The organism is Marinomonas ostreistagni (genome assembly GCF_016461785.1).
Taxonomy (GTDB): Bacteria; Pseudomonadota; Gammaproteobacteria; order Pseudomonadales; family Marinomonadaceae; genus Marinomonas; species Marinomonas ostreistagni_A.
Genome location: NZ_JAEMUH010000004.1, coordinates 1 through 57,671 on the forward strand (window position 1 = coordinate 1; position 57,671 = coordinate 57,671).

Consider the following 57,671-nt stretch of genomic DNA (forward strand, 5'->3'; position numbering starts at 1 on the left):
TGCGGTCAGGGCTTTTTTACGTCTGGCGAAAATGAAATCCGCTCTGTGATGACTGTTATCTTCATCAAAGGGGGCGGATCCCTCAACTGGTGATAGTGCTTGGAGACTGATGTACGTACAGGGATCTGTCCCCTGGAGTTCAAATGACAAGCTTTAATTCCCGATAGAATCGGGTCGTACGAGTCATCTTCCGACGGCGATTGCTCTTGTAGGGACTCTGAGGCTTGATCAAAGCCCTTTACTCCCCAGATGGAACTCGGACAAACAACATACTAGTTAGCGAGCTGCACTCAGCTTTTATGTGGCTGCTTACACAATTAATGTCTTTATATGTGCAAATATTCTCACTTTGAATATCTAGATTCACATTTAACAAATTTGATAGCTATTTAGGAACCAATGAAGTCTGTCTATTTGTTCAGGATTACATCTATTAGCATTCATCCTGTATAAATATATTAGGTAATTAAAGATGTTCGTTCTTCGAGGAATCGTATATTTACTAGTGTTGGCTGGTATTGCTCAATGTATATCTTTAGAAGCATTTGAATTTGGTGTCAATGCTCAATACAGTGAGGACTCATTGACTGAGTTTTTGCAGATGATATTTGCGATTGGCAGTGCTTTGTTGTTTGCCTTGAGTGCAAGATATTCTAGAGAACTACGTCAGGCCTGTATTCTACTTTCGGCATTAATGTTAGCTATGTTTGTAAGAGAATCCGACTCTTTTCTAGATCAGTTTGTGTTCGACGGTGCTTGGCAGGTTTTGGTATTCGGTGTTCTATTAGGGACAGTCATCTTACTTAGAAGGCAACTTAAAGAAAGTTATCGATCGCTAAAAGTGTTCTCCCAAACATCGAGTTTTGGTTTTGTGACAGCAGGATTGGTTATCATTATAGGCTTTTCACGTCTTTTTGGTCGTAGTAGTTTTTGGCAAAGTGTTATGGGCGATGGCTATGTTAGAAACGTCAAAAATATTGTTGAAGAAGGGACAGAGCTGTTAGGTTATACAATTGTTGTGATTGCTGCTGCGGAACTTTTATGCTTCGTATTTTCTGTCGCTAGAAAGCGTCAGCATAATATTCAGGCTAGCCAGAAATTACGTTCATACTCGAAGGTGGAGTTAGCTCATTAAGTTCACTTCTCAGCCAGCGCCTAAGTACTTGAAGCGCTGGCTCATGACGTCTGCTGTGCTTGTATGCAATATAAAAGCTATCGGAAGATGTATGTGTGCTGCAAGGCAGCTTGACTAATCCATCTTGAGGTTGTGTTTCATTAAACATATAGTCATTTACCAGTGCTATACCTAAGGAATGAATAGCCGCTTCATGGGCTAGCATCAAATGGCTGAATCTATGGAAAGTTGTTTCAGCGGGCATTTCTCTATCTTCTTCCGCAAACCATCTACGCCAGTCTTCTGCATAACTTTCATACATGCTGTAGGATGTTATCAGTGGGAACTGTGCAATCAATTCAGGCTGTTGTTTAAGTTTGATCTCGAGCTCTTGTTTTGTTTTAACTTCAAGAGTGCTTATCATGTCTTGGAGTAGGCTTTGACTGCATACTGGAAACAGGCGCTCGGTATAAAACCACTCAAAATCAAATCCGCGTTTTTCCTTATCAATTGTAATGAAGCAATCAGCAGTTCTATCTGAAAGTTCTGGTTCGGAGAAAGTCATCTCAATCGTTAGATCTAAATTTGGGTGCTGTCTCTTTAGTTTGTGAAGCCTCGGAATCAACCAATACACAGCGAATGAGCTATATACTGCAAGTCTTAGCCTAGCTTCTGTTTCTCCTTTTATGCTTTCACTTGCTCTGGCGATCTGATTTAGGGAGCTGCTGACCTGGTCTAAATAGGCTTTTCCTTCACTGGTTAACTCCAGCTTTCGACCTAAGCGAAAAAAAAGTTGCTCGCCCAGGTAGTCTTCCAAAGCTTTAATGTGATGAGAGATGGCACTTTGGCTGATGTGAAGTTCGTTTGCTGCTTGTGAGAAACTGTTTAGACGTGCAACGGCCTCAAACACGGGCAGTGACTTTAAAGGTGGTAGCTTCATTTTAATATCTATTTAACTAATACTAACTCAAATAATATCATTTTATCTGATTTTAAACCTCCCTTAAAATTCGCGCATTCTTCCATAAGACATTTCTCAGGGGGTTGTGTGTCAGGAAAAACGATTAGCAGCGCAATTCTAGTACTAGTATTAGGTAACTTGATGGCAACGGTTTGCGATGTCTTAGTTAAGCTAGCAAATGCAGGCGATGCAGTGTTTCAATTTACTTTTTATCGTGTGCTTTTTATGTGTGTAGTGCTTGCACCCTTAGTACTTAGAAAAAGAGTTTCTCGCCCTTTGCAGGGAATTGGTCTGCATTTTGTTCGAGGTAACCTTTGGGTGCTAACTTCAGTACTGTTAGTGATCTCTCTTTCGCATCTGCCTTTGGCTACTGCCAATGCAGTCTTTTATACTGCTCCCATTTTTATAATTTTATTGGCATTGATTTTTTATCGCGAAAAAGTCAGTAAAACAGTTGTTTTCGCTGCGATATCTGGATTCGCTGGTGTGCTTGTGATTTTAAAGCCTAGTTATATTGGGTGGGGAATGCTCAGTGCTCTAGGATTTGCATTAGTGTTGGCTATTAATAGTTTATTGATTCGCAAGCTTCCTAGTGGTCAAAGTGCGATGCATGGACTTTTGGTGGCCCAGGTCTGTGCTCTTCCTGTAGCGGCTATATTGGCTTTATATGAAGGAAGTATTCTTTCCTTATATCAGTTGTTATTAGCGTTTGGTGCTTCAATTTGTTCTGTATTATACAGTTTGGCTTGCTTGGTCGGGTATCGATATGTCGCTTCAAGTCAGGTAAGTTCTGCAGAATACTCAGGACTACTTTTTGCAATTATTGCCGGTTGGGCGATGTTTGGAGAAGCTATTGATTGGAGCTTGTTGCTTGGGGCCGCATTGATTGTTGTGCCGCTTATTTATGTTAGCCGGCGTGATATTACTGTAGAAAAGGCCAAGCGCCTTTCGCAATCAGCTACTCTGGATGCCACGTGATTTGGTGGTGAGGCCTAACAGATGAATGTTAGGCCTTACCCGTTACTGCGTTGGCGCTGGTTGTGCCGGTACGCTCGTAGATTCTTTTGACGGTTCACCAGTTTTCAATAGATTTAGCAGAGTATTCCTCTCCATGCTTGCTTTGAGAGCAAGATCCATTTGGTACTGATACGTTGTTTCCCATTCTGAACTTTTAGGGACCAGTTCTGATAAATCGCCTATCGCTTGTCGCATAACGGCAAGATAGGCTTGAATATTCTCTTCTTGATTTATCAAGATGTTTTTTAAAGCATTTGCGCTACTGTGGCGTAAATAGGTTTTCAGCGTTTCGTTTTCGGCGCTGATGGCACTTAAGCGTACGTTTTGTTGCTCTATACTTTGTCTAAGAGCGGCTATTTGAGTTTCTGTTTCCGACTGTTGGCCTGTAATCATCTCGGTTGGATTATTAAGTGTCACTAAGAAGTAAGTTACAGCTGCTGAAGTGCCTGTGCTAAGTAGAAAACAAATCAAAAAACCAATAGCCAAGCCCATGGGGAACTTTTTTTTGACGGTGTTTGAGTCATTCTCTGTGTCTATTTGTTCTTTATTATCCGCAGACTTGCTCATAGGTAGCCCCTTATTTCATTTAAGCTGGTTGATAATTAAACATATCGGCTAGCGCTAATAAGATAACACAACAAATGTGTGAGATTTTGTTCAGTTTTGAAACATAAGCGCTTAAAATACGACAAATTCTTCTGCTAGATGAATAACCCACTAAAATGCTCGGGTAAATACTTGATCAAAATAGTGGGTTTTGTGTATGATTTATACCATTGACTAGCATTTGAGTGGAACGTGTATGCGCTTAACAACTAAAGGCCGTTATGCAGTAACGGCAATGCTTGACTTGGCACTGCACACAGACAGTGGACCAGTGTCTCTCTCTGATATCTCAAATCGTCAAGGAATATCCTTATCCTATTTAGAGCAATTGTTTGCAAAGTTACGCAAACAAGATCTAGTTCTAAGCGTAAGAGGTCCTGGTGGCGGGTATCGACTAAGTCGAGATCAGAGTCAGATTTTTGTGGCTCAAATAGTTGATGCTGTAAATGAGTCTGTCGATGCGACAGGCTGTAAAGGACGTAGCGATTGCCAAGGTGGTAACACTTGTCTGACACATCATCTCTGGTGTGATTTAAGTAATCAAATACATGATTTTTTGAGTGAAATAAGCCTCGAAAATCTAGTTATGCGCCAAGATGTTCGCAACGTGGCGGAAAGACAAGATAAAGATAGCAAGATGTCGGCCAATGCTCCCCAAGAAAAGATTACAGCGGCCCTCATCAGTTAACGAATTATTAGTGCCTTAGTGGCCTATACCAACGAGTGAGTTTCTAATATGACTGAGCAGATTGATAAGGCATTAGCTCGAGAGTACGAAGCGGGCTTCGTCTCTGCTGTAGAATCAGAAACCTTCGAGCCTGGACTCGATGAAGATGTGATTCGCCGTATCTCTGAAGTCAAAGGTGAACCTGAGTGGATGCTTGAATGGCGTCTCAATGCGTTTCGTGTTTGGCAAGAAATGGAAGAGCCTGATTGGGCTCATGTATCCTACCCTAAAATCGACTTCCAAGCGGTGTCTTACTACTCAGCACCAAAGAGTATGAAAGACAAGCCTAAGTCTCTAGATGAAGTTGATCCCGAACTTTTGCGTACTTACGAAAAGTTAGGTATTCCACTAGTTGAGCAACAAATGCTGGCAGGTGTGGCGGTAGATGCAGTCTTTGACTCTGTTTCAGTCGTTACCACTTTCCGTGAAAAGCTTGAAGAAGCGGGTGTTATTTTCTGCCCTATCTCTGAAGCGCTTCACAAGTACCCTGATCTTGTGAAGAAGTACCTTGGCAGCGTTGTGCCGACCAAAGATAACTTCTTTGCTGCGCTAAACTGTGCCGTATTTACTGATGGCTCATTTGTTTACATTCCAAAAGGCACTCGTTGCCCAATGGAATTGTCTACATACTTCCGTATCAATGAACAGAATACCGGTCAGTTTGAGCGAACTTTGATTATTGCCGACGAAGGTTCTTACGTAAGTTACCTCGAAGGCTGTACTGCACCACAACGTGATGAGAACCAACTGCACGCGGCAGTTGTTGAGCTTGTTGCAATGGACGATGCTGAAATTAAATACTCGACAGTACAGAACTGGTACCCAGGTGATGAAGAGGGTAAAGGTGGTATTTACAATTTCGTAACCAAGCGTGGTGTGTGTCATACCAATGCTAAGATCTCTTGGACGCAGGTTGAGACAGGTTCTTCTGTGACTTGGAAATACCCAAGCTGTGTGCTTAAAGGTGATAACAGTGTAGGTGAATTCTACTCTGTTGCTTTGACGCGTGGTCGTCAGCAAGCGGATACGGGTACTAAGATGATCCATATTGGTAAGAACACCAAGTCTACGATCATCTCTAAAGGTATTTCTGCAGGTAAGAGTAATAATGCCTACCGTGGTCTTGTTCGTATGAACCCAGGTGCAGAAGGTGCACGTAACTTTACTCAGTGTGACTCGCTACTGATCGGTGATCAGTGTGGTGCGCATACATTCCCATACGTTGAAAGCCGTAACCCATCAGCGATCGTAGAACATGAAGCGACCACGTCTAAAGTAAGTGACGATCAAATGTTCCTTTGTCGTCAGCGTGGTGTTGATCCAGAAAAAGCGGTCTCTATGATCGTAAATGGCTTCTGTAAGGAAGTCTTTAAAGAACTCCCTATGGAGTTTGCCGTAGAAGCAGGCAAACTTCTCGAAATTAGCCTTGAAGGCTCTGTTGGTTAGGTTGAGGAACCCATTGAACATGTCAAACGAAAACACTTTGTTATCGATCAAAGACTTACACGCAAGTGTAGAAGAAAAAAACATTCTCAAAGGTCTCAATCTAGACATTAAACCAGGTGAAGTTCATGCCATCATGGGCCCGAACGGTGCTGGTAAATCGACCACAGGCTATGTGTTGTCTGGCCGTGATGGCTACGAAGTCGACAGCGGCTCGGTCACTCTAGATGGCGAAGACCTTCTAGAAATGGAAGTGGAAGATCGTGCTCGCGCGGGTCTTTTCCTTGCATTCCAATACCCAGTTGAAATTCCAGGTGTTAGCAACCTAGAGTTCTTGAAAGTCGCGGTAGATTCTCAGCGTGAAGCACGTGGCGAAGAAGCGCTAACGTCTGCAGAATTCCTTAAGATGGCAAAAGAAGCTTGTAAGCAAGTGAATCTGCCTGTTTCATTCCTTAAGCGTGGTGTGAACGAAGGTTTCTCTGGTGGTGAGAAAAAGCGTAACGAAATCATGCAAATGATGTTGCTTCAGCCAAAGCTTTGCATTCTGGATGAGACCGATTCAGGCCTCGATATTGATGCAATGCAAGTGGTTGCAAACGGTGTAAACAGCCAGCGTTCACCGGAGCGTAGTTTTATCGTTGTAACACACTACCAGCGCTTGCTTGACTACATTAAGCCTGACTTTGTCCACGTTCTAGCGGACGGTAAAATCGTTAAGAGTGGCGACGCGTCACTTGCGAAAGAGCTAGAAGAGCAAGGTTACGCATGGCTACAAACAGAGCCTACAGAAGACGAACTAGAGGATTAATCATGAGTGAATGGTTACAACAAGCCATCGCTCGTGCCGACAGCATTCAAGATGGTTTTGAAGACCAGCGAGCGGCGTCGCTTGCGCTTTTAAAAGATATTAAATGGCCTACACGTAAAACCGAAGCGTGGAAATACACACCGCTTCGTGCAGTAGAACGTAGCGCGGCTATCTTCAAGGAAGAATCTCCAGAGCTTGATCCGGTAGCGGTTGAAGGCCTTGAGTTCCTTGAGCTGACATTTGTTGATGGCCAGCTGGTATCTCTTCCAGAAGAGTTGCCAGAAGGTCTAAGCATTGAGATGCAAGAGTCGAGTTTGTTTGGCACGATCAAACCAGAGCGTCATATTTTTGGTTTGGTGAACGATGTGCTAGCAGCAGATGTTGCCGTGGTAACGGTTGCTGAAGGTGTTGTTGTAGAGCAAATGCTTCGCATTAACAACTTGTTAAGCAACGGTGCACAAGGCCATATTCGTGTCGTGGTTGATCTGAAAGCTGGTTCATCACTTAAAGTGGTGGAAAATGCAGAAGGTCAGGGTGCGTCTCTAACAACTGCTTTTACCGAATACCAAATTGGCGTTGAGGCCAATCTTGAGCATTACCGCTTTGCGTTGCAGTCAGGCGACAATGTTGCTGTGGGTGGCAGTCACTTTAAGCTGTTTGAGAATGCTGTCATGAACAGCAGTATTATCGGCTTTGGTAGCGACCTACAGCGTATTGATACTGATATTATTTATGCTGGAGAGAAGGCAAACGCTAAGTTGAACGCGATTTACCTACTGGATGGTAAAGAGCTGTTTGACCTTCATGCAAACGTTGAGCACGCTGTGCCAAACTGCACCACGGAAGAAAATATACGAGGTATTGCTGGTGACAATAGCCGTGCAGTATTCAACGGTCGTATTCATATCCACCGTGATGCGCAAAAAACACTGGCTGAGTTAAATAACCGCAATTTGTTGATGTCTAACAAAGCGGAAATCAATACTAAGCCAGAGCTCGAAATCTATGCCGACGATGTACGTTGTGCCCATGGTGCGACCATTGCTCAGATTGATAAGCAAGCCCTGTATTACTTGCAAACGCGTGGCGTGAGTCGTTCCCAAGCACAGCTAATGCTAAGCTTTGGTTTTATAAATGAGTTGATCGATCAGATGCCGACTGTTGAGTTGGCGGAATGGGTGCGTCCGATTATTCGTGACCGATTTGCTCAGATGGAAGTGAAATAAGCGAGAAGTCCATGAGTCTTGATGTCGCTGCTATTCGCGAGCAGTTTCCAATATTAAAACGCGAAATCGATGGCAATCCTCTTATCTATCTTGATAACGCGGCGACGACCCAGAAGCCGCAGTGCGTCATTGATGCGTTAGTGGATTACTACACGCAATGTAATTCAAATGTTCACCGTGGTGCTCACCGATTGGCGGATGAAGCGACACGTAAGTTTGAGAATGCACGCGACATCATTAAAGACTTTATTAACGCGCCAAAGCGTGAAGAGGTTATTTGGACGTCAGGTACGACCGAAGGCATCAACATGATTGCCAACGGTTTAGCAAAACTTCTAAAGAGCTCTGATGAGGTGATCGTGACGGGTATGGAGCATCATGCCAACATCGTTACCTGGCAGCAGGCGTGTAAAGCAGCGGGCGCTTCTTTACATACGGTACCGGTAACCGATAAAGGTGAGCTAGACCTAGATGTTTATGTTTCGTTATTGAACGAAAACACTAAATTGGTTGCTTTCCCGCATGTATCGAACTCACTAGGTACTGTGAATCCAATCAAATGGATGACGGAACAAGCGAAGAAATTCGGTGCTTGGGTGTCTGTTGATGGGGCTCAAGGTGTTGCTCACGGCAATGTAGACGTGCAAGACATCGGTTGTGATTTCTATGCTTTCTCAGGTCATAAGATTTACGGTCCTATGGGGATTGGTGCGCTGTGGGGGAAAGAAGAATTACTAGCTGAATGGCCGATATGGCAAACCGGCGGTGAAATGATCTCGACAGTGACGCTTCAGGATGCTACCTGGAACGTATTGCCATACCGTCTTGAAGCGGGTACGCCAAATGTGGGTGATGCGATTGCGCTAGGTGAAGCGATTCGTTGGTTCAGTGAATTGGATTATGCTGAGGTAGCTGCTCACGAGAAAGCTTTAATGGCCCGTGCTACTGAGCTGGCTAAAGAATTCGATGGTTTACGCATGATCGGTGAAGCCGAAGAAAAAGTAGGGGCGTTTAGCTTCGTACTAGATCAAGGTCACCCAGCAGATATTGGTTTCTTACTTGATCGACAAGGTATTGCAATTCGTACCGGTGATCACTGTGCGCAGCCGCTGATGGCACGCTTTGGTGTGCCTGGTACCGCACGTATGTCATTCTCGATTTACAATACGATTGAAGAAGTTGAGCAATTCTTCAAAGCTTTGAAAAAAGTTCACATGATGTTGGCTTAGGAGGCATTATGTCAACGGAAACATTCGATCCAAATCAAACGGTCAGTATGACCGATGCCGCACGTAAGTTCTTTGCATCAAAGCTTACTGCGCAATCAGAAGGTAGCCTAGTGCGTTTGAGTACAAAGGAAAGTGGCTGTACTGGCTACGCTTACGTTTTAGACATCGTAGAATCAGCACAAGACGGTGACGCCATCATGGACTTTGATGGCGTCAAGCTAGCGATCGACGATGAGTCTCTGACTTTGCTTAAAGGTACAGAGATTGACTTGGTGCGTGAAGGCATTAACCAAGTCGTGAAATTTAACAATCCCAATGTGGTTGCGGAATGCGGCTGCGGCGAAAGCTTTAGTGTGAATTAATAACATGCAAAAAATGGTCGTTACTCAGCGCGAGTGTCCAGCTCGTCGAGTACCAAGCGGTGATCCAACCACTATCCCAGAAGGACAGTTTATTACCATTAACCAAGCATTGGGCGGTAATTATACGGTTACCTTTCAAGGTAATATGTTGCGAATTGATGGCACAGATGCGGATGCTATTGGCCAAGAGCCTGAAGTATTAAGCTTCAGTGATGATGGTTCAGGTCAAATTGTTGAAGATCAAGTATGGCAAGCACTAGACAGTGTTTATGATCCTGAAATTCCAATCAGTTTGGTGTCTTTAGGGTTGGTTTACAACGTAGCTGTGGATCAGGCTGAGAAAAAAGTAGCTATACAAATGACGTTAACCGCGCCAGGTTGCGGAATGGGGCCAGTGCTTGTTAGCGATGTAAAATACCGCGTGGCGAAAGTGCCTAATGTGGCGAATGTCCATGTTGATTTGGTGTTTGATCCACCATGGTCACGCGAAATGATGAGTGAAGAAGCGCAGCTTGAAGCAGGCTTGTTCTTCTAACGCATACAGTTCCAATGCAAAATCGACTACAATAGCCGACGGCCAAGGTTTCGACCATTGGCCGTTTCTTTTTGTGCTACGGCAATGATGCGAAATAGCGTCTATCGCACTGTTTTATTTAGTAAGCCAACTTAGTGAGGCATTATGTCTTTACCGACAACAGAAGAGATTATCGACGACATTTCTTTCTTTGATGACTGGGAAGAGAAGTACAAATACATTATCGACTTAGGTAAAGCGCTACCTGAGTTTGATGACGCATGGCGCACGCCAGAACGCTTAGTGAAAGGCTGTCAAAGCAACGTTTGGATCCAGCCAGGTAGCACGCAAGATGCTGAGAAAGGCGAAGTGCTGGTTTTTTCTGTGGACAGTGATGCGGTTATTGTTCGTGGTTTGCTTGGCCTTGTGATGGCAGCTTACAACGAGAAAACGCCTGCAGAAGTACTGGCGTTTGATATCGATGCGTACTTCTCGGAGCTAGATCTAGAACGTCACTTGAGTCCAACTCGTGGCAATGGTCTGCGTTCGATTGTAGGCCGTGTTCAAGCCATCGCAAAAGCGTCTGTTTAACTGATTTAGCTTCGTAGCTTTGTTTTAATTTGCGTTACCTTGGAGAGTTCCAATGCAAACACCTGTTTACCTCGACAACTCAGCGACCACACCGGTTGATCCTCGTGTCGCGGAAAAAATGATGCAATGTCTTACTCAAGACGGCAACTTTGGCAACCCAGCTTCACGTTCGCACCTGTTTGGTTGGCGTGCGGAAGAGGCTGTAGAGGATGCACGTTTACAGGTGGCAGAATTAATCGAAGCGGATGCTCGTGAAATTGTATGGACCTCAGGGGCAACCGAAGCGAACAACTTGGCGATTAAAGGCGTTGCTGAAGCCAATAAGCTAAAAGGTCGCCATATCGTGACGTCAATGATTGAGCACAAAGCGGTGTTGGACCCTTGTCGTCAGCTTGAAAAAGAAGGCTTTGAAGTGACTTATCTTAAGCCAAACGCCCATGGCGAGATCACCGTTGAGAGTGTCGTTGCTGCACTGCGTGAAGATACGATCCTAGTGTCTTTGATGCACGGTAATAATGAGCTGGGTGTGGTAACGGACATTGCGGCAGTTGGCCAAGAAACTCGCGCTCGCGGTATTTACTTTCATGTGGATGGCGCCCAGACAACGGGCAAAGTAGCGATTGATGTGAACGCTATGAATGTTGATTTGATGTCGTTAACCGCTCACAAAACCTACGGCCCAAAAGGCATAGGTGCGTTATATGTACGACGTTCGCCGAAGGTGAAGTTAGAAGCACAAATGCATGGTGGTGGTCATGAGCGTGGTATGCGATCAGGCACATTGGCCACCCATCAAATCGTGGGTATGGGTGAGGCTTTTGCCATTGCGAAAGCAGATATGCATTTAGATTGCGAGCGTATTGCAGTGCTGCGTGAAAAGCTTTGGCATGGGCTTTCTGAAATGTCTGGCGTGCATCTAAATGGCGATTCAGACAACCGCGTTGCTGGTGTCATTAACGTAGGCTTTGATGGCGTGGAAGGTGAGGTGCTGCTGATGTCTCTAGCAGATGTGGCATTGTCTTCTGGTTCGGCATGTACGTCAGCGAGCCTTGAACCGTCTTATGTTTTGCGTGCTATTGGTTTGTCTGATGAGCTAGCGCATGCGTCCCTGCGTATGTCGGTCGGGCGTTTCACGACGGAAGAAGAGATAGATTTCGTTATTGAAACGATAAAAAACGCTGTCACTCAACTGCGTGGCTTGTAAATATTCGAAAAAGGCGACTTTTCGTTTTTTAACCACAAAAAACGTGGCGAATACATACAAATTTCATAAAGACATGCGTATAATGCGCACGCTTAAAGTTATTAGTCGGTCCCGTAATATCGCGTGACCATTGAAATTCATATTTGGAGTTTAACATGGCGCTAGAACGCACTCTATCTATCATCAAGCCAGATGCTGTTGCTAAAAACGTAATCGGTGAAATCTACACTCGTTTCGAGCGTGCTGGTCTGAAAATCGTTGAAGCTAAAATGATTCAACTAGACGACGAGCTAGCTGGCGGTTTCTACGCTGAGCACAAAGAGCGTCCATTCTACAAAGACCTTGTTGCATTCATGACATCTGGTCCAGTTGTTGTTTCTGTTCTTGAAGGTGAAGGCGCTGTTCTTCGTCACCGTGAACTAATGGGTGCTACTAACCCTAAAGAAGCGGCGGCTGGTACTCTACGTGCTGACTACGCTGAGTCTATCGATGCGAACGCTGTTCACGGTTCTGACTCTGTTGAGTCTGCTGCACGTGAAGTTGCTTACTTCTTCGGTAAGTAATTGATTTAAAACCTACCTTTTCGTTTTAGAAAAGCAGGTTTATGAGGAAGCGGGCCTATGGCCCGCTTCTTTGCAGAGGCTTCTGAAAAGCGTAATCCCTTTTCAGAAGCTTTTTTGTCTACACTTAACGCTTTAGAGCGAATGATTGATACCTATGACTGACACCCAGAAAGTAAATTTACTTGGCCTTTCACCAGAGAAACTCATCGAATTTTTTGAGTCGATTGGTGAAAAGAAATTCCGTGCCACCCAAGTGATGAAATGGATTCATCAAAAGGGCGCTGAGTCCTTTGAAGACATGACGGATGTTAGTAAGAAGTTACGCGCTAAATTAGAAAATATCTGTGAGATCCGCGCACCTGAAATCGTCTCTCAGAATATTTCTAATGATGGCACTCGTAAGTGGATCATTCGTACTGAAGGTGGTCAGAATAACTGTGTCGAAGCGGTTTTGATTCCTGATGGTGATCGCGCAACGCTATGTGTGTCGTCTCAGGTGGGTTGTTCTTTGGACTGTAGCTTTTGTTCAACAGGGAAACAGGGCTTTAACCGCAACCTAACAGCAGCTGAAATCATTGGTCAGGTTTGGATTGCGATTAAATCTTTTGGTCCTATGGACCCAAGTGGCCCGCGTCGCGTGACCAATGTCGTAATGATGGGCATGGGTGAACCATTGATGAACTTTGAACCAGTGGTGGAAGCCATGACGCTGATGATGCATGACAATGCCTACGGCTTGTCGAAGCGTCGCGTGACCCTGAGCACATCAGGGGTGGTACCACGTATTTACGACTTGGTAAAACGTACCGACGTATCGCTGGCGATTTCTCTACATGCGCCAAATAACGAATTGCGTAATGAGTTGGTGCCAATCAACAAGAAATACCCAATCGAAGAGCTGCTGGAAGCGTGTCAGCATTACCTAGACAACTTGCCTGATAAACGCCATATTACGATTGAGTATACGGTTATGGCTGGTGTGAATGATCAGGAAGAGCATGCACGTCAATTGTCTAAATTGCTGGAAAACTTGGAATGCAAAATTAACTTGATTCCATTTAATCCATTCCCGCATTCAGGTTATGAGAAACCATCCAATAACCAAACGCGTCGTTTCCAGAAAATCTTGGCGGATGATGGCTACACGGTAACGGTCCGTACGACACGTGGTGATGATATCGATGCCGCATGTGGTCAGTTAGTAGGTGACTTCTTAGATAAAACTCGTCGCTCTCAGAAATATATTGAACTTCGTGAAGTATCGGAGTAGTCATCAATTCACAAGTTAGATGGAGGTGACGTATTGCTTCGGATGTAAGTATTACGTCAAATTCATTTAACTTGTTATCACTAATAGAAAAGTTTTTTGGCATTTTTGCTGTATAAGTTTGATGGCTAGCAACAATCTTGATTTAATACTAGTCGATTGAATAAAAGCGCTTTTTATCATTATTCAGGCGTAAGTTTGTCCGCTCTTCTGGACCTTAAATAAGCTGTTTTTTGTCTGTCGTTGCGTACTATTGCACGAAACTGACCATACACCCCGCAGCTGAGCGCTTTTTATTAGCCTGTTACACCAAGGTAATAACATGACAACCGAATTAGAGATGGAGATCGCTCCTGAGCAGAGTACTAAAGCTGCGGATATTGGCCATACTCTCCGAGCGAAACGTCTAAGCTTGTCGATTGATGAGAGACAAGTTGCAACAGAACTAAAGTTATCAATTGAACATGTTTTTGCTATTGAGAACGGTGAGTTCGATCGTTTTCGTTCTGCTACCTTTGCCCGAGGGTACCTAAAAAGCTATTGTCGATTATTAGGTCTTGACCATAAGCCGCTTTTGTCTGCTTTCGACGAACAGCAATCCGTTAAGGAAAGTAATCTACGTCCTGTTGATAATGTTCCACCTCAATCCTCTGGCCGCGATCCGATATTTGTTATCGTTTCTGCGATTATTGTATCCATTATTGTATTTATTATATTTTGGTGGCCTTCACAATCGTCGGATGTAGATGCCTCTGCACCTGCTTCTGGGCAACCTTCTGAAGTTTCTGACGCTGGAGAGGTTTCACGTATAGATCCTGCGAATGAAGTTGAGCCTGAGCTTTCAGAGAACTCAACTGAAAACTCTTCAGATACTCAAGAGGAAGCTGTGCTCGACTCTTCAATTGAAGCTCCTGCTTTGTCAGACGAGCCAGATAATGTAGTGACGGGGCTCTCTGCTGAAACAATTGCTTTGCTTGAAGATGCGGGAGTAAACCCAAATGAAGTAGTTGAAGCGACTCGTGAAGCTGAAGTGGAATCAGTTCTTGTACCTGAAGCAACGGCGGAGCCAGTTGCTCCAAGCAATGATATTTATATTCAGTTTGTCGCTGACTGCTGGACTGAAATTCGAGACAGTTCTGGACGGATTTTATTTTCTGGTGTGAAAGGTTCGGGTGATACCTTAGAGTTAGATGGTGAAGCACCTTACCGAGTAACATTGGGTTACGCGAGAGGCGTTTCTGAATTTTTATACAAGGGGGAGCTTTTTGACTTCTCCTCATATGTACGTAAAGATCTAGCTCGTTTTGAGCTTAAATAGAGATAAGTATGCATTTCGAATCTCCAATAAAACGTCGTCATTCTCGCCAAATTATGGTGGGGGATGTTCCTGTAGGTGGTGGCGCTCCGATTAGTGTTCAGAGTATGACCAATACTGAGACATGTGATGTGGATGCAACCGTTGCCCAAATTCGTGCGATTCAGGATGCTGGTGCTGATATTGTAAGGGTGTCAGTACCTTCTATGGATGCGGCGGAAGCGTTCAAAGCAATACGTAAACAAGTGTCGGTACCATTGGTAGCAGACATTCATTTCGATTACAAAATCGCACTTAAGGTTGCGGAATACGGGGTTGATTGTTTGCGAATTAACCCTGGTAACATTGGTAATAAAGATCGTGTTCGCGCAGTTGTCGATTGTGCGCGTGATAAGAATATCCCGATTCGTATTGGTGTTAATGCGGGCTCCTTGGAAAAAGACCTGCAAAAGAAATACGGTGAACCAACACCGGATGCATTGGTTGAATCTGCTTTTCGTCAAATCGAGTATTTTGATGCGCTGGATTTCCAAGAATTCAAATTAAGCTTGAAGGCTTCAGATATTTTTATGACAGTTGAAGCTTACCGTAAGATTGCATCACAAATTGATAATCCGCTTCATTTGGGCATCACTGAGGCGGGTGGTCTGCGTTCTGGTACGGTTAAATCTTCGATTGGTTTAGGCTTACTTCTAATGGACGGCATTGGTGACACACTTCGAGTGTCGTTGGCAGCTGACCCCGTACAAGAAGTCAAAGTAGGCTGGGACATGTTACGTAGTTTGAAACTGCGTAATCGTGGTATCAACTTTATTGCATGCCCAAGTTGCTCTCGCCAGAACTTTGATGTTGTGAAGACTATGAACGAGTTGGAAGAGCGTCTAGAAGATATTAAAGTCTCTATGGATGTTGCAGTGATAGGCTGTGTTGTAAACGGTCCTGGGGAAGCGAAAGAAGCAGATTTAGGCCTTGCCGGTGGTACGCCAAATAATTTGGTGTATTTAGACGGCAAACCAAACTCAAAAGTTAAAAATGAAACCTTGGTGGATGATCTTGAGCGTATGATTCGCGCCAAAGCGGACGCTAAAGAAAAAGAAGAATCCAATCTTATCGCTAAGTCATAAGGGCACGAACAGTGGGTCGTAAAGTACAAGCAATTCGCGGAATGAATGATATTCTGCCGGGCCAATCTTCCGTTTGGCAGTACCTAGAGAGAACCGTTTCTGAAGTAGTAAATGGTTATGGATATCAACAAATCCGTTTCCCTATCGTTGAGCAAACAGAGCTTTTTAAACGCGGTGTGGGTGAGACAACTGATATCGTTGAGAAGGAAATGTATACCTTCGAAGATCGTAACGGTGAGTCCTTAACACTTCGTCCAGAAGGGACCGCTAGCTGTGTTCGTGCTGCTGATCAGGCTGGTTTGCTGTTCAATCAAACACAACGTCTTTGGTACGTGGGCCCAATGTTTCGCTACGAACGCCCACAAAAAGGCCGTTACCGTCAATTTCACCAAATCGGTGTAGAATCTTTTGGTATGGCAACGCCAGATATTGACGCTGAACTGATCATTTTAACGGCACGTCTTTGGAAGAAGCTTGGCTTACTTGAGCACGTCGAACTGCAATTAAACACCATTGGTGTTGCTGCGGCGCGTGAAACATTTAAAGCTGCTCTGGTGGAGTATCTAACAGAGTTTAAGGATCAATTAGACGAAGACAGCCAACGTCGTTTATCGACAAACCCACTTCGTATCCTTGATTCCAAAGATGAAGCGACACAAAAAGTGTTGCAGAGTGCACCGAGTCTTGAAGATTTCATTGACGATGAATCTCGTGAGCATTTTGAGCGCTTGCAAGCAATCTTAAGAGCAAATGATGTACCATTTGTGATCAACCGTGCTTTAGTGCGTGGACTTGATTACTACGGCAAAACCGTATTTGAATGGGTAACCTCTCACCTTGGTGCGCAAGCGACGGTTTGTGCTGGTGGTCGTTATGATGGCCTAGTTGAACAGTTAGGTGGTCGCGCTACGCCAGCAGTGGGCTTTGCTATGGGCGTTGAGCGTTTGGTGCTTTTGTTAGAAACTCTTGAATTGATTCCCGAAGAAGCAAAGAGTGCAACGGATATTTTTGTTGTAAGTTTTGGTGATGAAGCAGAGCTTGCGTCTTTCGTAGTAGCTGAGCAGCTACGCAATGCGAATCAAGATTGGACTGTTTTGCGTCACTGCGGCGGCGGTAACTTTAAGAACCAAATGAAAAAAGCCGATAAATCGGGCGCTCGCTTTACTTTGATTTTGGGAGAAAGCGAAGTAGCTGAAGGGGTTATACAAGTAAAAGATATGCAGTCTGGTGAGCAGGTTTCATGTGCTACCGATGTATTAGTAACTACTTTGCTAGACAAGCTTAACGGCTGATCCATTAATGCGGTCGTTCAATATAGAATTATGAGGAACTCGGTGTGTCTGAAGTAAAGACTGAAGAAGAACAAATTGAAGCGTTTAAAAACTGGTGGAAGAAAAATGGTACTTCGCTAGTATTAGCCGTCGCTGTCGGTGTAGGTGGTTACTTTGGCTTTCAAGCGTGGAAAACGAGTCAAGAAAATCATTTGGCTGAGGCATCTTCTCTCTATCAAAACCTAACAGAAGCTGCGACAGATTTAGCGAAAGAAGAGAATCAAAAAACAGTACGTTTTATTGCTAATCAATTAGCCGAAGACTTTGATGATACTGGCTACGCTATGTTTAGTCAGTTGTTCGTAGCACGTATTGATGCGCAAGCGGGTAACTATGAAGATGCGGTTGCAGCGCTTTCAAAAGTGGTTGAACAGTCTGAAGACGTTTCGTTTGATGCCATTGCCAATCTACGTATTGCTCGCCTACAAGCAGAGCAAGAAAAATACGATACAGCGATGAAAACTTTATCCTTGGTGACTTCGTCTGAGTTTGCTGCACAGGTAGCAGAACTGAAAGGCGATATTTTATTGGCTCAAGGAAAGCGTGATGAAGCACGCGTCGCTTACCAAGACGCTGCGGATCAGATGGGAGCCGGTGTCCAGCACCCACTTTTAGATATTAAGCTAAAAGATTTAGTTGAGGGCTAGTTGACAATGTGGAAGCCTATTATTGTGGCTGCAGTATTAAGTTCTGCTGTATTACAGGGTTGCTCAACTAGACTGTTGCCTCCACCTGATAGCATAAGACAAGAAGTCTATTTTGATGCGAATTGGCGTACCAAGGTAAATGGAGGTGCTGGTGAGCAAACGGAAACCTACAATATCGTTGCCCAAGACAATACGTTAACGTTGGTGACTAACCGTGGCTCGCTTTATGAACTAAATCAATCTAATGGTCTTCAGGTCCAGCATATTGAAACCGGAGCTAAGCCTAGTTCTGGGGTGTCACGTGATGGAGATCGAGTATTCTTTGGGACCTATGATGGCGATTTGATCGCTGTATCACTGGACGATGAGTCGATTTTATGGCGTAAAACTCTAACATCAGAAATCTTGTCAGAAACTGGTAATGGAGCTGGTCGTGTTGCGGCAGTTACTGCAGATGGTTGGTTAACTGTTATGGACGCGAATACCGGTGAAACTTTATGGCGTGATAAAGAAGACCTACCAGCTTTAACAGTTCGTGGCACGTCGGCACCTGTAATTGTTGATGGTAAAGTGATAGCTGGTTTTGCAAGTGGTAAAGTGAAAGCCTATAACTTGCAAACGGGCGATCAGATCTGGGAATACGCTGTTGGTAAACCTGAGGGGCGTTATGAGATCGAACGTCTTACGGATGTTAGTGGGCGCTTTGTCATCGCGAATAATATGCTGTACTCAGTGGCTTATAATGGCACAGTGACAGCATTGGCTATGCAAACAGGTCGTCCTATATGGCAACGTAATATTTCCAGTGCGGTAGGTGTTGCTGTACAAGGGAATGAACTAGCAGTTATCGATCAGGACAATGTTGTTTATAACCTTAATGCTCTTAATGGTTCGACACTTTGGCAAAATGACACATTGCAAGGTCGTGATTTGGCCTCACCAGTGTTTTATAAAGACTATGTGGCAGTACTAGATCGTGGTGGTTGGATTCATCTAATGAATCGTGAAACAGGTTTAATAGAAGCGTGGACGTTGGCTGATTCTCGACGTCCGGCTGGAAGTCGTATGGTGTCGAATGACGAACAATTGTTTATACTAACACCAACTGCAAATGTAACGGCGCTCCACTACTGGTAGTGGTAACGCCCTGAGCGTATGCTCAACGCAATTTTTGAAGAGGCTGCTTCGCTCACAAGGCGTAGCAGCCACTTTGTATTCTAATAGGTTGAAAAAATGATCCCAGTAATTGCATTGGTCGGTCGACCCAATGTTGGAAAATCTACTCTATTTAATCAGCTAACACGCTCACGTGATGCGTTGGTAGCGGATTATCCTGGCTTGACTCGTGACCGTAAATACGGTGACGGTAAAGCGGGAGAGCATGAGTTTATCGTGATTGATACGGGTGGTATCAGTGGTGACGAGCAAGGTATTGATGAGCATATGGCGCGTCAGTCTCTGCTTGCGATTGAAGAAGCGGATGCGGTGTTGTTTTTGGTGGATGGTCGTCATGGCTTAAACCCAGCAGATGAAATGATCGCTAATCATTTACGTCGTTCTGAGAAGCCAGTTTTTCTGGTGGTGAACAAAACGGACGGTATCAATGAAGACATTGCACTGGCTGACTTCTACGCTTTAGGCATGGGTGAGCTGTATCCTCTTGCAGCGGCTCATGGTAAAGGTGTTCGATCGCTGATTGATACGGTGATGGAGCTGTTTGCAGAGCGCATTGCTGAAATGCGTGATCAAATAGAGTTCAATGCCAAAGGTATCCGTATTGGAGTAGTGGGTCGTCCAAACGTTGGTAAATCAACCCTAGTTAACCGTATGTTGGGTGAAGAGCGTGTGGTTGTGTACGACATGCCAGGAACCACACGAGACAGTGTTTACATCCCCTACAAACGACACGATAAAGACTACACGCTGATTGATACAGCGGGTGTGCGTCGTCGTAAACACGTCAAAGAAGCGGTTGAGAAATTCTCCATCGTAAAGACGCTACAAGCGATCCAGGACGCCAACGTTGTTATCTGTGTGATCGATTCTCACGAAGACTTGGTAGAGCAAGATCTTCATATGATCGGTTATGTTTTGGATGCGGGTCGTGGTTTGGTGATTGCGATCAACAAGTGGGACGGTCTGAAGAAAGAAGACCGTGAACACATTAAGAAAGAAGTCGAGCGTCGTCTTGGTTTTGTCCCTTACGCGAAGGTTCACTACATCTCTGCACTTCATGGTACTGGTGTTGGTGATCTTTATGACACCATCGAAGAGACATATGAATCATGTTACGCGAAGTGGTCTACTAACCGCTTAACTCGTATTTTGGAAGATGCTGTATCGGAACATCAACCGCCTATGGTGAAAGGTCGTCGTATTAAGCTTCGTTATGCTCACCAAGGTGGCTCGAATCCACCGCGTATCGTTGTGCACGGTAACCAAACGGATGCGTTGCCGGGTAGCTACAAGCGCTACCTTGAGAACAAGTTCCGTACAGTTCTAAACATTACGGGTACGCCAATATCGTTTGAATTTAAGTCTTCTGATAACCCGTTCGCGCCAAAGCGTTAATTTAGTTAGAGTAATTAAAAAGCCTGTATTCATCTTGATACAGGCTTTTTATTTTTCTAAGGAAGCCAGTTAAAAGACTTTAATAAAGCAAACGTTCAACTTGGGTAACCAAGTTGATCATTGATGAAGGACGCTTAGAAACCTGTTCAGCCTTTTCAAGGGGCTTTGACCAATTATGGGGATGGCTAAGTTCGCTTAGTAATACATCTTCTATTATTGCACTATCAAGATCTTTACGCGAAGCGACGATACATGAGTTTATCTGGGAAAGCATCCGATTGGCATTGAGTCTCTGTTCAAAATGCTTTGGCAATATGAATTGAAAGCGTCCTGCTAAAATTGATTCTTCTGATAGGTTGATGCCACCATGATGAATACATGCTGTCGCATTTGAAAGTATTTCTTTTATGGATGGCGGTTTTAGTAAAATATTGAGACCTAAACTACTCCAGTGTTTGTAGGCAGTGACATTGATACCATTAATCAAACAGTCAGCGGATAGTTTATGCTTCGCTATAATATTTAAAATATGACTTGTCGAAGGATGATTTGCACTCAAGTATACACATAAATGAGATTTCTTTGCTGCTGGTATAGGAAAGACATCTTTCTCTAAAGGACCAATCGCTAAGTCACGGCTATCACCATAGATATCCAGTTCTTTAATAATAGAAAGAACCTGAGATTGACCTTTGATAATGTCCGGTAAACACTCTGGAAGAGTTTTCGTGTAAGGTTCCATAGCAGAAATAGCATTCTCTAATAAGAATTCTTCACTCCATACTCTAGGGTAATCTTTTCGTAAACGAGGAAATGAACCTTTTTGGGCGTGGGGAACAACAAATCCATCACCGAAGCAAATCACTGGAAGTCTATCATAGCAAGCAAGTGTCAGGATTGGAGCGTAATCTGCAATAATTAAGTCAGGTTGATATTTTTTTAGTATATCTATCCATTGTTCGATACGATTTTTAAGTGTTGTTTTATCTGCGAAGCCTCCAATACCTAGTATGTCGCTATAGGATGTTGCTTTAAATGCTTGTTGATTATTCCAATTAGTTTTAGCTTCTGGAGCTTTAATCAAAGTAATTTTATGTTGCTGGTAGCGTTCCTTTAGAGTTTGGGGATTGGCTGCAGCCACAATCGGAATAAATCCAGCCAACCGTAAAGCCAAAGCAACTTTCAGAAGACGAGTTGCATGCCCCATACCCCCGCCAAATTCCCATGCTATTAATACTCGCCGGATACGTTTCACAGTCATCTTATCTCTCTATCTGGAACGAAAAGTATCAGTCAGAATTGCTTTGACTTCGGCAACGGATTGTTCCCAATGACTAACCTGTTTTTGCCTTATTAGATTTACGGAGGGATACCATGGGGAATCAGGTCTATCTGCTAACCAGCGCCAATCACTATTAACTGGCAGCATTACAGACGTTGGGATACCTAATATTCCAGCCATGTGAGCCATAGAGGTGCAGCTCGTAACCAGATAATCGCACTGTTTCAATAAAGAGAATGTGTCTAAAAGGCTTCCATCATGTTCTTTAATGATGCTCCCTAAATCTTGTATGGATGACGCGATATCAAAAGAGTAAATTTCTTCAATAGCCAATTCATTAATCTGGAGAGATACGAAATGTAGGTCTTTCATGTCTAAGAGGGTGAGTAAAGGTCGCAACCCAGGCGAGCGTGATTTATCAGCCTTAAAATCAGGGTTTCCTCTCCAGCAAAGGGCTATTACTGGTTTCCTATCTGCATGAATAGCATTAGCCCATTTCCTATCTGTGGGCAATGATTTCCAAAGGTCTGTTTCAGGTTTAGGGATGTTTTGAACACTATTTATGCCCATATGCATTGGGAGGCTCATCAGAGGAGTCCAAAAGTCAAAGCTTGCCAAGGCATCAATTCTATCCCAATTCAGTACTTGTTCAGCAGGTAATACGTGTCTAAGAACAGGAAGAGTAGGTGCTTTACCTGCAAAATAAACTTTGAGATTCGTTGTTCGATGCAAAATGTCAACAAAGCGAAGGAACTGAAGTGTATCGCCGATGCCTTGCTCATCTAAGATGAGCAGTGAACCTACAGTTTGATGATGAGGATTCCAACGTGCCAATTTCTCTGGGTTTACTTGGCGTAGGTTTAGGGCTTCGTGACGATATTCAAAGTGGGGCCATGCTTCTTCGTAGCGACCTTGAAGCAGGTAGTGAAAAGCTAACTTCCAATGGTATTTAGCTGAAGGAGTCAACTTAACGGCTTGTTCATAATAGCGTGCCGCTTGGTCTAACTGACCTTTGCTTCGGAGGGTGCTCCCCATTCCTGCTAGAGCGTTAACCTGGTTTGGATTAGATTCTAAAAGGTTCTCTAAATCTAGTTGGGCTTCATCAAAGTTACCAAGGTCCATCAAAAGATTGGCTCTATTGACCAATGCACTGGTTAGTTGACTTTCTATATTGCCTTTAATAATGCAACTGTAAATATTAATAGATAACTCGATTTTTTCCGAAAATTGAGCTTGAAGAGCAGAGCTAAATAACCACTTGGCATGCATTTCGCTATCTGGTTGCCAACCGTCTAAAGTTTTATTTAATAACTCAAAAACTAAATTAGGTTGGCTTCTTTCAAGGTACCCTTCTAGAGCACGAGCGTTTGGTTGAGTGTTTTTAGAGCTTTGTAAACGAATGAGTCGTTGAACAACTTCAGTTTCGGATTGATCGAGACTTTCAGGTGAATAATGAAAGCAGTGTTCGCCAGCGATATCTAAGAAATAACCTTCACTCGGAAGAATGACATTTAAATGTTGAGCTAAAGCGTGATTCGGCAAAAAGCTGAGTGGAGCACTAGCGCAATGAGGTAGATACAGTGAAACATCGCATTCAGCTATCAAAGGTTGTTCATGTAATTTAACTGAAAACACTTTAACACCTATAAAGGTGTTCAAAAGGTTAATGTTTGTACTTTCAGGAATGCATAACGCGATGTTTGGGACAACTCGACTCAGTCTTGATAGGATTTTTTCTAAGAACAATGCTGAGTTTTCATCAGCAAGTCCTTCTACCCAAACACTAAAAAACTCAGAAAGCCAGCCTTGCACGTGCTGTTTCTCAGGTAATTGAGTATGCCTAAACAATGGTATGTAGATCGTATTCTTAATCCCATTGAGCGCGAGTTGGCTGTAGTCATAGGCGTTGGTGCATATCCAATAATTTGGCAGCCAATCATTTGACCATTTTTTAACGACACTTAGTGGTGATGGACTGTCCAGAATCGCTAAATTATAAGCTCCTTGGGTGTTAATTTTCTTTGTTTGTTCGTTTACTACATGAAGTATTGTTAGGGGGATACGCTGCCTTGATGAATAAGCCTTACCGTTTACCGCAAAATTATTGAGCTCATTTGAAAAAAAAGCTTGTTGAGCAAAATTGAGCTTCAACTGGTTAGGCAAGCTAATGAACACAAACTTGGCGCCGTTACATTTTAAGTGCTTGAGCCAGTCAAAAAGGTGCTTGGCTAAATTTGAGGAAGATTGATTAAGGCTCAGAGCAAAAAGTTGGGGCATTTGTAAGGTCTGCTTTTACATTGTCTTTACAAGGTTTCTGCGTAAGAATATCGTTTATGCAAGAAATAATTATATTTTAGTAGGAAATAATTAGGTACTAGACTATGTCAGATGAACAGTATGAATATCAAGGATTACAGCTAGCCCCGGCCGAATCAAGCCTTCAAGGTGTTTTGTTCATCATGGATGATGTGAGTAATTACGGTGAATTAGTATCTGCTGTCGGAGAGAATACTGAAGTAGTTCTGTTGGATTCTCGTGGGAATGGTTTAGCGCAGATGGTCGCTTATCTCGCTAATTATCAAGATTTAGCGTTTATTGAAGTGGCCAGTCACGGCTCTTCGAGTAGCATCAGCCTTGGTTCTCTTACCCTTGATGCGAGTAACCTTGATAGTCATGCTGACTTATTAGAACAGCTTGGCTCAGCTTTATCTGATTCAGGTGACTTGCTTCTACTTGGTTGTAATATTGCGGAAGATGATTCTTCTACTTTTATTGCGGATATTGCAGCCTTAACGGGTGCGGATGTTGCGGCATCTAATGATGTAACAGGTGTTCAGGGTGACTGGGTTTTAGAATCTAACGTTGGTGATATCGAGAGTGATAATAACTTATGGTTTTATGATGAAGCGAACCCAAATGTGAATCTTGTGGATGTTACGGGGGATAATTCTGGTAACATTCTCACCGGAAGCGTAGGGGACGACTCTATAACTGGATTAGGTGGAAATGACACGATTTCTGCGCTTGATGGAAACGACATTCTATATGGAAATCTAGGCAATGATACCTTATACGGTGGTGGTGGTGACGATACTCTTTCCGGTGGCGATGGTAATGATTTTACTTATGGTGCCACAGGTAATGATTTACTCTATGGCGGTGATGGCAATGATGGTATGTCAGGCGCTGATGGTGATGACACGCTTTATGGTGGTCTTGGTAACGATACTCCTGCCGGCTCTTCAGGAAATGACTTAATCTATGGTGGTGATGGTAATGACTGGGTATGGGGCGGCAAAGGTAATGATACCTTGTATGGTGACGCGGGAACAGACACGATAACTGGGGGTAGTGAGGACGACATACTTTACGGCGGAGAAGGTAACGATACACTCAGTGGCCGCTCGGATGCAGATATTTTGTACGGAGGAGATGATGATGACTATCTCCGTGGTGGAGGCCAATTAGATACCCTTTATGGTGGCGCGGGTAACGATACTTTTGGGGGTACTGTAGCCAACCATAATGGCGATACCATTATGGATTTTGAGGTCGGTGATGTTATTGTGGTAAACAGTACAGATCTTACTTCTCTTAATGGTCAAACCATTGGCAGTACAATTGATCTTGGTTCTGGCACTCTTAATCTAGGTGGCAGTGTATCTGGTATTCTTCAAGCAGTTCTAGTTAACGGGAATACAGAAATATCTATTGTTCCAAACATTGCTCCCACCTCGGCCGATACCAGTAAAACGGTTTATTACAACGGCTCTTACTCCTTTAGTTCATCCGACTTTAGCTTTAGCGATGCTGACGTAGGAGATACTTTAGACCATATTACGATTGTCACTTTACCTGGTAAGGGAACACTGAAGTTAAGCGGAGTGGCTGTTTCGGCAGACGATGATATTTCGTTAGCCAATTTAGGGAATCTTACCTATAGCTCTGGTACAGATGGTACTGGTACCACATCGTTTACCTTTACTGTGAGTGATGGTGTGAGCGATTCTCAAGTAGCGAATACCTTCAATATCAATGTTATCGCACGTCCAACAACGCCTGCTGAACCTGAGCCAGTTGTGATAACAGAGGAAGTGGATGGGACAACAGTCACAACAACAGAAGAGGAAGATGAGGATGGCAATACGATTCAAACCGTTACTGTCACTCCAATTTCTAGCGCACGTGTAGATACGGATACAACCACCTCCAATGCAGATATCTCTTTGCACTCAACAGGTAATAATGGCTCTCAAGTTGTAACAACCGTTAGTTTGCCAACAGGTGTAGGTATCACCACTCGTTCCAGCTCAACTGCAAATGCGCAAAATAGTGTAGATAACTTGATCGCTTTAATTGAAGACAGTGCTCAAGATGAAGAAGACCTAGCTGAAATGGAAAATTCTGGAAGTAGTTTCCTCGCTGCGCTGGATGATGTTGATAACCTTTGGGTGAATCAGGTGACATTAACCAATGATGGCAGTGCTTCGTCTTCAAATACTATTCGCATATCTGGCTCCTCTGATGATTCATATCAAGAGGCATTGGTGATCGATACTAGGGAGCTACCAGCAGGTACTATTCTAGACCTAAATGATATTGAGTTTGCTGTTATTGTTGGTACAAACGTTACGATTCGTGGCGGGGAAGGGGCAAATATCGTATATGCCGGAGAAAATGCCCAAAATATTGTTTTAGGGGCAGAGGATGACGAGCTGCATGGTGGCGCAGGCGATGACATCGTTGGCTCTAAAGGAGGCGATGATCTTCTCTATGGTGATAGCGGTAATGATACCGTTGTTGGTGGAGTTGGCGACGATACGCTAAATGGAGGTATTGGTGATGATCTTATTCAAGGGGCTCAACAAGACAATGGAGAATTGATATTCAGTCTCAATAGTGAGGGGGTAATCACCACACTATATACCCCAAATGAACTGGATTTATCGGACTCTAGCTTAGAAAGCATCTCTTTCTCTGGTGATTGGTATAGTCAAGCTTCTTACGTTAATGAAGGCCAAGTTTACGCTCTTGATACATCCAGCAGTATTGATAGCCTGTTGCAGGCTAACGATCAATTTGCCTTTTTAGCCGTTGACAGTACTCGCTTAAAAACTTTAGCAATTTTAAAGAAAGTGTTTGATGGCGAACTTTATACGGTTGCTGAGCTAAATGAGGTCGCAACCTCTAGTACGACTCTATTGGAATACGCTGAGCAAGCTGTCAATGATTGGCGAGAACTCACTAGTATTAGTGAATCGGATGACATCGAAAATCAAGTTTTATCCTTGCTAGATACATTCTGGCGTTACATAAGTATCACGCGTGAAGATATTGATACTGGCGTCAGTTTTATTGAATCGGGAGGTTCTTGGGAAGCATTATTGCTCGACATTGTTGCAAGCAATTATAGTAACTATGTGTTGTATGGTGGCACAGGAATTATGCAGCTGGCTCAAGCAACTGAGCTTGAGAGCTCTGGTCTGCAACAAGATGTCGGCGATGATGTGCTTTATGGCGGTGCAGGGGATGATACGCTAGTGGGTGGTCACGGTAGTGATTATGTAGATGGCGGTGATGGTGTGGATGTTGCTGTGCAGTCTAGAGCGAGTAGCGATTATCAACTTGTCTTAACGAGTGAAGGTGAATTGTCTCTAGTCTATCAAGATGGAGGCTACACAGAACAAGACACACTAGTAGATATTGAGCAAGTCTCTTTCAGTGATTCGACAGTAGACTTTTTTGCATCTAACCTTTCTAGCTCTGAATTGCTTCAGCTGGGGACGTTGGGTCAATTGATGACTGGTGCAGCCCCTAGTTTGGAACAACTCAATGAATATCAAAATGATGGGTTAAGCCTAGCTAGTTTAGCTTCCGCTTTAATGCAAACTGATGCTTACCAAACGCAATGGGAGAGCTTGGATGATGTCGCCTTTATTTCTGCAATAGCAGAGCAAGTCATTGATGGGCCTTTCACCGATAATGATGTGAGTTATTGGGTTGAGCGCTTGAGTAATGACTTAGAGAGAAGTGATGTCTTTGTTTTAGCATCTGGTATTGAAAGCTATCAAAGCGAAGCACTACAAAATGGACTACTTTTAATGTAGCGGTTTAAGCTATTAAGTTTGTTGAGAGAATAGCCCCACCTGATTTGATCAAGTGGGGCTTTTTTGTTTCTGCTCGACCTTAGTCTTAAATCTATTGTTCCTCGTGCTCCGATCAGCTACCTTGAAGAGTAAATCAGATGGAAAAACAAGAAAAATAAAAAAGGAGAGGCCATGTCACAATCGGTTCAATTTTCATCGTTGCCTTTTGCTAGCCACTTCAAGCTTGGTGTCATTCGGCTGAATTCAGAAAAAACGCTGAATGCGCTGTCTTTAGAAATGATCAATCTAATTCACGCCCAATTACATGAATGGCAAGAAGACCCATACATCGTTGCAGTGCTAATTGAGGGAAGTGGAGACAAAGCATTTTGCGCGGGCGGTAACGTGGTCGATGTGTATCGATCAATCGTTGATACAGCGGACGATGGTGTTTTCAGTCAACATTACTTCAGTCATGAGTATGAGCTTGACCAATATATTCATGAGTATCGTAAACCGGTCCTTTGTTGGGGGCATGGTTATGTAATGGGGGGCGGCATGGGATTGTTTATGGCGTCCCGCTATCGATTAGTCATGCCATCAAGCAAACTTGCGATGCCGGAAATCAAAATTGGTCTGTATCCCGATGTGGGAGCAAGTTACTTCTTAAATCAACTGCCAGAACATTTTGCTCGTTTTTTAGCACTGACGGCCTACCAAGTTAATGCTACCGACGCCTGTGAATTAGGCTTGGCAACCCACTATGTTTGCGATGAAGCCTACCGTGATATTTTGAACCAGTTAGCGTTAGGAGTGCTTGATGACAATAGTCATGAGCATGTCATTCAGCATATAGAACGTGTACTTCATACATTTACTATGTCGGATGAGTTGCCATTATTAAGGCCAGAACTGATCGCCCATGAAAAAGAACTCGAAAAGCTGATGAGTGGCGACATTGTGAATATTTACCACTCGTTGAAAGGCTTTAAAAATGACAGCTCTTCTTTGATGGCTGCGCGAGGAAACTTCCTCAAAGGTAGTCCTTTGTCTGCATGTCTGATCATTGAGCAATTGGATTGGGCAAAAAGTAAAAGTCTTGCGGATGTGTTTGAGCGTGAGACTTGTTTATCTGTCAACATCAGCCTATATGGAGATTTTTGTGAGGGTGTCCGTGCATTATTGATCGATAAGGATCAAAAGCCCGTATGGAAATATCACTCAGTGATTGAAGTGCCGAAAAATGTGCTTCCTAGTTACGTTGATAAAGTTACTTCGAAAAGGGCGGAGTGTCCGAGTTAGTGGCTTTATTGCGGTAGTCACTCAGTACAATCTCTAGTGCTGCGATCACTGTTTCGTTTGGGATTTCATTCTCCTCAAGCAGAGCAATAAGGTCGACGGCGAGTTTAATATGATCTGGTGCGGTTTCTAGTGACATGGATTTATTCTTCATATTTGCTGTCATGTATTTGGAATAGGCGTTTAATACAATGGTGTTGTCTAATGTACAGCACTATTGTCTGGTAAGAAATGTTAACACATCCTCGAGGTGCACGTGGTTACAAATGAATTTTGGTTGGAGCGTTGGCAGTCTGGGCGAATTGGCTTCCATCGAGATGAGGTCAATCCGTGGTTGGTGCAATACTGGCCTCAGGTAGCGCGTGGCGCAAAAGTACTGGTACCGCTGTGTGGTAAGTCGGCGGATCTGCTCTGGTTAGCGAATCAAGGTTATGACGTGACTGGCGTCGAGCTTTCCCCCATGGCGGTGGTGGAATTTTTCGGTGATAACGACCTGACTTACCACACTGAGCAGGAGGGTAGTCTCAAAATCCACACGGCCAAAGATTTGCCTTTGCGCATTGTCGAAGGTGATTACTTTGACTTTGATGAAACGGGATTTGATGCCTGTTACGACCGAGCGGCCTTGGTGGCAATGCCAGAAGACAAGCGGGAGCAATACGTTCTTCACACTAAGCAGCGTTTAACCCCTCAAGCATCCTTGTTACTGATTACGTTAAGTTATGATGGTGAACAATCTGGACCACCGTTTTCAGTATTGGACTTTGAAGTCACGGAGCTTTGGGGGGAGTGGATTCGTAAAGTGGCCAGTGAAGATTTGTTGCAGGTCGATGAGCGTTATCAAGGCGTTGAGCGTACATTTTACGAAGAAACCGTCTGGCGTATTACCAGCTAACATTACCTCTATATACCTGACTAATTTTCTGGGATAATAGCGCCATCAACGATTCCAGATTCACCAATCTCCCAAGCGCTCTTCGCTTGGGATAGAGTTCATATGATCAAACGACACAAAACCGCTCCAGATATTTTTTCTTATTCGCCTTATTGGGCTGAATGTTATGGCGTTGCGCCATTCTTACCGACTAGCCGAGAGGAAATGGATGCCCTAGGTTGGGACAGCTGTGATGTTATCATCGTCACAGGTGACGCCTATGTTGACCATCCAAGCTTTGGTATGGCTGTGATGGGGCGAGTCTTGGAAGCACAAGGGTTTCGTGTAGGGATTATTGATCAGCCTGATTGGCGTAGTCCTGATGACTTTATGCGCCTTGGACGTCCGAATTTATATTTCGGTGTTACCGCGGGCAACATGGACTCGATGATCAATCGATATACCGCTGATCTAAAGGTGCGTAATGACGATGCTTACACGCCTTATGGTGAAGGTGGTAAACGTCCAGACCGTGCGGTCATTGTTTACTCTCAGCGTTGTAAGCAAGCTTTCCACGATGTGCCTGTTATGATTGGTGGTATTGAAGCCAGCTTACGTCGTATCGCTCAGTACGATTACTGGAGTGATGAGGTACGTCGTTCTGTATTAGTGGATTCCACTGCAGACATCCTTTTATACGGAAATGCTGAGCGTGCCATCATAGAAGTGACTCACGCGATTGCTAATGGCAAAAGCATGGATGACATCGTCAATGTTCGTGGCACTACGATTATCCGTGATGTACCGCCAGGTGGATATACAGAAATTGACTCAACCCGCGTTGATTGGCCAGGTAAGATCGATCAGATCTATAGCCCTTATGAGTACATTCCAGAAGGTAAGTGCCAAACAGGTGAGCAGCAGGACGATAGTGATGTGATGCCGATTCGAGTCATCCCAGCACCACTTCGTAAAGGTCAAAAACTGGATGCTGAGAAGACGTATATTCGTCTGCCATCTTTTGAGAAAGTTTCCAAAGACCCTGTGTTGTATGCACACACGTCGCGTATATTGCATTTGGAGTCGAATCCGCATAACGCTCGTGCCTTAATTCAAAAGCATGGCAAAAAGGAAATCTGGGTTAACCCGCCACCAATTCCATTGGAAACCCCCGAAATGGATGGCGTGTTTGATTTACCGTATGCGCGTATCCCTCACCCTAAATACAAAAAAGCACGTATTCCAGCGTATGACATGATCAAAACATCGATCAATATCATGCGTGGTTGCTTTGGTGGCTGTACTTTCTGTTCAATCACCGAACACGAAGGGCGTGTAATTCAGTCTCGCTCACATGAATCGATCTTGAACGAAATTGAAGACATTAAGCGCAAGGTGCCAGGTTTTACCGGTCATATTTCGGATTTGGGTGGCCCAACGTCGAACATGTACCACCTAAACTGTAAGGACGATGAGATCCAAGCATCTTGCCGTAAGTTGTCTTGTGTCTATCCGACGATTTGTTCAAATCTAAAAACCGATCATAGTCCAACCACTGAACTGTATCGTAAAGCTCGTACCGTGGAAGGTATTCATAAGGTATCGATTGCATCTGGCTTACGTTACGACCTAGCCGTTGAAGATCCAGAATACGTTCGAGAGTTGGTGACTTACCACGTCGGTGGTTTGCTAAAAATTGCACCAGAGCACTCAGAAGAGGGCACTTTATCGAAAATGATGAAGCCTGGCATGGGCACGTATGACCGCTTCAAAAAGATGTTTGATAAGTTCTCGAAAGAAGCGGGCAAAACACAGCACTTAATCCCATACTTTATTGCAGCGCACCCTGGTAGCAGCGATGAAGACATGATGAACCTTGCCGTGTGGTTGAAGAAAAATGACTTTAAACCAGACCAAGTACAGACTTTCTACCCTTCGCCAATGTCTTTAGCAACGGCTATGTACCACTCAGGTAAAAACCCACTTCATGGGGTGACTTACAAGAGTGAAAACGTACATACGCCGAAAGACTACAAAGAACGTACCGTACAGAAAGGCTTTTTGCGTTACCATGATCCAAAGAATTGGCCTGCACTGCGTGAAACCCTTCGTACGATGGGGCGAGCAGATCTGATTGGTAATGGAAAAGGTCAATTGGTGCCTGACGAAGAGCAAGACAAGCGTACACCACGCCGCCCAACGAAAGCGAAGCCAGGCCAGAAAACCGGAGCATCACATACAAGCAACCGTCCGACCATGCAGAAAAACGCTGAAAACGAACGTAACCAGCGCAAGTCGAATAAGGTATCCGGTAACGGTGCAGGTAATAGACCTGCTGGAAAAGGCGGTGCAAATCGCTCGAAAAGCAAATCGCCAGCAGCGCGAAGAGCCCGCTAACTTAAGCAAGTTGAAGCCCTATTTAGTAATGCTGAATAGGGCTTTCTTATGCACACTTATAAAGCTTAGATCGCCCTGAAGTTTCGAAAAGGGTGCATTATCCTCGAAAATCTCGCATAATCACCGCCCATAACTGGTATAGAATCTGCATCGTAACTCATGACACGGTGCTAACCCGCGTTAAGACCTCCACAAGAGGTTTGCGTTAATAACCTGCGCTTTACCAAAAGTGAGCGTATTGATGATGGGACGATCTTATGAAATTTACACACCAATGGCTTTCAATTCTTGAAGGCTGCGTACTGGTTGCGCTTGGCTTGCATATCCTTAATTCTGTTGGACTGCTGATTAGCGGTACTGCAGGGATCGGTATGATCCTAAACACAATGACAGACCTGAGTTTTGGTCAGCTTTTCTTTATTTTGAATTTACCTTTTTATGTACTGGCTTGGCGCGCCCTCGGCAAAGCGTTCGCATTGAGAACGTTTATAGCCGTCAGTACGCTCTCTGGGTTATCTGAACTTCTACGTCATGTGGCACACATTGATATTCATCCTATCGTGTCCGCGATCTTAGGCGGTCTGCTGGTCGGGTTCGGCTTGATCATTCTGTTTAGACACAATGCTTCCCTAGGCGGGCTGAATATTCTAGCTGTATATTTGGAGCGTCGTTTTCAAATCCACGCTAGTCGCACAACTCTTGTCGCTGACATTGGTATTCTAATGGCTGCAATCATGGTGTTAGATGGCTGGCGTCTCATGTGTTCACTACTCGCTTTCCTTTTGCTAAGCTCCGTTGTCGGTCGTTATCATCGACCACCTACTTGGGCTCAAAATACGGAAACGAAGCACGCTTAATGTACTCAACGCCAATTGCTATACGAGAGTTTCAGAGCACGGAAATCGACTACCGTGCTCTTGTAAATGTATTTCATCGTAGTGTTCATGCAATCCCCGATGTAATTTATTCAAAAGAACAGAAATCCGCTTGGGCACCAGACTGCATTGATGGTGCCAGTTGGAAACTGCGTCTTGAAGAGCACTCTGTTTGGGTCGCTGTTGAAGAACGTAATCAAGAGCCTCTGGGCTTTATTGAATTAAACAAAAGCGGCGACATTGAATGCCTATATGTATGCCCTAGAGCCCAGCGGCAAGGTATCGCAAAATTGCTTCTTATTACTGCTTTTGAATCCATCTGCAAACACTGTCCCAACAAGACACAGTGGCTGGTTCAGGCATCTGATGCTGCATATGAGTTTTTCATTAAGCACGGTTTCCTGCCAACGAAACGTAATCAGGTAGAGCGCTTTGGTGTGTCCTTGGAGAATACGACCATGGCCAAAACGATCGCATAAGAGTTGATTTAGAGACTTGCCAAAGAGTGAGTTAATCTTAGCGTTATGAAAGACGCGTAAAAAAGCCCAGAAAATCTGGGCTTTTTCGTCAAGCTTTAGAGATACACTGATCAGAGTATTACTGTTTTGGCAGCAGCACTGTATCGATGACGTGAATCACACCATTGGATTGTTTAACGTCCGCAATAGTGACTGTTGCCATACGACCATTTTCATCGGCAAGCATAATGGTGTCGCCTTTGTATGTCGCTGTCAGTGTACAACCACCTAATGTTGGAACTGGATGCGCTCCCATATCATCATCAATCATCGTAGTAATCGCGCCAGAAAGCGCATTAGTGCCGACAACATGGCAGGTTAGCACTTTTTGTAAAGCCGCTTTGTTCTCAGGTTTGAGCAAATTCGCAACGGCACCGCTAGGTAGCTTGTCAAAAGCTGCATTAGTTGGAGCGAACACTGTAAAAGGACCGTCGCCTTGTAAGGTATCGACTAGGCCAGCAGCCTTAACTGCTGCAACGAGCGTAGTGTGATCTTTTGAGTTCACCGCATTTTCAATAATATTTCGGCTCTCATACATTGGTGCGCCGCCAACCATAGGGTTATCGTTCTTCTCGCTCATACCGTAGTTCTGTGAGCCAATGCTAGAACAGCCGGTCATGATAAGTGCGCTAGTGATGGTTAATGTAGTTAATAATTTCATGATGGATCTCCGAGTTTTGTATTGTTGTTACTGCTTGGTATCTATAGATACGGAACCGATCTGAAATAGTTTCAAAAATTTTAATTAACTTTCATGAAAGGTTAATGCAATGCCATTTATACAGTGACGAAGTCCTGTTGGGGCTGGGCCGTCCTCAAAGATATGACCCATATGGCTACCGCAACGACGACAATGCACTTCTGTTCGAGTAATGAACCAGCTGCGGTCTTCCTTCGTCGCAACAGCGTTTGTTAGGCTGTCATAAAAACTTGGCCAACCGGTTCCACTATCAAATTTAGTTTTGGAGTCATACAGTGCTAAATCGCACCCTTTGCAATGAAACAGGCCTTCGCGTTTTTCATCGTTAAGAGGACTCGTGTACGCTCTCTCAGTGGCTTCTTCCCTAAGCACAGCGTATTCAAAGTCGGTTAGTCGTGCTCGCCACTCGGCTTCTGTTCTAGTGATTTCGAAGTTGGCTTCCTGCACACCTGATGCGATTGCGGTTAGGCCTCGATTCATAAGTGCAATGGCTAAAGTGCCTTGTAGAAAAGTACGTCGATTCATGTCTTAGCTCCTTATGGTTGGTTAACTCTTTGTTAGAAACGATAAAAAAGCCAAGAAAGTTTCAGCTTTCTTGGCTTTAGACGGTGGTTAAACGATGTTTGTTACAGTTGAACTAGAGTGCAATGGTATCTGCTACTGCCAGTACTGGGCCTGTTGGTTGGCCTGTAGGTGAGCCGCCTTTAGGTTCTAAACTGATTGCCATATGAGCATTGTCTAAGTTTTCTATCCAATCGCCATCAAGTGAAAACTGAGCCGAGTTGGTGATGTCCAACACCCCCAATGATATAGGGGCGCCATCGCCTACCGCTACCCATAATTCATAGTCTCCCTGTTCTGCAGGTTGACCTCTAATAGGGATGATTTTAATGGTCTGATCGTCGATATCGACTAACACGTCGATAACCAGATCAGTAGAACTAGAGGCCAAGTAGGTTTGGTAATTTGCTTCGAAAGAGCTAGGAGAAAGCCACCACATCCCAAGGGTAAGCACCAAAGCTGCGGCAACCCCCCAAATGGGTGAGCGACTTTTCTTCTCTTTCGAGTGTTTATCTATTGATGATGGCAACTCAACGACGGTATTTGTTTCCGTTCGGAGGAAATCATCGATCTTGGCTTTAACATGTTCAGGTGGCACATGCTCAGGCCACTCACTGGCCAACGTCGCGAGACGTTCCGACCAGTAAATGTATGCAGACTTCAGTTCTGGATCCGTCGACATTTGTTCTTCAAATGCTTTTGCTTGTTGATCCGAAAGCAAGCCAAGAGCGTATTCTGCTGCAGTGATGTGATCTTTTGGTAATAAATTCATTGGCTCATACACCCCTTAAGTTTCTGAAGACTGCGACGTAGCCAAGTGCGCATTGTGTTTAGTGGCACTGAAAACTTTTCGGCTAAGTCGGCATAGCTTAGACCTTCTAAATAAGCACCCTTGACCGCATCAGCTCGTTCCGATTCTAGGGTGCCTAGGCATTCTTCTATTTGTCGAGATATTTCATGGGAGTGAGTCACAGCTTCAGGACTGCTTTCATCAGATTCCAACTCATAGTCGTCAATCGATTCTGCGAATTTACTAGCTAAGGATCGTTTGCGATCAATGGCGCTGTTACGGGCAATCGTAATTAGCCATGTCATAGGGCTAAGACCGTTGACCTGATACTGATTCGCGTTACGCCAGATCTTGATATACGTTTCTTGTAAGACATCTTGCGCCAAACTCTCATCTTCTAAGACACGTAAACAAATGCCATATAGTTTCGCGCTGGTGCATTCATAAAGTTCGCTTAATGACAATTTTTGACCTTGTGCAATTTCTTCTAGCAGTTGTTCGACTCTAGAAACATCGTGCATAGTGACTTCCTTTAAAAGTTTGGGCATTCGGATGTGATGGTTCTATTTACGAATGAAAGTGTAGAAGAGATCGAATAGTTTTGAGAGAAATGCTGGCACAATGCCGAAAACTAACATAGCATCAGCGACTGCGAATAAGGGCTCGTTTAAGCACCTTGGTTAAATTTGTTTAGGACAATTGAAAATGCCAAAAGCCAGTGAAATCAAACGTAATAATGCCGTTGAATACGATGGTAAAACTTATATTGTGCGTGATATCGAACGCTCGGTTCCACAGGGGCGTGCCGGTGGTAGCTTGTACCGTATGCGCATGTACGACGTCGTCACTGGACGTAAAATTGATGAGACCTTCAAAGATTCCGAGATGCTGAATCTTGCTGATCTAATCCGCCGTCCAGTCAACTTCTCGTACTTGGACGGTGATGAGTATGTGTTCATGGACCAGGAAGACTACACGCCTTTTAACCTTCACAAAGATGCGATTGCTGACGAGCTTGAGTTTTTCAACGAAGATACAGCAGGTATCCAAGTTGTTTTGGTTAGCGGCGCTCCCGTTGCGATTGAATTACCTCAAGTCGTGGAATTGACTGTTGTTGAAACAGACCCATCGATCAAAGGGGCTTCTGCAACGTCACGTACAAAGCCTGCAGTACTGTCAACTGGTGCGACTATTCAGGTACCTGAATACATTGCAACAGGTGAGCGTATCCGTGTTAACGTGGAAGAGCGTAAGTTCGGCGGTCGTGCTGAAAAATAGACTTTGACGTATTTTTCTAAAGGATTATGAAGCTAGTTTTATAATCCTTTTATATTGTATGCTTAATTAAAGACATTTTTGATTTTGCTGAGCGTATAGATGTTAGAAAAGCTTTCTGTTGAGAGGGTGATGGCTGGGGATGAAAACTACATTTCCGAGCTTGAGTTGATGCTTGAAATGAGCCCTGACACAGATTTTGAGAAAGAAGCTAGGAAAGCTCTTGTAAACTTCTACACGCTTGATGAAGGAAAGAAAAGAGCTGATAGTGGATCTGAGCATTTGAAAAGAGATTATGAGTCTGCTCTGAATCATGCTAGGAAACTAATGCAGAAATCCCCTGAGGATACTGATTTTTATATTAAATTTTGTTGGATACTTATAAACTCAGGTCGTCATGAAGAGGCTATAAAAGAGCTTATTAGAATTCAAAAAAGGCACCTCTCAGGTGAGCTAGAGTTAAATGTTTTAGCGGCTCTAGCTAGGGTTTATTATAAAGTAGGCGACTATGAGAAAGCTACAAGCCTTTATGAGAAAATAATTGAAACTAGGCCCTCTATTTATCAAATAGAAAATTACAAAAAGACAGCTTATTTTTATGGTGGTTGTCTTGCAAGGATTGCAAGAATGAAAGTTAACTCAGGAGACTTTACTAGTGCCATCAAGATAATTGAGCAGCATGAAGATTTAGTGTGTTTAGGTGCTGTGCGAAGAACATTAGAAAGAGCTAAATCGCTTTTAAAGGAAGGTTTTATTTCATGTAAGAGTGGAGTTAAAAAAGTAGATGTAAATAAAATTTCAATCGTTTGTGTAAAGCATGGAAAAAAATACCATTCTGAGTATGTTAATAATCTATATTCTATGACGAAAAAGAATTTATCAGGTGATTGGCAATTTTGTTGTATCACTGATGATGCAAGAGGGATAGATTCTAGAATAGATATTATAAATATATCTAACATAAAAGTGAGTGGTTGGTGGACTAAGATTGCAATGTTTGATATTAGGGTTCCGTTGCAGCATGAGACTGTTTTATACTTTGATTTAGATACTGTCATCACAGGTTCGCTAGATTTTATAAAAGATATAGATTGTGGCTTTTATATTTTTGAACACCCAGATGCGCCTGTTTTTAACTCTTCTGTAATGTTATTTGAACGAAACCATTCTAAGCATATCTTTAGCTCGATAACTCCAAATGATCTTAAAAGGCTACCTGGTGATCAAGAGTGGATTGAGGAATGTGTTCCCAACGCAAATATTTTTGAACCAGGAAGGATCGCATTGTATCGTGGGCTGCATCCAGGTATTTCTTTAGATGAGATTATGGGAAATGAGACAATGAAGATCGTTACATTTCCAGCTAATCCGAAGCCTCATACTCTTATTTCTAATTGGGTTAAGGATATATGGAAATATTAAATGCTCTTGAACAATAAGTGAGTTTACGCCTTTTATTTTATGGGAGGGGATATGAGTAATGCCATATTGACCGAAGATGAAGTATCAAATAAATTATCAAATTTACCTGTTTTTTTTATTGGCGGGCTTCCTCGCTCTGGAACAACTTGGGTTCAACAATTACTTAATCACCATCCAAATTTAGTTTGTTTGGGGGAGTCTCATTTTGTGAATGACTTAGTCCCAAATATAGCCACAGTCACCAATCAATATCGCCAGAAACGTTCACAAAACTTTCGGACTTGGGCTCCTTCAGTTAAGGCACCAGAAGGAAGTTTGATTTTACCTATTTTAAGAGCTGCTTTCATTTCGATCATTCAAGCAAATATTGGCGATAAAAATGTTAGTGAATTATTGGCTATTGGAGAGAAAACACCTGATAATATTCTGCATTTAAAAAGAATATTAAGTATATATCCGAATGTTTATTTTATTCATGTAATTCGTGACGGTCGAGATTCAGCGATTTCAGCTTATACTAGGTTTAAGTCAAAACTTCCTAAAGATAAAATTAGGAGTGAATATATTAAGGACTTCGCAAAGGAGTGGTCTTCAAGAATCAGTATATCTAGAGAAATTATGCGAGATTCGCAGAGATATATAGAGGTTAGATATGAAGATATGCATGAATCTCCAGAAACCGAAGTGAATCGTATGTTAAGCTTTCTTCAAGTTGATAATAGTGAAGATTGTATTAGTAAATGTATAAATGCATCAACTTTTGAAAGTCTTTCTGGTGGTAGGAAAAGAGGAGAAGTTGACAATAATTCACATTATCGTCGTGGTGAAATTGGAGGATGGAAAGATTCTTTAACTGAAAATGAAGTAAGAGATTTTGAGATGATTGCTGCCGAGACAATGAGGGCATTGGGCTACAATCGATACTATAAAGATTAATATAAGAATATATTATATCATTATAGTATCTCCACTACCTTAGCAATGTACGAATGTAAGTGCTAGATAAGTCCTCATTACTCAATTCAACTATTTCTTCTTGGCTGTTTTTTAGTGATAACAGACGGTCATTAAATACTCTTAGGTACATGCTCCAATACTCATAACTTGTCGATTGTTTTGTATAGGCTGGTTTTTCTAGTAATTCGAGACCTACTTTTTGAATGTCCTGCCTAACAATAATCCATGTTGCATTTGGATATGCTCTTGCCAGTAATGGCCACAATAATACTAATCGAAAGTCTTGATATCCCCATCGAGTGTTTCTATCATAGCCTTCTTCATGTAATGCTTTTTCTATTTGAAAACGAAGCCAAGGAAATGGCGGTATCTGGTCTGACGCAGCAGGAAAGGTATGTCCCTCTTCACTTACGCCAAGTTTGTTAAGAATATTGAAAACTAATCGCTTCCGAATGATCTCGCTACCGTATATTTCATTCTCCGAAGAGAGGTTTTTGGCTTTATTATTTATCCATAAACCATTTTCTACGAATTTCTTCATGGTTTGAGATAATGCTTTACTAGGAAGACCTGTAATGAAAATGGGTCTTTCACAAGCTTTATGGCTTGAAATGCAAGCTTCTACCGAGCGAGAGTGCCACATCGAAATCGCTGTAAATGCCCAGCGATTAACGACATCAAATGAAAGGTCAATTTTACGTATGGTCGTAGCACTTGGATACACTGAATTTGCATCTGAGTTTTTCCCCCATAGCCAATGCGAGTGCTCGTGCATGATAGCTAAGAACGGAATGTTTGCGCTGCCTGCCAAGTGCCAATTTGCTCCTGCTACGGAAATAACTCCAGCTAACTCACGAATAATGTCGAATGTCACTAGTGCATCATTTGTTAAATCAACTAAGGGGATTTGTATATTGGGATGTTTCTCTAATAATTGCTTTTCTTCTTCAGTAGTATCATATTGAAGCACAATGTAATCATTTTCATTCGGAAGAAACTCTAAAAAATATTTAAGTGGTATGTGCCGTTCTTCTCTTCGGTTTTGCCCCGCGCCGCCTCGCCAGCAAATGCCGATCTTTGGTTTCGAATGCCTTGTGCGTATAGGTTGATCAAGCGGTACTTCAATTGATAGGGTATGTTTTTGTTCCCAAGACCGCTTAAGGAAATCTACGGCTAGAATTCCTTCCTTGTTTTCAAACTCTGAAATTTTTAGGCGAGTTAGATAAGTAGCGTTTGGGAAGTATCTTTTAACCATTCTGCTATATTTAGCCATACCGCAAAAGGTAGATTTTTCGTGGTTACCAGAGCTTTTTATATGAAGTAGGCTTATTAAAACCTCTCCCATGCCTTGCTCAAGCACTATAATGTTGGAATCTAGCTTTGAGTCACTGGTTAAGTAATGATACTTAAGAGGGGACATTAGGCTTTTAGGAGTATTAATAGCCTTGTAGCGTTCTTGATAAAAATGAAAGCCAAACTTGAACTTTCCTTTTGCTAGGCAGTGTAGACCTAAAGTATGGCAAAAGTCAGCTCTTTCATTTTCATTAAACACATGGGAGTGGCGCAATCTATTTGCGGTTACAAAGTCCTTGAGTCGTAAGCTTAGCCTGTAACGCATTGTTGGGTGGAATCTAAAGTTTAGTTGTCTATTGAGATGCTTTGCTTTCAATAGATCGCCTATGCCGTACACGGCACAGCTAAGTATATAGAAGTAATATCTTGGACGGCGAGCTTGAGGTAAATCAGCTTCTTGGAAAGTTTGTAGTTTTGACCATAGAATTGAAAACTGACCTTCTTGAAAAAGGTCTTCCATTATTTCAAATCGTTGATCCCAACTACTTTCTTTGAAGTAATGTGGATTGATATGTATGGAGTTTTTTATCTTCACGTTTAACCAGTCTTTTCTATTACAAGGCGTTTGCTGCTGTTGCCATAGCAAGCTCTATTTTTGATAGAGGTTGGCATTTATGGCTCAATTTGAAAGCTTGAACAGCTTGAAGTAAGTTCATTCGAATGCCATTTGAAAATACTGCACTATCTGGTATTGCTCGGAGAAATACTGTTCTTGATGGATTGTAGACCACATCAAAAGCAATCTTAACCGAGCTATGGTTGTTTCTGTGCTCACTAAGTAGAGGGGATTGCTCAACATTATCAGGGGCTGACCCGAGAATTGTCCCGTTAATTAAGACTGTAGCGAGTTTTATTGCCATGCCTGACTCAGCGGGAGAACAAAGAGACACTTTCATCCATTCAGCTAGCTTTATTGCGTCAGGTTTATTATAAGATCTCGTGACGACAATAATTCGTTTCACTTTAGACTTAATGGCGTTTACTAAGGCTTTGGAGACTCCTCCAAAACCAAACACAACAACCGTATCTTCTATGTCGAGCCCAAGCTCTGAAAGGACTTGAGCAGCCGCCAATCCATCAGTATTTGCTCCATAAAGTTCCCCGCTCTTGCTTCGATACAAGCTATTTACGGCCTGAATTCCTTTGGCACTGGCGTGAAGGCTATCCTCAGCTAGCAGGCCTGCAATAAGTTCTTTGTGCGGCACGGCAACAGCGCCACCTGCGAATCTTGGGTTGTCTTTTAGCCAGTCTAATAAATTTGGAAGTTGACTCTTGTCAATGTCAAACGGAAACATATTACAGCTTTCTCCCAGCGCTTTATAAGCTGCATTCCATAGGATAGGGGATCTAGCTCCTTTGGATGGATGTGAACCTATGATTGCCGTGAATTGCCCTTCCGGTATGACTAGCCGATTGCTAATAAAAGGAATCAGCTCGCTCATTTTATGTGCCGTCCCACCGCATTTGCGACTAATTCCATGTCGTTCATTAGCTGACCGAATGCTTCGAAATTGATCGGTTGTAGAGGATCTACCGCGGCATTTTCTGGGTCAGGGTGAACTTCTAGCATAACACCATCAGCTCCTGCCGCAACTGATGCAAGAGCCATGGGTTTTACCCACTTACGCCAAAAAGTAGCATGACTTGGATCAGTAACAATCGGAAGGTGTGTAATCTCTTGAGCTGCAGGGACGACCTGTAAATCTAGTAAAAACCGTGATGAGCTTCGATGGGTATGTGGGGCGCTAACTCCACGCTCACATAAAATAAGCTTCTCATTTCCTTCTACTAAAATATATTCTGCGGCTCCGAGCCAATCACGTAAAGAACAGCCGAAATGACGCTTTAGCATAATGGGCTTGCCTGTCTTGGCAATACGCGTCAATAAAGGGTAATTCTGCATATTACGTGCGCCGATTTGAATAATGTCGGCTGTCTCTGCTACCAAATCAACAAACTGTTCCTCCATGACTTCCGTAATGATTGGGATATTTGCTTCTTCTTTGGCTGTTTGAAGCCACTTCAACCCTGTTTCACGAGTTTCAGTGTATTTTTCAGATCGATAGGGAAAACTTAAGGGTTTAAAAGCGCCGCCCCGCAAAAAATGGGCACCATGACTTTTTACAGCCTTAGCTGTATTGACAATTAACTCTTCTGATTCGACCATGTTTGGCCCAGCAAAAACGGGTACTAAATCACCACCAAATGTTACTCCACAGATTTCAAATTGGGAGCGATGATCAGAGTGCTTCTTAGCTGCAAGTGGAAATTTGTCTAATAAATCCTCTTCGGAGATATCTTTTCCAGGGGCTTTGTTTTCTATAGACATCACGTCACTCCAAAAAAATTTTACATCAAATATCAAGGATAGAATGGTTCTTATATCAAAAGGCAGTTTTTTAACTAACTTAGTTTAATGCCTAACTTACTGGATCGAGGACGATCCTCAAGAGATACCCAGCCGCCAGTCTCGACACTGGCATAAAGTGCATGTACTAGCTCTAAGGTAGGCAACGCAGATTGAATGGTCACCTCGGGCTCTAAGTTGTGCTGGAAAGAATCCACTAGATTCCTAAGAAACTGCGTATGGCTTAGTCCATAACCATTGGGTACTTCTGTACTACAACACTCTTGAGTACTCAGATCAAAGTCGGTGTACTCGATGAATCTCCATTGCTCTATCTTATTGAGAGCAATTCCTCCGATTTGGATTTTTCCTGCCTCGCCAATGATTGATAAGGACGCTTCAAAATCTTCAGGTCTAGCTGCTGTTGTTGCTTCAATGGTGGCTAGGGCGCCACTTTCAAATTTTAAAATGGCCGTTAATGTGTCTTCAGCCTCAAGCTTATTGATTCTATTTGCAGATGTCGCGCACACAGAGTGAACTGGGCCACATAGCCATCTCAATGCATCAATATGATGAATGGCTTGTTGGTTAATTACACCTCCATCCATAGCCCAAGTTCCATGCCAGCCATCTTCATAGTAATCTTGATAACGGCACCATTGGAGGCGAACATTGGCACTTACAATTGTTTTTAGGCGGCCTAAATTCATCGCATTTTTAGCTGCCAGCATCGCTGGATTTAATCTGTTTTGAAAAACTGTTGTGCAGAAGAGGCCTTTATCGGTTGCAATTTTTTGTAGTTCAAGAGCATTCTCTGGAATCATGGTCACTGGCTTTTCACAGACTACATTTATTCCATTTGATAAAATAAGTTTTGCATGCTCAAAGTGGTTGCCAGATGGGGTTAATACAAAGATAACATCAAGATCATGAGACTGAATCATTAGATTAACATCGGTGAACCCTTGGCAACTTAGTCGCCTAGCCATCGAGTTAGACTTTTCATTGTTTAAGTCGCATACAGCAACTATTTTTAGGTCTTCAATTTTTTCTGTACTTAAAATATGTAAATAATGTTCAGCCACTCGGCCGCATCCAAGAAAGGCTGCTTTCATTATCTGAGTATTTGACATAACTTTTCCAATTGACTCGATGTTAAAAACAAGAGGTGCTACTTATTGAATAGCAAAGGTAGTAGTTTTTCTAATTCTTCATTGTTGTGTATTTCTACAGATGCCATCGCATCTGATACATCATAAAATATAGTACCAGACATGCTATGCAATCCTGCTCGTAATAGGGGGGCTTTTACTATCACTCCTGACCCAGTTAACGGAGTTCTATCAAAGTAATCACCTTGATTTCTGTTATTTTCTAACTCAATACCCCAAGCTAAGGACTTTTCCATTTTGCTGGCTATGACGCTATCTGCATTATGATCAACAGCTTTCATAAGCATAGAGTCAATCATATCATTTTCTCTGAAAGGGTTATTTGGACTTAAAATGGCAATATAGTCGTAAATGCCAAAATCCTTTTCAATACTGCTAAGGCTTTGTCCTAAACGTTGATATGGTGGTGATGGTGGTTCTGCTTTAGAGCTTGATAACATCATGACATTCACCTCGAGTTTACTGGCTATGCCGGCGACCTCAGGACATTCAGTTGCTATAAAAATGTCATCTATTGTTTGACAAGACTTTAAGTATTCAATGGTATGCCTTAGTAAGCAAAAGTCTTTTGACTTTATTACTTGGTCAGTAACAGGAACAATTGCCATTGTGCGAACATTTTCTTGGACAACACTCGAAAGGTTTTCAAAGTTACCATGCAGCTTTGCCATAACACTAACGACATTTTTTGCCCTTATAGCGTTACGGTCTTGATGAATCCCATGATAGTGGTAGACACTTGCGGCAGGTTCATAAGCAATATGCAAACCTTCTTCTATCACTTTGGTTCCCCAAACACGATCTTCTATGTTGGTGACTTCTTCATCGAAAGGAAATTTCTCCCAAGTTTCACGACGTAATGCACTGTTTGCATTATGAAAAAATGGATCTTTCTGTTGAAGCTTTTTGTCTAAACCAAAGGTGATAAGCAAGTCTCGCTTATCTGTATCTGAGGTCGAAGATAAGGGTTCTTGGCGGCCGTAAACTCCTGCAATCTTAGAGTCACTAAGTGGAGAAATTAAATTGATAAGCCAATTTGAGTCTTTGGGGATACAGTGACCTGAAAGAATCACCAAGATAGAGCCTTGGCTAGCTTTGATACCATAATTGATCGCTTTTCCTGGAAGAAAAACATCAATGTTAACTACCTTAACGTCATATTCAGAAGCTTTTAAGACCGTTTTATCTGTTGAACAGTTATCGACTAAAACGATCTCAAAATTTGAGTAAGTTTGTTTTTGGATAGCATCTAAGCAGTGTCCTATCCAGCTTTCCTCATTTTTTGTTCTGATGATAATGGAGACTAGAGGGAGGGCGAGACTATTTGAGGTCATTTTAGCTCCTCTGAGAATAAAGGAACTCGTTCAGGGCGATGCTCAACCAGATAATCGATAGCTTTTTGTGCAAGGAACAAATCAAAGGCTGAGTGTATATCTATAACAGTTTCGCTATTATCATTGGGTATTAAATGAACTTTATCGCCAATTCTACGACCCTCTCGCCATAGCCAAGCTCTTGAAGCACATGTAAGACCGGTGTCCTCACGATAGGTTTTATTCCTAATTTGACGAGACGAGTATTCTCTCATCCACGGAAGAACACGTTCCCATTCTCCCTCTTCATTCTTATGCCAATAGTTTTTAGTTGTCTTGTGTACTGCAAAAGCACTTTCTATTTCTGGATTGTTTACAAGTGTGGTAATAGCCTCCTTTATCCAACTAGGATGTCGAAATACATCTGTTGCTGTAAGGAAAACTGCAATATCAAATTTTTGATTTGAGTAAGCTTCGAACTCTAATAGAGCTTGTTGTAACGTATCTTCTGTTGTTGTCAGGTCTTCAGCAAACTTAGATGGTCTTAAAAATGGAACTAAAGCTCCTGCTAGTCTTGCCTGCTCTGCGATGTCGGGGTCATCTGTACTTACAAAAACGTCATCGATTACACCTGACGCAATGGCTGCTTTTATTGGCCAATGGATCAGTGGTTTACCTGCTAAAACTCTAATGTTCTTACCTGGCAACCCTTTAGAACCACCACGTGCAGGAATAATACAGATTGTCTTCATCTTCACTACTGAGCCTCTCTACGATAGAGGATTTGATTTAAATCTAAGAAAGTAAACGATTTTATCAGATTAGAGATGAAGTCAGCTAATGGTATCCGTTTACAATGGAAATGATGGTATACCGTTACTAATGACAACCTCATAACCTTGCTCATCATGGTCTTTAAATTGTTTTAACCATAAAGTTAATGATTATGAGTTCTACGACGGGTGCTAAAAGAAAAGCTTTTAGTAATGCTCATAAGTATTAATATTGCTAGTACAATGCTGCTCAATATAGCCCACCAAGTATTGTGCTCGTTAGGTGTAACGGTCGCAGGTACTATTTGCCAATTGAAATATACAAAAAGCTGATTAGCCAAAAAGCCAAACCCTAATGCGCAGATCATGACGCCACTTAGGTAGCTGAATAGAGCGCGCTTACCCAGTAGCTTGTGGACGACACCTAGTGTGGCGATGTTCGTAGCTGGACCTGCCAACATAAATACAAGGACAGCCCCAGGGGAAACGCCCACGACCAATAAACCCGCTGCGATAGGTGTCGATGCTGTTGCGCAAATGTACATGGGAATGGAGATGATCATCATCACTAGCATGGCGAGCAGCCCATTGCCCCATTCTGCTAAAAAGCTCTGAGGTATATAGGCTTGTACCAGCGCCGCAAATCCTAGCCCTATGACTAACCAAATGGCAATGTCATCGACCATTTCAGTCGCGGCATATCGCATACCACGGATAAAACGCTGGCTTATGCTTAAAGGCGCATCCGGCTTTTTCTGACTACAGCAACCTTTCGTGGCGCAGGATGAAGTGGTGTTTAGATGGTCGTCTGAAGGCGTTATAGACTCATCTTTCCCAACGAGAAAGCCTGCTGTCACGGCACTGGTGATGGCTGCAATAGGGCGTATGATCGCCATAAATGGACCGAGCAAAGCCCAAGATAAGGCGATAGAATCGACTCCTGTTTCAGGGGTTGAGATTAAAAAGGAGGTTGTCGCACCTTTTGTCGCGCCAGCTTTCCTTAAGCCCGCCGCGGCAGGAATCACTCCGCAAGAGCAGAGTGGCAAGGGGGCGCCAATAAATGCCGCTTTGACAACGGAGAAGCGTGATCGACGACCGAGTTGCTTTTCCATCCAGCTCATGGGAACAAATTCTTTTAATAAGCCTGCGATGACCAACCCTAAAATTAGCCAAGGTGCCGACTCTAGGAATAACTCAATTAACGCATTGAACCAATTCATAACAGCTCCTTATTCGTGATGGTGTTCAGGGACGATATCGAGTGTTTCAGATTCAAGTGCTTGGAGTATGGTGCAATCTTCAGCGCTTTCATGACCGCCACAACAAGCATTAGATAAGCGCTTCAACGAGCGTTGGAAGCGCTGTAACTCTTGGATCTTGGCCGTGACTTGGTCCAGCTTATCATCCACTAATGCTTTGACATCCGAGCATTCGCTGTTGGCTTTATCGACTTCAATGGAAAGCAAGGATTTGATCTCTGTTAGCGAAAACCCCACTTCCTTAGCTCGAAGGATAAAGCCTAGCGTTTTGACTTCTTGCTCTGAATAAAGGCGATAGCCATTTGCAGCGACCGAACTTGGACACAGTAAACCTTGTTTCTCATAAAAACGTAGTGTGTCGGCGTTGATTGAAAATTTCTTAGCAAGCTCACCAATACGAAACATGATGTACTCCAAATCTTGATATGCCATCAGTATAAACCTTGGAGTAAACACAAAGGTCAAGCCTAGGTTTCGTATTGAGCCAAATTTTATTGGTATCCTTTTGCTTGCAGGGTGAATAGATAAGCGTACCGCCCATCCATTTCCAATAATTGACTATGGGTGCCTCGCTCAATTATTTTGCCGTGCTCCATTACAATGATTTCGTTAGCGAGACGTACTGTGGAGAACCGGTGGGAAATGAGGATCGCCATTTTGCTGGCAGTATGCTCTTGAAAGTGAGCAAAGATTTCCGCTTCTGCACCGGCATCCATCGCGGCTGTGGGCTCATCCAGTACTAGAATGTCTGCCTTCTCACGCATAAAGGCACGGGCCAAAGCTATTTTTTGCCATTGTCCGCCAGAGAGCTCTTGCCCGCCGCGGAACCACTTGCCTAATTGTGTTTGATAACCTTGGTTTAGATCACTAATAAAGTCTGTTGCTTTGCCAAGCTCAGCCGCAGTTGCCCAGCCTTGTTGATCATCAAAGCGATCGTTGTCGCCTGCACCAATATTCTCACCCACAATAAATTGATAGCGTACAAAGTCTTGAAAGATGACACCAATGCGACTCAACAAAGCTTGTTCTTGCCATTCGGTAAGGTCTAGACCATCCAGCAATATTCTTCCCTTGCTAGGTTGATAAAGGCGCGTCAATAACTTGATTAAGGTCGTTTTCCCAGAGCCATTTTCACCGACTATCGCCAGACTATTGCCAGGTTTAATATGGAGCGTGATATCTGTTAAAGCTGGGATATCACTTTCAGGGTAGGAAAACGATACGTTTTCAAAGCGAATGCCATCCCCAGGGAGCGGCCCGTTTCGTTGGCCTTCAATATTTACGGCAGTCGGTTGTTCCAAGTATTCGTAGAGATTCGACAAGTACAAGTTATCTTCGTACATACCACTAATGCTGGTCAGGGATGAAGCAACCGCTCCTTGACCTTGCTTAAACAGCAACAGGTACATGGTCATTTGACCTAACGTAATTACCCCGACGACGGTCGAGGTGACAATCCAAGCATAAGCCCCATAAAACACCGCCGTACTGAGAATGCCGAGCACAAAGCCCCAGAACTCTCGACGAAGAATCAGCTGCTTGTTTTCACGGAAAAGTTTCTCGAAAATGTCTCGATAGCGCCCTAAAAAACGATTGCTTAATTGGTACAAGCGCACTTCTTTAATATGATCTTCACGGGCAAGCAGTGTTTCTAGATAGTTTTGTTGGCGCACTTCAGGGGAGCGCCAACGAGCTAACATGAACGCATCGCCAGAGAACTTTGCTTCGGCAAAAAAAGCAGGTAACGCACCAAGAATTAGTAATGTCAGAGCCCAAGGTGAAAACTGCCAAAGCAGCACGGCAAAGCTGGCAAGTGACACGCCATTTTGCAGTAGGGTGAAGGTTTTGGTGACAAGCGCGAGAGGGCGGCTAGAGGCTTCTCGTCTTGCTCGAACTAATTTATCGTAAAACTCTGAATCTTCAAAATCGGCAAGGGTAAGCTGCTGCGCTTTTTCCATGATCATCATGTTTACGCGTTGGCCCAAGGAGAGCCTAAGGATTGACTGCAAAGCCACTAAGCCTCGTTGATTGGCGCTGGTAAGTAAAACCAGTGCTCCCTCTAATAAAACGAACAATAAAGCAGGGAAATACTGTAGGGTTTGCGTTTGTTCATATTGCTCCATGGCGGCGACCACAGAGTCGACAATTAACTGACCAACGTATGCCATCAGAGCAGGCAATACACCAGCAATCAGAGTCAAAAACGCTAATCCTAATGTTAAACGCGGGGAGGTTTGCCAAACGAGGGTGATGGCGCGTTTGCTGTATCGAAAAACACCTAGCATATTTTTATCGATGGCGTTTTTAGGGGGCGCAGCAGGTTTCATGGAACGGTCCTTGATAAATGAATCGAGGTCATTCTAACGCCAATATCGATACTGTTCACGCAACAGTGTGTGTTTTCAATTTGACTTGCTCATAGGGCACGGATAAGGTTCAAACTCAGATTTTATAAAGGCTTCACGAGCGAAACCTTGGATAGGTAAACATGGCAGACGGTTCTTTTCACAACTTTCCTTTCACCGCAGTCGCGGGGCAAGAGTCACTCAAATTGGCGTTGGTGTTAACCGCGATCAATCCTCGTATTGGTGGGGTGTTGATATCAGGCCCGCGTGGCAGTGCTAAGTCGACCCTAGCTCGTGGCTTAGCGGGTGTAATGCCTCACCTTGAGAGCAATGAAACCGCGTTTGTGACCTTGCCACTAGGGGCGACAGAAGATCGTCTGCTGGGATCCCTTGATATCGATTCGGTACTCAATGACAAACAAGTGAAATTTCAGCCAGGGCTATTGGCGCAAGCGGATCAAGGCGTCTTGTATGTCGATGAAGTCAACCTACTTGCTGACAGTCTGGTCGATGTCTTGCTTGATGTGAGTGCCAGCGGCGTCAACCGAGTGGAGCGTGATGGTGTAAGCCATGCGCACGACTCACGCTTTGTTTTAGTCGGCACCATGAACCCGGAAGAAGGGGAGCTGCGTCCTCAGTTGAAAGACCGCTTTGGCTTGATGGTCACGCTGTCCAATCAATATACCTTGGAAGAGCGTGTACAGATTGTGCGTCTACGTGATGAATTCGATCAAGATCCGAAAGGTTTCTGTGATGCGTTCAAGTACAAACAACGCAACTTACGCCAAAGTATCACTCAAGCCAAAATTCGATTAAATATGATTAAGTGCGCGGATGCGCTGCGTATGGACATCGCTAGCCGTTGCCAAGATGCCAATGTCGACGGTGTACGTGCGGATATCGTGTGGGTGCGTGCAGCGATTGCTCATGCCGCATGGCGTGGCGCAAACACCGTTTCAATTGAAGATGTGCAAGCGGTAGAAGATTTTGTCCTCGCACATCGCCGCCAAACGCCGCCGCAATCAAAGCAATCGCCACCGCCCAGTCCGCCCCCATCTTCACGCCGACCACTTGATTCTCATAACCAAGATGAGGGCCAAGGGCCGGGAAAGTCTTCACCTTCACCGCAGAATGATTCTGTTGGTGAATGGGGAAGCATGTTGCCAGAGTTACAAATGACCAGTGACGTAATGGCCATTGGAACTCAATTATTTAGTGAAGCCCCAGCGCAGAGAGGCAGTTCAACGCTGTTAGCCGGAAAGCAGCGCGGCTCAAGCCAAGGTGGTGCAAGAAACCTTGGCAAGCGTCAGAACGGCAATATAGATATGGCACAGACTCTCAGAAACAGTGCCGGGGAATGGCCCCCAAAGCAACTCGTGCGTCGCAAGGGGCGAGAAGGAAAACCGGTACTGCACTGCATTTTGCTTGATACATCGGGGTCGACTTTAGCTGACCAGACATTTGCCAAAGCCAAAGGTGTGATTTTGGACATCGCTGAACGTGCCTATTTAAGACGTGAGCAAATCAGTATCCTTGGATTTGGCGGGGACCAAGTGGATTGGCTGCTGCCACAAGTGCGCGCTCCGCAAAATATTCGTGCACAACTGGATGCGTTCAGTGCTGGCGGCGGTACGCCGATGCATCAAGCGTTAGCCGATGCACAGCAATATCTGGTTCAAGCGCTACGGCAACAGCCAGAGCTTGAGCTAAACAGCTATATTTTAACGGATGGGCGCGTGTCAGGTGATTTTCCTGTCGCTGCTTGGCAAGGTGCTTTGGCTGTCATTGATACAGAACAGTCGCCGATTAAACGTGGTCGTGCACAAGAACTTGCCCAAGCATTGAATGCCGATTACCTTTCATTAAGTCAGTTGATGGCTTAAGTCAGTCGCGCCAACGAAAACGCATTTTAGATAAGTGAATAACATGACAACTCAAGTGGCCCATTGCCCTGCATTATTCCTAACCGCGCCAGCATCAAATCAAGGTAAAACCACTATCACTGCAGCCTTGGCACGCTATTTTACCGAGCAGGGGAAAGTGGTGCGTGTGTTCAAAACGGGGCCGGATTACCTTGATCCACAGATTTTAGCGCAAGCTTCCAAGCAGCCCGTCGAGCAGCTCGATATCTGGATGGCGGGCGATGAATACTGTCAAAAAATGCTATTCGATGCGGCTCAAGAAGCGGACCTGATCTTGGTCGAAGGCGCAATGGGGATGTTTGACGGCGAGCCATCAAGTGCCGATCTTGCCGCACGTTTTAACATCCCAGCTGCCATTGTGATGGATGTAAAAGGCATGGCGCAAACCGCCGCTGCGGTGGCGACCGGTTTGGCGAACTTTCGCAATGACGTCAAAGTGGCGGGCTTAATTGCTAACCGATGTGGTAGCGAGCGCCATGCGCAATTGATCCGTGATGCTTTACCGGAAGATTTACCATTATTAATCAGCTTAAAGCGTGATGATGAAGTGACCTTACCTGAGCGCCATTTGGGGTTGGTTCAAGCTTCCGAAGTGGGCGATGAGCTAGAAGAATGCTTTACTGCCGCAGTGCGTTGGTTAACGGAAACCGAAGATCAAACGCTGCTGACGCTTCCCGAGCCGGTGGCATTTTATGCGCCAGAGCAAACGGTCGCTGAGCAAGATGTCGGCACACCACTTACGGGTAAAACTATTGCCATTGCCAAAGACGAAGCCTTTAGTTTTATCTACGATGCCAACCTTCGTGTGTTAGAAAAGTTAGGGGCTACGGTCACGTTCTTTTCGCCGCTTCATGATCAGCAATTACCGCAGGCGGATGCCCTTTGGTTACCGGGGGGCTACCCAGAACTCCATGCCGAAAAGCTCTCGCAAAACCATAACATGCTAGATCAGATTCAAACGTTTTTTGCGGCGGGCAAACCGATCTTGGCTGAGTGTGGCGGTATGCTTTATAGCCTTGAAACCTTAACGGATCTTGAGGCTAACACCTATCCTATGCTTGGCTTGCTGAAAGGCGCAGGCGCGATGCGAGGCAAACGTGGCTGCCAAGGGATGCAAACTGCACCGCTGCCAGAGGGTGATATACGTGGTCATGCTCACCATCGCTCACTGAGTGAGAATACACCTGAGCCATTAAGTCATGGCCGCCGCCAGCGTCATCCTGCACCGGGTGAGGCGATCTATCGTGAAAAAGGGCTCACAGCGAGCTACCTGCATTTATTCTTTGCTTCAAATGTCGCGGCCACAGCAGCGTTATTTAAGGGTATTTAACAACCTATGTGGCCAGAAAGCAGTGACGAGCCAAAGCCGCTTCGATCAGGGCTGACGACAGGCACATGTGCCACCGCGTGTTCGGTGGCGGCTGCCATGGCGTTGCTCACGAAGCAGCAAGCGCCTAACGTATTTGTCACCTTGCCCAAAGGACAAGAAGTGTCTCTTGAGATCATTTCTTATGACACCGCTGGGCACTCAGTCAAAGCCGCCACCATTAAAGATGCAGGGGACGATCCTGATGTTACCCACGGTGCGACGGTTTGGGTTGAGCTTGCGCTTACCTCAGAACAAGGCATTAAGTTTGTGGCAGGCAAAGGCGTTGGTACGGTCACACGAACAGGGCTCTTGCTTGACGTAGGTGAGCCTGCCATCAATCCAGTGCCACGAAAAATGATCTCTGATCATTTGAATACCATTGCCCGAGAGCAAGGCTATCGAGGTGGATTTCAGGTAATCGTTGGTGTGGAGCAAGGCGAGCAATTAGCCCTTAAAACCATGAACCCTCGTTTGGGTATTCTCGGCGGCATTTCCATTTTAGGCACCACGGGCATCGTGCGCCCGTTTTCCTGTGGCGCTTATATTGCTTCGATTCAGCAAGGGGTGGATGTGGCTCGTGCCAATGGACATCGATATATTGCCGCCACCACAGGTAATGCCAGTGAAACGGCGATTCAAGAACGTGATGGTTTGGATGAGATGGCGTTGATTGAAATGGGCGACTTTGTTGGTGCTTTACTAAAGCACGTGAAACGTTTAGAAAGCCAAGACCCGCAACTGGAAAAACTCACCCTCTGTGGTGGTTTTGGTAAAATCAGCAAACTGGCGCAGCAACATATGGATTTAAACTCCCGAGCTTCATCTATCAATTTAGAAGCACTTGCTGAACTGGCTTCAACAATGGGAGCCTCCGAGGCGCTACACATTAAGATGTGCCAAGCCAACACCAGTGTCGAAGCGTTAAAGTTCGCTCAAGCAGAAGGCATCGCTTTAGCCGATGCTGTATGCCAGCAAGCCCTCGAGTTTTGTCGTAGCTTTGTGCCAATGCATATGGCACTTGAAGTACTGGCTATTGACCGTAAGGGGCAATTTGTCGGACAAGCGCTTGATCAGGGCATATCGAACTAAAGGAAAGCTATGAAAATTCTTTTATTAGGCGGCACCGCCGATGGGCGCCATTTAGCCGAACGCTTTAGTCAGCTCGGTTTTGACGTGCTGTATTCGATAGCGGGGTTAGTGCGTGTACCGACATTGCCTTGTGAAGTCCTCGTCGGAGGTTTTACCCAGTTTGGTGGCTTGGCCACTTTTCTTAAGGAGCGTCAGATTGATTTAGTCATTAACGCGACGCACCCTTATGCGGCCACCATGAGTGATAAAGCCGTGACCGCAGGTATGGAAACCGGTGTGCCGGTTTGGCGTTTTTTGCGTCCAGCGTGGCAGGCTCAAGCGGACGATGATTGGCACTTTTACCAAAACGATGATGACTTATTAGCGCGACTAAAAGGATTTAAGCGCCCATTGTTAAGCGCAGGACAAATGTCCCTAGAGCAATTACGTGTAATCACTCACATAGATGGCTTTGAACAAGGCGTTTGGCGCACGGCAGCTCTGCCAAAATTTGATGTGCCTGATAAGATTTCTTGGCTGAAAGCCATAGGTCCGTTTGATCTCGAACATGAGAGACGATTATTAAAAGAGCATCAGATCGACGTTATCGTGACTAAAAATAGCGGTGGCGACTCCACGTCAGCAAAGCTTGATGCCGCTCGTGAATTAGGTATCAGCGTATTACTGCAGCAGCGTCCAGACGTGAGGGATGCAGTACGAACTTTTTCCGACTACTCTCAACTTATTAAAGCGGTGCAGGCATTAAAAGGCTCTGCATCCACTGCTCAGGAATCCCAACAACAGTGACTTATCAGTACGATCCAACGCCACAAGGCATTGAAAACGAAAGCTTCCGCCAAATCCGTGAACTGACACAGCTTGATCATTTATCCCGCGATGCTCAGCAAGTGGTGATGCGCGTGGTGCATAGCCTTGGGCTTCCTGATGTGGCTGAACAAGTGCGCTTTAGTGACCATGCCTGTGAAGCTGGCCGAGCGGCGCTCGCGAAAAATTGTCCTATTCTTTGTGATGTAGAGATGGTCAAGCAGGGCGTCACTAAACGCATGATTGAGCGTGAGCCGCTGTGCTTCTTGAATGATCCACGTACGGCAGATCTTGCTAAATCTAAAGGCGAGACCCGCTCTATGGCGGCGCTAAGCCTTTGGCAGGAACAGCTGGAAGGCAGTGTGGTTCTGATTGGCAATGCACCGACGGCTTTGTTTCGATTACTTGAAATGATCCGTGCTGGCGCGCCAAAGCCTGCATTGATCATTGGTATGCCGGTGGGCTTTGTTGGCGCCGCTGAGTCTAAGCAAGCGTTATGGGATGATCACAAAGAGCTGGGCATTGATTGCATTACCTTGCTCGGTCGAATGGGCGGCAGTGCGGTGACTTCTGCCAGCTGTAACGCATTATTGCGTTGTAACATCGGCGAATATTATTAATTTAATCGGTAAGGGTTAACAGTGAAAATTCACGTGATTGGACTGGGCATCAATGAGCAAGCGCAATTGCCGAAAGAGGCGCAAGATGTTCTGGCAAAGCTAACCGAGAACGATAAGCTCGTTGGCAGTGAGCGTCAGCTGTCGATGGTCAAAACCTACGGCACCAAAGCGCAGACGCATGTGCTGCCAAAGCTCAATGACCTAAAAAATCATATGGATGAATGGGCGTCTTTAGGGGTTGAGCGTGTGGCAATTTTGGCTTCGGGCGACCCTCTTTATTACGGTATCGGTGCTTGGGTACACCGTTCTTTTGCCGATCAAGAAGTGCGCTTTTACCCCAATGTTTCAAGTATCCAAGCCGCTTGTCACCGTCTCGGGATCTCCTTACAAAACGCGCAAGTATTCAGTGTCCATGGTCGACCTTTGGCATCGATTCGTACTCAGTTACACCCTTCCAAAACCTTGTTGCTATTGACCGATAAAACCAATAATCCGCAGGCGATTGCCAAAGAGTGCGTGGAGATGGGGCTTGGTTTAAGTGAGCTGTTTGTCTGTGAGCGCTTAGGCTATGACCATGAGCGTGTGACGCGCTATACCGCGAACAGCTTAGCGCATGTGGAAGACACCTTTGATCCGCTTAACGTGGTGATCGTCAATACCAGTGCTCAGCCGGGGCGTTTACCTTCTACGCCTGGTTTCAAAGATGGCCTATTTATCACCGATAAAGGCGATGGCCAAGGCATGATTACTAAGCGTGAAGTACGCTTGGCTGTGTTGTCTTATTTAGGTGTTGAAGCGAAAGAAGTGGTGTGGGACATCGGTGCTGGGTGTGGTGGCGTCAGTGTTGAATTGGCTTATTGGAATCCTGAAAGCGAGGTGTATGCCATTGAGCATCATGAAACACGATTGTCTTGTCTTGAAGCTAACCGCGAGCATTTTGGGGTGGTGAAAAATCTGCACGTCGTTCATGGTCGAGCACCGGATGCGTTTGCAAATTTACCTGCGCCAAAACGCGTGTTTATCGGCGGCAGTGATGGCGAAATGGCAGAGCTATTAGACGATGTTTGGCAGCGACTGCCGCTTGGTGGCGTGTTGTTAGTCAATGCTGTCACCGACGCAACCATGGTGGAAACCATGGCATTTCTTGCCAAGCGTGACGCAGCACAAGATGCTTACGATGAAAGTTCGACAATTCAGGTTTATCGTAGTGAGCGTTTGGCGGGGAAGCGTTTTCGACGCCCCCATTTGCCTGTGAGTTTATGGCGGTTTGAGAAATGTCTACCAGGAGAGCATTTATGAGCGGCACATTCTTTGGCATCGGTGTCGGCCCTGGCGATCCAGAATTATTGACCTTAAAGGCCATGCGTTTAATTCAGCAGGCCGATGTATTGGCGTATTTAGTTGGCGAGTCAGGTCAATCACAGGCGAAGCAGATTGCAGTGTTGGCACTAGAAGGCCGTCAATCAAGCCATTCTGATATTGTCATTCCCATGCCTATGTCGACTCGCCGTGAGGCGGCCAATAATGCATATGACGAAGGCGCGAAAGCGATCTCAGAAGCGCTTGAAAAAGGGCTTAATGTCGCGTTTTTGTGTGAAGGCGATCCACTGTTTTTTGGATCGTTTACCTACTTGATGGAGCGTTTAGAA

General features: G+C 44.2%; 53 protein-coding genes (1 of these 53 running past the window's edge). 35 read left to right on the top strand and 18 right to left on the bottom strand.

From position 1 onward, the window contains the following. Positions 1-472: 472 nt before the first annotated feature. Positions 473-1,135, top strand: coding sequence for a hypothetical protein (locus tag JHD44_RS04485; protein WP_199461496.1), 663 nt, complete (start codon positions 473-475; stop codon positions 1,133-1,135). Here JHD44_RS04485 and JHD44_RS04490 read toward each other — a convergent pair. Continuing rightward, a complete protein-coding gene (locus JHD44_RS04490; protein ID WP_199461498.1) occupies positions 1,089-2,054 on the bottom strand; it encodes a LysR substrate-binding domain-containing protein in 966 nt (321 codons plus the stop codon). The genes JHD44_RS04485 and JHD44_RS04490 overlap by 47 nt on opposite strands. A gap of 108 nt (positions 2,055-2,162) precedes the next feature. On the opposite strand from JHD44_RS04490, the gene JHD44_RS19050 reads away from it, so the two are divergent. Further along, positions 2,163-3,053 (top strand): DMT family transporter, encoded by an 891-nt coding sequence (locus tag JHD44_RS19050; protein ID WP_199461500.1) that lies wholly within the window; start codon positions 2,163-2,165, stop codon positions 3,051-3,053. A 42-nt stretch (positions 3,054-3,095) separates the two neighbouring features. Here JHD44_RS19050 and JHD44_RS04500 read toward each other — a convergent pair whose 3' ends face one another. Beyond that, positions 3,096-3,659 (bottom strand): hypothetical protein, encoded by a 564-nt coding sequence (locus JHD44_RS04500; RefSeq protein ID WP_199461502.1) that lies wholly within the window; start codon positions 3,657-3,659, stop codon positions 3,096-3,098. A gap of 235 nt (positions 3,660-3,894) precedes the next feature. On the opposite strand from JHD44_RS04500, the gene iscR reads away from it, so the two are divergent. From iscR to der, 17 genes are all read left to right on the top strand, one after another. Then, entirely contained in the window at positions 3,895-4,386 is a 492-nt protein-coding gene (gene iscR, locus JHD44_RS04505) for a Fe-S cluster assembly transcriptional regulator IscR (RefSeq protein ID WP_199461503.1), read from the top strand. 48 nt (positions 4,387-4,434) lie between these two features. Further along, complete coding sequence (gene sufB / locus JHD44_RS04510) at positions 4,435-5,871, top strand: Fe-S cluster assembly protein SufB (protein WP_133563713.1); 1,437 nt, start codon at positions 4,435-4,437, stop codon at positions 5,869-5,871. Positions 5,872-5,890: 19 nt separating this feature from the next. Beyond that, a complete protein-coding gene (gene sufC, locus JHD44_RS04515) occupies positions 5,891-6,676 on the top strand; it encodes a Fe-S cluster assembly ATPase SufC (RefSeq protein ID WP_133563715.1) in 786 nt (261 codons plus the stop codon). Positions 6,677-6,678: 2 nt separating this feature from the next. Further along, positions 6,679-7,902: a Fe-S cluster assembly protein SufD gene (gene sufD / locus JHD44_RS04520; RefSeq protein ID WP_199461504.1), complete on the top strand. Its 1,224-nt coding sequence runs from the start codon at positions 6,679-6,681 to the stop codon at positions 7,900-7,902. Between the two features lie 11 nt (positions 7,903-7,913). Further along, entirely contained in the window at positions 7,914-9,131 is a 1,218-nt protein-coding gene (locus JHD44_RS04525) for an aminotransferase class V-fold PLP-dependent enzyme (protein WP_199461505.1), read from the top strand. An 8-nt stretch (positions 9,132-9,139) separates the two neighbouring features. Next, entirely contained in the window at positions 9,140-9,493 is a 354-nt protein-coding gene (locus JHD44_RS04530; RefSeq protein WP_199461506.1) for a HesB/IscA family protein, read from the top strand. A gap of 4 nt (positions 9,494-9,497) precedes the next feature. After that, positions 9,498-10,028, top strand: coding sequence for a putative Fe-S cluster assembly protein SufT (sufT, locus tag JHD44_RS04535; RefSeq protein ID WP_199461507.1), 531 nt, complete (start codon positions 9,498-9,500; stop codon positions 10,026-10,028). A gap of 144 nt (positions 10,029-10,172) precedes the next feature. Beyond that, entirely contained in the window at positions 10,173-10,598 is a 426-nt protein-coding gene (locus JHD44_RS04540; RefSeq protein WP_199461509.1) for a SufE family protein, read from the top strand. A 52-nt stretch (positions 10,599-10,650) separates the two neighbouring features. Then, positions 10,651-11,802: an IscS subfamily cysteine desulfurase gene (locus tag JHD44_RS04545; protein WP_199461511.1), complete on the top strand. Its 1,152-nt coding sequence runs from the start codon at positions 10,651-10,653 to the stop codon at positions 11,800-11,802. A gap of 155 nt (positions 11,803-11,957) precedes the next feature. Continuing rightward, positions 11,958-12,365, top strand: a complete 408-nt coding sequence (ndk, locus tag JHD44_RS04550) for a nucleoside-diphosphate kinase (RefSeq protein WP_115468729.1) — start codon at positions 11,958-11,960, stop codon at positions 12,363-12,365. Positions 12,366-12,519: 154 nt separating this feature from the next. Then, a complete protein-coding gene (rlmN, locus tag JHD44_RS04555) occupies positions 12,520-13,635 on the top strand; it encodes a 23S rRNA (adenine(2503)-C(2))-methyltransferase RlmN (protein ID WP_199461518.1) in 1,116 nt (371 codons plus the stop codon). Between the two features lie 319 nt (positions 13,636-13,954). Then, entirely contained in the window at positions 13,955-14,950 is a 996-nt protein-coding gene (locus JHD44_RS04560) for a RodZ domain-containing protein (protein ID WP_199461520.1), read from the top strand. Between the two features lie 8 nt (positions 14,951-14,958). Then, a complete protein-coding gene (ispG, locus tag JHD44_RS04565; protein ID WP_199461522.1) occupies positions 14,959-16,071 on the top strand; it encodes a flavodoxin-dependent (E)-4-hydroxy-3-methylbut-2-enyl-diphosphate synthase in 1,113 nt (370 codons plus the stop codon). 11 nt (positions 16,072-16,082) lie between these two features. Continuing rightward, positions 16,083-17,363 (top strand): histidine--tRNA ligase, encoded by a 1,281-nt coding sequence (gene hisS, locus JHD44_RS04570; protein ID WP_199461524.1) that lies wholly within the window; start codon positions 16,083-16,085, stop codon positions 17,361-17,363. 44 nt (positions 17,364-17,407) lie between these two features. After that, entirely contained in the window at positions 17,408-18,049 is a 642-nt protein-coding gene (locus JHD44_RS04575; protein ID WP_199461526.1) for a tetratricopeptide repeat protein, read from the top strand. A gap of 6 nt (positions 18,050-18,055) precedes the next feature. Beyond that, positions 18,056-19,186, top strand: a complete 1,131-nt coding sequence (gene bamB, locus JHD44_RS04580; RefSeq protein ID WP_199461528.1) for an outer membrane protein assembly factor BamB — start codon at positions 18,056-18,058, stop codon at positions 19,184-19,186. A 96-nt stretch (positions 19,187-19,282) separates the two neighbouring features. Further along, positions 19,283-20,620, top strand: a complete 1,338-nt coding sequence (gene der, locus JHD44_RS04585; protein ID WP_199461530.1) for a ribosome biogenesis GTPase Der — start codon at positions 19,283-19,285, stop codon at positions 20,618-20,620. A 79-nt stretch (positions 20,621-20,699) separates the two neighbouring features. Here the strand turns inward: der and JHD44_RS04590 are convergent, their stop codons facing one another. Both JHD44_RS04590 and JHD44_RS04595 read right to left on the bottom strand, forming a co-directional pair. Then, positions 20,700-21,881, bottom strand: coding sequence for a hypothetical protein (locus JHD44_RS04590; protein WP_199461532.1), 1,182 nt, complete (start codon positions 21,879-21,881; stop codon positions 20,700-20,702). 9 nt (positions 21,882-21,890) lie between these two features. Then, positions 21,891-24,053: a tetratricopeptide repeat protein gene (locus JHD44_RS04595; RefSeq protein WP_199461534.1), complete on the bottom strand. Its 2,163-nt coding sequence runs from the start codon at positions 24,051-24,053 to the stop codon at positions 21,891-21,893. A gap of 230 nt (positions 24,054-24,283) precedes the next feature. Here JHD44_RS04595 and JHD44_RS04600 point away from each other — a divergent pair, with 230 nt between their 5' ends. Next, the gene (locus tag JHD44_RS04600; RefSeq protein WP_199461536.1) at positions 24,284-28,009 is read left to right on the top strand and encodes a DUF4347 domain-containing protein; all 3,726 of its coding nucleotides are present in this window, start codon (positions 24,284-24,286) and stop codon (positions 28,007-28,009) included. A gap of 171 nt (positions 28,010-28,180) precedes the next feature. Beyond that, complete coding sequence (locus JHD44_RS04605) at positions 28,181-29,290, top strand: enoyl-CoA hydratase/isomerase family protein (RefSeq protein ID WP_199461538.1); 1,110 nt, start codon at positions 28,181-28,183, stop codon at positions 29,288-29,290. Here JHD44_RS04605 and rsmS read toward each other — a convergent pair. Further along, complete coding sequence (gene rsmS / locus JHD44_RS04610) at positions 29,259-29,441, bottom strand: pleiotropic regulatory protein RsmS (protein ID WP_233401754.1); 183 nt, start codon at positions 29,439-29,441, stop codon at positions 29,259-29,261. The two genes, JHD44_RS04605 and rsmS, sit on opposite strands and share 32 nt — an antisense overlap. Positions 29,442-29,543: 102 nt before the next feature. Between rsmS and JHD44_RS04615 the strand changes: the two genes are divergently transcribed. From JHD44_RS04615 to JHD44_RS04630, 4 genes are all read left to right on the top strand, one after another. After that, positions 29,544-30,182, top strand: coding sequence for a thiopurine S-methyltransferase (locus JHD44_RS04615; RefSeq protein ID WP_199461540.1), 639 nt, complete (start codon positions 29,544-29,546; stop codon positions 30,180-30,182). 102 nt (positions 30,183-30,284) lie between these two features. Beyond that, positions 30,285-32,558 carry a YgiQ family radical SAM protein gene (locus JHD44_RS04620; protein ID WP_199461542.1) on the top strand — a complete coding sequence of 758 codons (2,274 nt, stop codon included), beginning with the start codon at positions 30,285-30,287 and terminating at the stop codon, positions 32,556-32,558. 257 nt (positions 32,559-32,815) lie between these two features. Further along, the gene (locus tag JHD44_RS04625) at positions 32,816-33,415 is read left to right on the top strand and encodes a YitT family protein (RefSeq protein WP_199461544.1); all 600 of its coding nucleotides are present in this window, start codon (positions 32,816-32,818) and stop codon (positions 33,413-33,415) included. After that, entirely contained in the window at positions 33,415-33,912 is a 498-nt protein-coding gene (locus tag JHD44_RS04630; protein WP_199461546.1) for a GNAT family N-acetyltransferase, read from the top strand. The genes JHD44_RS04625 and JHD44_RS04630 overlap by 1 nt, the downstream gene beginning before the upstream one ends. Positions 33,913-34,030: 118 nt before the next feature. On the opposite strand, the gene JHD44_RS04635 is transcribed toward JHD44_RS04630, so the two are convergent. From JHD44_RS04635 to JHD44_RS04650, 4 genes are all read right to left on the bottom strand, one after another. Next, a complete protein-coding gene (locus JHD44_RS04635) occupies positions 34,031-34,612 on the bottom strand; it encodes a fasciclin domain-containing protein (protein ID WP_199461548.1) in 582 nt (193 codons plus the stop codon). A gap of 84 nt (positions 34,613-34,696) precedes the next feature. After that, positions 34,697-35,176, bottom strand: coding sequence for a peptide-methionine (R)-S-oxide reductase MsrB (gene msrB / locus JHD44_RS04640; protein WP_233401756.1), 480 nt, complete (start codon positions 35,174-35,176; stop codon positions 34,697-34,699). 112 nt (positions 35,177-35,288) lie between these two features. Next, a complete protein-coding gene (locus JHD44_RS04645; RefSeq protein WP_199461550.1) occupies positions 35,289-35,984 on the bottom strand; it encodes an anti-sigma factor in 696 nt (231 codons plus the stop codon). After that, positions 35,981-36,523, bottom strand: a complete 543-nt coding sequence (locus JHD44_RS04650) for a sigma-70 family RNA polymerase sigma factor (protein ID WP_199461552.1) — start codon at positions 36,521-36,523, stop codon at positions 35,981-35,983. Before JHD44_RS04650 ends, JHD44_RS04645 begins: the two co-directional genes overlap by 4 nt. A gap of 184 nt (positions 36,524-36,707) precedes the next feature. Between JHD44_RS04650 and yeiP the strand changes: the two genes are divergently transcribed. The 3 genes from yeiP (at position 36,708) to JHD44_RS04665 (ending at position 39,635) form a co-directional block, all read left to right on the top strand. Then, positions 36,708-37,280, top strand: a complete 573-nt coding sequence (gene yeiP / locus JHD44_RS04655; protein WP_199461554.1) for an elongation factor P-like protein YeiP — start codon at positions 36,708-36,710, stop codon at positions 37,278-37,280. Between the two features lie 99 nt (positions 37,281-37,379). Then, on the top strand, positions 37,380-38,699 hold the full coding sequence (locus JHD44_RS04660) for a tetratricopeptide repeat protein (protein ID WP_199461556.1): 1,320 nt from the start codon (positions 37,380-37,382) through the stop codon (positions 38,697-38,699). 51 nt (positions 38,700-38,750) lie between these two features. Then, entirely contained in the window at positions 38,751-39,635 is an 885-nt protein-coding gene (locus tag JHD44_RS04665; RefSeq protein WP_199461558.1) for a sulfotransferase family protein, read from the top strand. Between the two features lie 34 nt (positions 39,636-39,669). Here the strand turns inward: JHD44_RS04665 and JHD44_RS04670 are convergent, their stop codons facing one another. The 9 genes from JHD44_RS04670 to JHD44_RS04710 all read right to left on the bottom strand — a co-directional run bounded on the left by JHD44_RS04670 (position 39,670) and on the right by JHD44_RS04710 (position 50,200). Next, entirely contained in the window at positions 39,670-41,544 is a 1,875-nt protein-coding gene (locus tag JHD44_RS04670; protein ID WP_199461560.1) for a hypothetical protein, read from the bottom strand. A 19-nt stretch (positions 41,545-41,563) separates the two neighbouring features. Further along, on the bottom strand, positions 41,564-42,451 hold the full coding sequence (locus JHD44_RS04675) for a shikimate dehydrogenase family protein (protein WP_199461562.1): 888 nt from the start codon (positions 42,449-42,451) through the stop codon (positions 41,564-41,566). Further along, positions 42,448-43,338 (bottom strand): 3-deoxy-7-phosphoheptulonate synthase, encoded by an 891-nt coding sequence (gene aroF, locus JHD44_RS04680; protein WP_199461564.1) that lies wholly within the window; start codon positions 43,336-43,338, stop codon positions 42,448-42,450. Before aroF ends, JHD44_RS04675 begins: the two co-directional genes overlap by 4 nt. Before the next feature lie 74 nt (positions 43,339-43,412). After that, on the bottom strand, positions 43,413-44,489 hold the full coding sequence (locus JHD44_RS04685; protein WP_199461566.1) for a Gfo/Idh/MocA family protein: 1,077 nt from the start codon (positions 44,487-44,489) through the stop codon (positions 43,413-43,415). A 38-nt stretch (positions 44,490-44,527) separates the two neighbouring features. After that, positions 44,528-45,862 (bottom strand): glycosyltransferase family 2 protein, encoded by a 1,335-nt coding sequence (locus JHD44_RS04690; RefSeq protein ID WP_199461568.1) that lies wholly within the window; start codon positions 45,860-45,862, stop codon positions 44,528-44,530. After that, positions 45,859-46,593, bottom strand: a complete 735-nt coding sequence (locus JHD44_RS04695; RefSeq protein ID WP_199461811.1) for a cytidylyltransferase domain-containing protein — start codon at positions 46,591-46,593, stop codon at positions 45,859-45,861. Before JHD44_RS04695 ends, JHD44_RS04690 begins: the two co-directional genes overlap by 4 nt. A 185-nt stretch (positions 46,594-46,778) precedes the next feature. Further along, complete coding sequence (locus tag JHD44_RS04700; RefSeq protein ID WP_199461570.1) at positions 46,779-47,834, bottom strand: SO_0444 family Cu/Zn efflux transporter; 1,056 nt, start codon at positions 47,832-47,834, stop codon at positions 46,779-46,781. Positions 47,835-47,843: 9 nt separating this feature from the next. Continuing rightward, the gene (gene zntR, locus JHD44_RS04705; RefSeq protein WP_233401758.1) at positions 47,844-48,305 is read right to left on the bottom strand and encodes a Zn(2+)-responsive transcriptional regulator; all 462 of its coding nucleotides are present in this window, start codon (positions 48,303-48,305) and stop codon (positions 47,844-47,846) included. 59 nt (positions 48,306-48,364) lie between these two features. Further along, entirely contained in the window at positions 48,365-50,200 is a 1,836-nt protein-coding gene (locus JHD44_RS04710; RefSeq protein ID WP_199461572.1) for an ABC transporter ATP-binding protein, read from the bottom strand. Between the two features lie 161 nt (positions 50,201-50,361). On the opposite strand from JHD44_RS04710, the gene JHD44_RS04715 reads away from it, so the two are divergent. The 7 genes in view from JHD44_RS04715 to cobI are tightly spaced (at most 43 nt apart) and all read left to right on the top strand, a layout consistent with a single transcriptional unit that may run on beyond the window. Next, positions 50,362-52,101 carry an ATP-binding protein gene (locus tag JHD44_RS04715; RefSeq protein ID WP_199461574.1) on the top strand — a complete coding sequence of 580 codons (1,740 nt, stop codon included), beginning with the start codon at positions 50,362-50,364 and terminating at the stop codon, positions 52,099-52,101. Positions 52,102-52,144: 43 nt separating this feature from the next. Continuing rightward, on the top strand, positions 52,145-53,470 hold the full coding sequence (locus JHD44_RS04720) for a cobyrinate a,c-diamide synthase (protein ID WP_199461576.1): 1,326 nt from the start codon (positions 52,145-52,147) through the stop codon (positions 53,468-53,470). Positions 53,471-53,476: 6 nt separating this feature from the next. Next, positions 53,477-54,598, top strand: a complete 1,122-nt coding sequence (locus JHD44_RS04725; RefSeq protein ID WP_199461578.1) for a cobalt-precorrin-5B (C(1))-methyltransferase — start codon at positions 53,477-53,479, stop codon at positions 54,596-54,598. Between the two features lie 9 nt (positions 54,599-54,607). Beyond that, on the top strand, positions 54,608-55,384 hold the full coding sequence (locus tag JHD44_RS04730; RefSeq protein ID WP_199461580.1) for a precorrin-6A/cobalt-precorrin-6A reductase: 777 nt from the start codon (positions 54,608-54,610) through the stop codon (positions 55,382-55,384). Next, complete coding sequence (locus JHD44_RS04735; RefSeq protein WP_199461582.1) at positions 55,381-56,022, top strand: precorrin-8X methylmutase; 642 nt, start codon at positions 55,381-55,383, stop codon at positions 56,020-56,022. Before JHD44_RS04730 ends, JHD44_RS04735 begins: the two co-directional genes overlap by 4 nt. 21 nt (positions 56,023-56,043) lie before the next feature. Next, a complete protein-coding gene (gene cbiE / locus JHD44_RS19055; protein ID WP_199461584.1) occupies positions 56,044-57,321 on the top strand; it encodes a precorrin-6y C5,15-methyltransferase (decarboxylating) subunit CbiE in 1,278 nt (425 codons plus the stop codon). Beyond that, positions 57,318-57,671: the start of a precorrin-2 C(20)-methyltransferase gene (gene cobI / locus JHD44_RS04745; protein WP_233401760.1), read on the top strand. The gene runs 363 nt beyond the window's last position; the window shows 354 of its 717 coding nt (coding positions 1-354); the start codon lies at positions 57,318-57,320; the stop codon falls past the right edge of the window. Before cbiE ends, cobI begins: the two co-directional genes overlap by 4 nt.

What these genes read in the sequence shown, in the direction of transcription:
- der (WP_199461530.1), top strand. Translation starts at nt 19,283, where the DNA reads ATGATCCCAGTAATTGCATTGGTCGGTCGACCCAATGTTGGAAAATCT.
- JHD44_RS04690 (WP_199461568.1), bottom strand. Translation starts at nt 45,862, where the DNA reads ATGACCTCAAATAGTCTCGCCCTCCCTCTAGTCTCCATTATCATCAGA.
- JHD44_RS04695 (WP_199461811.1), bottom strand. Translation starts at nt 46,593, where the DNA reads ATGAAGACAATCTGTATTATTCCTGCACGTGGTGGTTCTAAAGGGTTG.
- rlmN (WP_199461518.1), top strand. Translation starts at nt 12,520, where the DNA reads ATGACTGACACCCAGAAAGTAAATTTACTTGGCCTTTCACCAGAGAAA.
- JHD44_RS04560 (WP_199461520.1), top strand. Translation starts at nt 13,955, where the DNA reads ATGACAACCGAATTAGAGATGGAGATCGCTCCTGAGCAGAGTACTAAA.
- JHD44_RS04620 (WP_199461542.1), top strand. Translation starts at nt 30,285, where the DNA reads ATGATCAAACGACACAAAACCGCTCCAGATATTTTTTCTTATTCGCCT.
- JHD44_RS04675 (WP_199461562.1), bottom strand. Translation starts at nt 42,451, where the DNA reads ATGAGCGAGCTGATTCCTTTTATTAGCAATCGGCTAGTCATACCGGAA.
- JHD44_RS04665 (WP_199461558.1), top strand. Translation starts at nt 38,751, where the DNA reads ATGAGTAATGCCATATTGACCGAAGATGAAGTATCAAATAAATTATCA.
- JHD44_RS04700 (WP_199461570.1), bottom strand. Translation starts at nt 47,834, where the DNA reads ATGAATTGGTTCAATGCGTTAATTGAGTTATTCCTAGAGTCGGCACCT.
- JHD44_RS04715 (WP_199461574.1), top strand. Translation starts at nt 50,362, where the DNA reads ATGGCAGACGGTTCTTTTCACAACTTTCCTTTCACCGCAGTCGCGGGG.
- JHD44_RS04545 (WP_199461511.1), top strand. Translation starts at nt 10,651, where the DNA reads ATGCAAACACCTGTTTACCTCGACAACTCAGCGACCACACCGGTTGAT.
- JHD44_RS04635 (WP_199461548.1), bottom strand. Translation starts at nt 34,612, where the DNA reads ATGAAATTATTAACTACATTAACCATCACTAGCGCACTTATCATGACC.
- JHD44_RS04650 (WP_199461552.1), bottom strand. Translation starts at nt 36,523, where the DNA reads ATGCACGATGTTTCTAGAGTCGAACAACTGCTAGAAGAAATTGCACAA.
- JHD44_RS04685 (WP_199461566.1), bottom strand. Translation starts at nt 44,489, where the DNA reads ATGTCAAATACTCAGATAATGAAAGCAGCCTTTCTTGGATGCGGCCGA.
- yeiP (WP_199461554.1), top strand. Translation starts at nt 36,708, where the DNA reads ATGCCAAAAGCCAGTGAAATCAAACGTAATAATGCCGTTGAATACGAT.
- sufC (WP_133563715.1), top strand. Translation starts at nt 5,891, where the DNA reads ATGTCAAACGAAAACACTTTGTTATCGATCAAAGACTTACACGCAAGT.
- sufB (WP_133563713.1), top strand. Translation starts at nt 4,435, where the DNA reads ATGACTGAGCAGATTGATAAGGCATTAGCTCGAGAGTACGAAGCGGGC.
- JHD44_RS04605 (WP_199461538.1), top strand. Translation starts at nt 28,181, where the DNA reads ATGTCACAATCGGTTCAATTTTCATCGTTGCCTTTTGCTAGCCACTTC.
- JHD44_RS04710 (WP_199461572.1), bottom strand. Translation starts at nt 50,200, where the DNA reads ATGAAACCTGCTGCGCCCCCTAAAAACGCCATCGATAAAAATATGCTA.
- JHD44_RS04590 (WP_199461532.1), bottom strand. Translation starts at nt 21,881, where the DNA reads ATGACTGTGAAACGTATCCGGCGAGTATTAATAGCATGGGAATTTGGC.
- JHD44_RS04660 (WP_199461556.1), top strand. Translation starts at nt 37,380, where the DNA reads ATGTTAGAAAAGCTTTCTGTTGAGAGGGTGATGGCTGGGGATGAAAAC.
- rsmS (WP_233401754.1), bottom strand. Translation starts at nt 29,441, where the DNA reads ATGAAGAATAAATCCATGTCACTAGAAACCGCACCAGATCATATTAAA.
- JHD44_RS04490 (WP_199461498.1), bottom strand. Translation starts at nt 2,054, where the DNA reads ATGAAGCTACCACCTTTAAAGTCACTGCCCGTGTTTGAGGCCGTTGCA.
- iscR (WP_199461503.1), top strand. Translation starts at nt 3,895, where the DNA reads ATGCGCTTAACAACTAAAGGCCGTTATGCAGTAACGGCAATGCTTGAC.
- JHD44_RS04630 (WP_199461546.1), top strand. Translation starts at nt 33,415, where the DNA reads ATGTACTCAACGCCAATTGCTATACGAGAGTTTCAGAGCACGGAAATC.
- JHD44_RS04485 (WP_199461496.1), top strand. Translation starts at nt 473, where the DNA reads ATGTTCGTTCTTCGAGGAATCGTATATTTACTAGTGTTGGCTGGTATT.
- zntR (WP_233401758.1), bottom strand. Translation starts at nt 48,305, where the DNA reads ATGGCATATCAAGATTTGGAGTACATCATGTTTCGTATTGGTGAGCTT.
- JHD44_RS04645 (WP_199461550.1), bottom strand. Translation starts at nt 35,984, where the DNA reads ATGAATTTATTACCAAAAGATCACATCACTGCAGCAGAATACGCTCTT.
- JHD44_RS04730 (WP_199461580.1), top strand. Translation starts at nt 54,608, where the DNA reads ATGAAAATTCTTTTATTAGGCGGCACCGCCGATGGGCGCCATTTAGCC.
- ndk (WP_115468729.1), top strand. Translation starts at nt 11,958, where the DNA reads ATGGCGCTAGAACGCACTCTATCTATCATCAAGCCAGATGCTGTTGCT.
- aroF (WP_199461564.1), bottom strand. Translation starts at nt 43,338, where the DNA reads ATGTCTATAGAAAACAAAGCCCCTGGAAAAGATATCTCCGAAGAGGAT.
- JHD44_RS04725 (WP_199461578.1), top strand. Translation starts at nt 53,477, where the DNA reads ATGTGGCCAGAAAGCAGTGACGAGCCAAAGCCGCTTCGATCAGGGCTG.
- JHD44_RS04525 (WP_199461505.1), top strand. Translation starts at nt 7,914, where the DNA reads ATGAGTCTTGATGTCGCTGCTATTCGCGAGCAGTTTCCAATATTAAAA.
- JHD44_RS04625 (WP_199461544.1), top strand. Translation starts at nt 32,816, where the DNA reads ATGAAATTTACACACCAATGGCTTTCAATTCTTGAAGGCTGCGTACTG.
- JHD44_RS04600 (WP_199461536.1), top strand. Translation starts at nt 24,284, where the DNA reads ATGTCAGATGAACAGTATGAATATCAAGGATTACAGCTAGCCCCGGCC.
- JHD44_RS04500 (WP_199461502.1), bottom strand. Translation starts at nt 3,659, where the DNA reads ATGAGCAAGTCTGCGGATAATAAAGAACAAATAGACACAGAGAATGAC.
- msrB (WP_233401756.1), bottom strand. Translation starts at nt 35,176, where the DNA reads ATGAATCGACGTACTTTTCTACAAGGCACTTTAGCCATTGCACTTATG.
- sufD (WP_199461504.1), top strand. Translation starts at nt 6,679, where the DNA reads ATGAGTGAATGGTTACAACAAGCCATCGCTCGTGCCGACAGCATTCAA.
- JHD44_RS04720 (WP_199461576.1), top strand. Translation starts at nt 52,145, where the DNA reads ATGACAACTCAAGTGGCCCATTGCCCTGCATTATTCCTAACCGCGCCA.
- bamB (WP_199461528.1), top strand. Translation starts at nt 18,056, where the DNA reads ATGTGGAAGCCTATTATTGTGGCTGCAGTATTAAGTTCTGCTGTATTA.
- sufT (WP_199461507.1), top strand. Translation starts at nt 9,498, where the DNA reads ATGCAAAAAATGGTCGTTACTCAGCGCGAGTGTCCAGCTCGTCGAGTA.
- JHD44_RS04540 (WP_199461509.1), top strand. Translation starts at nt 10,173, where the DNA reads ATGTCTTTACCGACAACAGAAGAGATTATCGACGACATTTCTTTCTTT.
- ispG (WP_199461522.1), top strand. Translation starts at nt 14,959, where the DNA reads ATGCATTTCGAATCTCCAATAAAACGTCGTCATTCTCGCCAAATTATG.
- JHD44_RS04530 (WP_199461506.1), top strand. Translation starts at nt 9,140, where the DNA reads ATGTCAACGGAAACATTCGATCCAAATCAAACGGTCAGTATGACCGAT.